The organism is Pseudomonas sp. NBRC 111139 (genome assembly GCF_001753955.1).
Classification (GTDB): domain Bacteria; phylum Pseudomonadota; class Gammaproteobacteria; order Pseudomonadales; family Pseudomonadaceae; genus Aquipseudomonas; species Aquipseudomonas alloputida.
The window spans coordinates 1-52,079 of the sequence record NZ_BCBP01000055.1 but is presented as its reverse complement, the minus strand read 5'-3'; the positions used below and the strand labels follow the sequence as shown (position 1 = coordinate 52,079).

The 52,079-nt window shown below is 63.7% G+C and carries 42 protein-coding genes and 1 pseudogene; 23 read left to right on the top strand and 20 right to left on the bottom strand.

Features of this window, described 5'->3' with window-relative positions:
* The 6 genes from BJQ17_RS21605 to BJQ17_RS21580 all read left to right on the top strand — a co-directional run.
* Positions 1–402 (top strand): glycine betaine ABC transporter substrate-binding protein (locus tag BJQ17_RS21605; protein ID WP_305775675.1); only part of this gene is annotated, 402 nt, incomplete at its 5' end.
* Positions 399–1,247 carry a proline/glycine betaine ABC transporter permease gene (locus BJQ17_RS21600; RefSeq protein WP_020193208.1) on the top strand — a complete coding sequence of 283 codons (849 nt, stop codon included), beginning with the start codon at positions 399–401 and terminating at the stop codon, positions 1,245–1,247. The genes BJQ17_RS21605 and BJQ17_RS21600, both read left to right, overlap by 4 nt.
* A 93-nt stretch (positions 1,248–1,340) precedes the next feature.
* Entirely contained in the window at positions 1,341–2,204 is an 864-nt protein-coding gene (locus tag BJQ17_RS21595) for a LysR family transcriptional regulator (protein WP_004575302.1), read from the top strand.
* Between the two features lie 135 nt (positions 2,205–2,339).
* Complete coding sequence (locus BJQ17_RS21590; RefSeq protein WP_003247787.1) at positions 2,340–3,257, top strand: AEC family transporter; 918 nt, start codon at positions 2,340–2,342, stop codon at positions 3,255–3,257.
* Positions 3,258–3,291: 34 nt separating this feature from the next.
* Positions 3,292–3,903: a cell wall hydrolase gene (locus BJQ17_RS21585; RefSeq protein WP_070096608.1), complete on the top strand. Its 612-nt coding sequence runs from the start codon at positions 3,292–3,294 to the stop codon at positions 3,901–3,903.
* A 206-nt stretch (positions 3,904–4,109) separates the two neighbouring features.
* Complete coding sequence (locus BJQ17_RS21580) at positions 4,110–4,961, top strand: CAP domain-containing protein (protein ID WP_070096607.1); 852 nt, start codon at positions 4,110–4,112, stop codon at positions 4,959–4,961.
* A 1-nt stretch (position 4,962) separates the two neighbouring features.
* Here BJQ17_RS21580 and BJQ17_RS21575 read toward each other — a convergent pair whose 3' ends face one another.
* Positions 4,963–5,940: a GlxA family transcriptional regulator gene (locus BJQ17_RS21575; protein WP_070096606.1), complete on the bottom strand. Its 978-nt coding sequence runs from the start codon at positions 5,938–5,940 to the stop codon at positions 4,963–4,965.
* A gap of 104 nt (positions 5,941–6,044) precedes the next feature.
* Here BJQ17_RS21575 and BJQ17_RS21570 point away from each other — a divergent pair, with 104 nt between their 5' ends.
* Entirely contained in the window at positions 6,045–6,656 is a 612-nt protein-coding gene (locus BJQ17_RS21570; protein WP_010954419.1) for a LysE family translocator, read from the top strand.
* A 48-nt stretch (positions 6,657–6,704) separates the two neighbouring features.
* Here BJQ17_RS21570 and BJQ17_RS21565 read toward each other — a convergent pair whose 3' ends face one another.
* Positions 6,705–7,904: an MFS transporter gene (locus tag BJQ17_RS21565; protein ID WP_070096605.1), complete on the bottom strand. Its 1,200-nt coding sequence runs from the start codon at positions 7,902–7,904 to the stop codon at positions 6,705–6,707.
* A gap of 106 nt (positions 7,905–8,010) precedes the next feature.
* The gene (locus BJQ17_RS21560; protein WP_054889313.1) at positions 8,011–8,916 is read right to left on the bottom strand and encodes a LysR family transcriptional regulator; all 906 of its coding nucleotides are present in this window, start codon (positions 8,914–8,916) and stop codon (positions 8,011–8,013) included.
* A 117-nt stretch (positions 8,917–9,033) separates the two neighbouring features.
* Here BJQ17_RS21560 and BJQ17_RS21555 point away from each other — a divergent pair, with 117 nt between their 5' ends.
* From BJQ17_RS21555 to BJQ17_RS21545, 3 genes are all read left to right on the top strand, one after another.
* On the top strand, positions 9,034–9,384 hold the full coding sequence (locus tag BJQ17_RS21555; RefSeq protein ID WP_054889304.1) for a cupin domain-containing protein: 351 nt from the start codon (positions 9,034–9,036) through the stop codon (positions 9,382–9,384).
* A gap of 262 nt (positions 9,385–9,646) precedes the next feature.
* Complete coding sequence (locus tag BJQ17_RS21550; RefSeq protein WP_070096604.1) at positions 9,647–12,064, top strand: glucose/quinate/shikimate family membrane-bound PQQ-dependent dehydrogenase; 2,418 nt, start codon at positions 9,647–9,649, stop codon at positions 12,062–12,064.
* Between the two features lie 100 nt (positions 12,065–12,164).
* The gene (locus BJQ17_RS21545; protein ID WP_003247771.1) at positions 12,165–13,433 is read left to right on the top strand and encodes a carbohydrate porin; all 1,269 of its coding nucleotides are present in this window, start codon (positions 12,165–12,167) and stop codon (positions 13,431–13,433) included.
* Between the two features lie 40 nt (positions 13,434–13,473).
* Here the strand turns inward: BJQ17_RS21545 and argE are convergent, their stop codons facing one another.
* Together argE and BJQ17_RS21535 are read right to left on the bottom strand one after the other, a co-directional pair.
* Entirely contained in the window at positions 13,474–14,634 is a 1,161-nt protein-coding gene (gene argE / locus BJQ17_RS21540) for an acetylornithine deacetylase (RefSeq protein WP_070096603.1), read from the bottom strand.
* Complete coding sequence (locus tag BJQ17_RS21535) at positions 14,627–15,304, bottom strand: DUF1028 domain-containing protein (protein ID WP_070096602.1); 678 nt, start codon at positions 15,302–15,304, stop codon at positions 14,627–14,629. The genes argE and BJQ17_RS21535 overlap by 8 nt, the downstream gene beginning before the upstream one ends.
* A gap of 317 nt (positions 15,305–15,621) precedes the next feature.
* Between BJQ17_RS21535 and BJQ17_RS21530 the strand changes: the two genes are divergently transcribed.
* Both BJQ17_RS21530 and BJQ17_RS21525 read left to right on the top strand, forming a co-directional pair.
* Entirely contained in the window at positions 15,622–16,941 is a 1,320-nt protein-coding gene (locus tag BJQ17_RS21530) for an NAD(P)/FAD-dependent oxidoreductase (protein WP_004575291.1), read from the top strand.
* Positions 16,941–17,357, top strand: coding sequence for a RidA family protein (locus tag BJQ17_RS21525; protein ID WP_003247763.1), 417 nt, complete (start codon positions 16,941–16,943; stop codon positions 17,355–17,357). Before BJQ17_RS21530 ends, BJQ17_RS21525 begins: the two co-directional genes overlap by 1 nt.
* 202 nt (positions 17,358–17,559) lie before the next feature.
* Here the strand turns inward: BJQ17_RS21525 and BJQ17_RS21520 are convergent, their stop codons facing one another.
* On the bottom strand, positions 17,560–18,300 hold the full coding sequence (locus tag BJQ17_RS21520) for an SDR family NAD(P)-dependent oxidoreductase (protein ID WP_070096601.1): 741 nt from the start codon (positions 18,298–18,300) through the stop codon (positions 17,560–17,562).
* Positions 18,301–18,477: 177 nt separating this feature from the next.
* Positions 18,478–19,305, bottom strand: a complete 828-nt coding sequence (locus BJQ17_RS21515; protein WP_003247759.1) for an amidohydrolase — start codon at positions 19,303–19,305, stop codon at positions 18,478–18,480.
* Between the two features lie 148 nt (positions 19,306–19,453).
* Between BJQ17_RS21515 and BJQ17_RS21510 the strand changes: the two genes are divergently transcribed.
* Positions 19,454–20,392 (top strand): LysR family transcriptional regulator, encoded by a 939-nt coding sequence (locus BJQ17_RS21510; protein WP_019751867.1) that lies wholly within the window; start codon positions 19,454–19,456, stop codon positions 20,390–20,392.
* 80 nt (positions 20,393–20,472) lie between these two features.
* On the opposite strand, the pseudogene BJQ17_RS21505 reads toward BJQ17_RS21510, so the two are convergent.
* The 4 genes and pseudogenes from BJQ17_RS21505 to pgm form a co-directional block, all read right to left on the bottom strand.
* Positions 20,473–22,877, bottom strand: a pseudogene (locus tag BJQ17_RS21505) (TonB-dependent siderophore receptor).
* A 67-nt stretch (positions 22,878–22,944) separates the two neighbouring features.
* Positions 22,945–23,889: a FecR domain-containing protein gene (locus BJQ17_RS21500; RefSeq protein ID WP_070096600.1), complete on the bottom strand. Its 945-nt coding sequence runs from the start codon at positions 23,887–23,889 to the stop codon at positions 22,945–22,947.
* Positions 23,886–24,398, bottom strand: a complete 513-nt coding sequence (locus tag BJQ17_RS21495; protein WP_003247751.1) for a sigma-70 family RNA polymerase sigma factor — start codon at positions 24,396–24,398, stop codon at positions 23,886–23,888. Before BJQ17_RS21495 ends, BJQ17_RS21500 begins: the two co-directional genes overlap by 4 nt.
* Positions 24,399–24,476: 78 nt before the next feature.
* Positions 24,477–26,114 carry a phosphoglucomutase (alpha-D-glucose-1,6-bisphosphate-dependent) gene (gene pgm, locus BJQ17_RS21490; RefSeq protein ID WP_070096599.1) on the bottom strand — a complete coding sequence of 546 codons (1,638 nt, stop codon included), beginning with the start codon at positions 26,112–26,114 and terminating at the stop codon, positions 24,477–24,479.
* 173 nt (positions 26,115–26,287) lie between these two features.
* Between pgm and BJQ17_RS21485 the strand changes: the two genes are divergently transcribed.
* Positions 26,288–26,935, top strand: coding sequence for a DUF1345 domain-containing protein (locus BJQ17_RS21485; protein WP_003247748.1), 648 nt, complete (start codon positions 26,288–26,290; stop codon positions 26,933–26,935).
* A 275-nt stretch (positions 26,936–27,210) separates the two neighbouring features.
* The gene (locus BJQ17_RS21480; protein WP_003247746.1) at positions 27,211–27,471 is read left to right on the top strand and encodes a DUF1652 domain-containing protein; all 261 of its coding nucleotides are present in this window, start codon (positions 27,211–27,213) and stop codon (positions 27,469–27,471) included.
* Between the two features lie 51 nt (positions 27,472–27,522).
* On the opposite strand, the gene BJQ17_RS21475 is transcribed toward BJQ17_RS21480, so the two are convergent.
* The 6 genes from BJQ17_RS21475 to tpx all read right to left on the bottom strand — a co-directional run bounded on the left by BJQ17_RS21475 (position 27,523) and on the right by tpx (position 39,582).
* Entirely contained in the window at positions 27,523–29,610 is a 2,088-nt protein-coding gene (locus BJQ17_RS21475) for a bifunctional diguanylate cyclase/phosphodiesterase (RefSeq protein WP_003247744.1), read from the bottom strand.
* Positions 29,611–29,740: 130 nt separating this feature from the next.
* Entirely contained in the window at positions 29,741–31,231 is a 1,491-nt protein-coding gene (locus BJQ17_RS21470; protein WP_070096598.1) for an efflux transporter outer membrane subunit, read from the bottom strand.
* Entirely contained in the window at positions 31,228–34,335 is a 3,108-nt protein-coding gene (locus BJQ17_RS21465) for an efflux RND transporter permease subunit (RefSeq protein ID WP_003247741.1), read from the bottom strand. Before BJQ17_RS21465 ends, BJQ17_RS21470 begins: the two co-directional genes overlap by 4 nt.
* Positions 34,332–37,430: an MdtB/MuxB family multidrug efflux RND transporter permease subunit gene (locus BJQ17_RS21460; RefSeq protein ID WP_003247738.1), complete on the bottom strand. Its 3,099-nt coding sequence runs from the start codon at positions 37,428–37,430 to the stop codon at positions 34,332–34,334. The genes BJQ17_RS21465 and BJQ17_RS21460 overlap by 4 nt, the downstream gene beginning before the upstream one ends.
* Complete coding sequence (locus BJQ17_RS21455; protein WP_003247736.1) at positions 37,427–38,734, bottom strand: MdtA/MuxA family multidrug efflux RND transporter periplasmic adaptor subunit; 1,308 nt, start codon at positions 38,732–38,734, stop codon at positions 37,427–37,429. The genes BJQ17_RS21460 and BJQ17_RS21455 overlap by 4 nt, the downstream gene beginning before the upstream one ends.
* 347 nt (positions 38,735–39,081) lie before the next feature.
* A complete protein-coding gene (gene tpx, locus BJQ17_RS21450) occupies positions 39,082–39,582 on the bottom strand; it encodes a thiol peroxidase (protein ID WP_012052082.1) in 501 nt (166 codons plus the stop codon).
* Positions 39,583–39,882: 300 nt separating this feature from the next.
* Here tpx and BJQ17_RS21445 point away from each other — a divergent pair, with 300 nt between their 5' ends.
* Positions 39,883–41,070: a Bcr/CflA family efflux MFS transporter gene (locus tag BJQ17_RS21445; protein WP_003247733.1), complete on the top strand. Its 1,188-nt coding sequence runs from the start codon at positions 39,883–39,885 to the stop codon at positions 41,068–41,070.
* A gap of 71 nt (positions 41,071–41,141) precedes the next feature.
* On the opposite strand, the gene BJQ17_RS21440 is transcribed toward BJQ17_RS21445, so the two are convergent.
* From BJQ17_RS21440 to BJQ17_RS21430, 3 genes are all read right to left on the bottom strand, one after another.
* Positions 41,142–42,422 (bottom strand): serine/threonine transporter, encoded by a 1,281-nt coding sequence (locus BJQ17_RS21440; RefSeq protein ID WP_003247731.1) that lies wholly within the window; start codon positions 42,420–42,422, stop codon positions 41,142–41,144.
* Between the two features lie 384 nt (positions 42,423–42,806).
* Positions 42,807–44,003, bottom strand: a complete 1,197-nt coding sequence (locus BJQ17_RS21435) for an aromatic amino acid transaminase (RefSeq protein ID WP_003247729.1) — start codon at positions 44,001–44,003, stop codon at positions 42,807–42,809.
* Positions 44,004–44,223: 220 nt separating this feature from the next.
* A complete protein-coding gene (locus BJQ17_RS21430; RefSeq protein ID WP_003247726.1) occupies positions 44,224–45,249 on the bottom strand; it encodes an Ldh family oxidoreductase in 1,026 nt (341 codons plus the stop codon).
* 142 nt (positions 45,250–45,391) lie between these two features.
* Between BJQ17_RS21430 and BJQ17_RS21425 the strand changes: the two genes are divergently transcribed.
* The 7 genes from BJQ17_RS21425 to BJQ17_RS21395 all read left to right on the top strand — a co-directional run bounded on the left by BJQ17_RS21425 (position 45,392) and on the right by BJQ17_RS21395 (position 51,976).
* Positions 45,392–46,264 (top strand): MurR/RpiR family transcriptional regulator, encoded by an 873-nt coding sequence (locus BJQ17_RS21425; protein ID WP_070096597.1) that lies wholly within the window; start codon positions 45,392–45,394, stop codon positions 46,262–46,264.
* Between the two features lie 22 nt (positions 46,265–46,286).
* Positions 46,287–47,039, top strand: coding sequence for a transporter substrate-binding domain-containing protein (locus BJQ17_RS21420; RefSeq protein ID WP_003247722.1), 753 nt, complete (start codon positions 46,287–46,289; stop codon positions 47,037–47,039).
* Between the two features lie 169 nt (positions 47,040–47,208).
* A complete protein-coding gene (locus tag BJQ17_RS21415) occupies positions 47,209–47,928 on the top strand; it encodes an ABC transporter permease (protein WP_003247720.1) in 720 nt (239 codons plus the stop codon).
* Positions 47,925–48,635 carry an ABC transporter permease gene (locus BJQ17_RS21410; protein WP_003247716.1) on the top strand — a complete coding sequence of 237 codons (711 nt, stop codon included), beginning with the start codon at positions 47,925–47,927 and terminating at the stop codon, positions 48,633–48,635. Before BJQ17_RS21415 ends, BJQ17_RS21410 begins: the two co-directional genes overlap by 4 nt.
* A gap of 16 nt (positions 48,636–48,651) precedes the next feature.
* On the top strand, positions 48,652–49,896 hold the full coding sequence (locus tag BJQ17_RS21405) for an FAD-binding oxidoreductase (RefSeq protein WP_070096596.1): 1,245 nt from the start codon (positions 48,652–48,654) through the stop codon (positions 49,894–49,896).
* A gap of 22 nt (positions 49,897–49,918) precedes the next feature.
* Positions 49,919–50,701: an amino acid ABC transporter ATP-binding protein gene (locus BJQ17_RS21400; protein WP_070096595.1), complete on the top strand. Its 783-nt coding sequence runs from the start codon at positions 49,919–49,921 to the stop codon at positions 50,699–50,701.
* Between the two features lie 465 nt (positions 50,702–51,166).
* On the top strand, positions 51,167–51,976 hold the full coding sequence (locus BJQ17_RS21395; RefSeq protein WP_004575279.1) for a gamma-glutamyl-gamma-aminobutyrate hydrolase family protein: 810 nt from the start codon (positions 51,167–51,169) through the stop codon (positions 51,974–51,976).
* Positions 51,977–52,079: the final 103 nt, after the last annotated feature.

Below are 52,079 nucleotides of genomic sequence, written 5' to 3'. Positions count from 1 at the left end.
TCGGCAATCCGGCGCGGCAAACCTGTGCTGTTCTACTATTGGAACCCGACCCCGCTGATGGGGCGCTACAAGCTCATCCGGCTGGAAGAACCCCCGTTCGATGCCCAGGCCTGGGCCACCCTCACCGACCCCGCCAACCCCAACCCGAAAGGCAGCCGCTCGCTGCCGGCAAAGTTGTCGATCGGCGTGTCCAAAGCCTTTCGCGAAAACTACCCAGACTTGGTCAGTGTGTTCGAACAGGTCAACCTGCCCATCGATCGCCTGAACAAGGCCCTGGCCGTCATGAGCGAAAAACGCACGCCCCCGCGCGAAGCCGCCCTCACCTTCCTGCGCGATCACCGCGAGGTGTGGAAAGCCTGGCTGCCGGCGGACATCGCCGCCAAGGTCGAGGCCAGCCTGTGAGCAGCGGTTTCCCGCAGACCCTGCAGTTTTCCTTTGCCGACAGCATCAACCGCCTGGTCGACGGGTTGGTATTGAACTACGGCGACCACCTGCGCAGTTTGTCTGACCAGTTGCTGCAACTGCTGGTCGGCCTGGAGAACCTGTTGCGCCTGTTGCCTTGGTGGCTGTTGTTGTTGCTGGTGGGCCTGCTGGCCTGGCACGCCAGCCGCAGCCTGCTGCGCAGCGCCGTGCTGGTCGCGCTGCTGGCCTTGATCGGTATGCTCGGGCTCTGGGACAAGCTGCTGCAGACCCTGGCCCTGGTGCTGGTCAGTACCGGCCTGTGCGTACTGGTGGGTGTGCCGCTGGGCATCCTGCTGGCCGCCCGGCCACTGGCCAGGCGGCTGCTGTTGCCGGTACTCGATGTGATGCAGACGCTACCTGCGTTCGTTTACCTGATCCCGGTGCTGATGCTGTTTGGCCTGGGCAAGGTGCCTGCCGTGTTCGCCACGCTGATCTACGCCCTGCCGCCGCTGGTGCGGTTGACCGAACTGGGCCTGAGCCAGATCGACCCCTCGTTGTTGCAGGCCGCACACGGCCTTGGCGCCAGCCGCTGGCAGCGGTTGCGGCGCATCGCCCTGCCCCTGGCGCTGCCGAGTATCATGGCCGGGCTCAACCAGTCGGTCATGATGGCCTTGTCGATGGTGGTCGTGGCGTCGATGATCGGCGCCCGTGGGTTGGGTGAGGATGTGCTGGCGGGGATCCAGACCTTGAATGTTGGCCAAGGGATGGAGGCCGGGCTGGCAATTGTCGCCCTGGCCATGGTGATCGACCGGATCAGCCAGGCCTATGGGCGTAGCAGTCGCTGAGCCGTATCGGCAAGGCCTGGGAGCAGCCTTGTGCTGCGAGAGGGCCGGGCCTGACAATATGCCTCTGTCAGCTGAGAACCGGACCTCAACCGCATGTCCCTGAAAGCCCTGCGCACCTTGGTGACCATCGCCCGCCACGGCACCTTTGCCCGCGCCGCCGACCTGCTCAGCCTCACCCCCTCGGCGGTCAGCCTGCACATCAAAACCCTCGAAGACGAACTGAAGGTGGCCTTGTTCGACCGTAGCCGCAGGCAGGTGGTGCTGACCGAAGCCGGCCAGTTGGCGGTGGCCCGCGCCGAAAGCCTTCTGGCTGCCTATGACGAACTGGCCGATGCCCTGGCCAGCGGCCCAAGCCTGCGTGGCCGCTTGCGCCTGGGGGCGATCCACACGGTGCTGGCGCGGCGCTTGCCCAAGGCGCTGGTGTGGATCAAGGCCCATCACCCGCAGCTACACATCAGCGTGGCCTCGGGCATGTCGGCGGAGCTGGCGCGGCGCGTGGAAGACGGTGAGCTCGATGCGGCGATCACCACCGAACCGGTCAGCCCTTACCCGCAGAACCTGGACTTTACACCGCTGTTCGAGGACCGTTTCTGGGCCATTGCCAGCCCTGAGCTGGCCGGGTATAGCGTGCCGCAGTTGCTGGCCAGCCAGCCATTCCTGCGCTTCGACAAGCGAGCCTGGGCCGGCCGGCAGATCGAGCAGGAACTACGCCGCCAGCAGGTGCAGGTGAGCGAACTGATGGAACTGGACAGCCAGGAAGCCCTGGCGCGCATGGCGGTGATGGGCCTGGGCGTGGCGGTCATCCCCATGGCAGATGACGACCTGCAACGCTTGCCACCCGCCACCTGCCTGCCGTTTGGCGAGCCGCAGCTGACCCGGCGGGTGGTGTTGCTGGAGCATGAAAAAAGCCAGCGGCGGCATTTGAGTGCGGTGTTGAAGACCGCCCTGGAAGCCTGACACCAGGCTGCTCCAAAGCGCGATCTGCACCCACCAACATGCATTTTTCCTCAACGGTCACTGAAGAAAACAACGTTTTTACAGATTGATCCGCCCCCGTAGTCTGTGCACGTACCCGACCACGGAATGCTGACCATGCTGCACTTGCTGCTGACCACCCTGCTCCCCATCATCCTGCTGATAGCGCTGGGTACCTTCCTGCGCCTTCGCGGTTTTCTTGCCGAGAGCTTCTGGCCTGGCGCCGAGCGCCTGAGCTACTACGTCCTGCTGCCGTCGCTGTTCCTCCATGGCCTGGCCACCGCCAACCTCGATGGCATACCGGTGCTGGGCATGGCCGGCGCACTGATGCTCTCGACCCTGGCCGGTGCCGTATTGCTGATGCTGTATCAGGGCGCGGCGAACCATGAGGGTGCCGACTTCACCTCGGTGTTTCAGGGCGGTATCCGCTTCAACAACTACATCGGTGCCACCCTGGCTGCGGGCATCTACGGCAGCGCCGGGATTGCCCTGGCGGCGGTGGCCAACGCTGCCATCGTGCCCTTGGTCAACCTGCTCTGCGTGCTGGTGTTTGCCCGCTTCAGCGCCCGTCACAGTTCGCCAGCCACAGTGCTTCGGGCGATCTTCGCCAACCCGTTGATCGTCGGCTGCGCAGGGGGGCTGGTGCTACGGGCCACGGGGCTGGGCTTGCCGGCCGGTATCGACGCCACGGTCAAGGCCTTGGGCCAGGCCGCACTGCCTTTGGGCCTGCTGTGTGTCGGCGCTGCCCTGGGCGGCGCCAGCCTCGGCCAGCAGGTACGGCCGCTGATGGCAGCATCGACGTTCAAGTTCCTGGTCATGCCACTGACCACCTGGGGCGTTTGCCGGCTGCTCGGCCTGAGTGGCCAGGCAGCGGTGGTGGCGGTGTTGTTCCAGGCGCTGCCAACCGCTTCGTCATCTTATGTCATGGCCCGGCAAATGGGCGGCAATGCGCCACTGATGGCCACCCTCATCGCCCTGCAGACCGTGGCTGCGGCCGCCACCCTGCCTTTGGTATTAATGCTTACGCTTGGCTAGACTGAAATTCTGCCCACTGCCTGGTAATGTGCCCATGCGCCTTCACTTGATGCTGATCGGCTTGACCTCGGCCCTGCTCGCAGGCCCCCTGTATGCCGCTGATCCAGCCAAAGCCGCCGTTGCCGAGGACAAGGCCGCAGTGCTTGAAGAAAAGGTCGTCGAAGATGCGCCGCCCCCCAGGAAGGCAGAGAAACTGACCCCAGGCGAAACGCAGGCAGTGGACCCGGCTGGCCAGGCGCCGCTGGATGACAGCATCACCTGCCTGGCACGTACCATCTACTGGGAAGCCAAAGGCGCCGACGCCAAAGACATGACCGCAGTGGCCAGTGTGGTGCTCAACCGCCTGGGCCACGATGGCTTTCCCGACACCATCTGCGCGGTAGTCAAACAGGGTGTGGAGACCAAGGCGTGTCAGTTCTCATGGTGGTGTGACGGGCGCCCGGACCAGGTCGAGGAACCGCAACGCTACGACGTTGCCAAAGAGATCGCACGCAAGGCGCTGAACCAGCAGTTGAAAGACCCCACCGACGGCGCATTGTACTTTCACGACCGCACGGTGCGCCCCGACTGGGCGAAGGCTTATCGCAAGACCGCGCAGACCACCCACTTCCTGTTCTACAAGCCGAACCAGGCGTTGGCCCATTGACGCGTAAACGGCTGACAACGCCGGCCCGATGCGAATGACTGGCACCTGACCGCACTTTTCCACGGGCCTGGGGTCTACTCCCTCTTTTGCCGCCAGTAACGATTGCCGGTGTTTTCATTGCCTTGCACGACCTCGGGCCAAAAGCCCCGGGCTTGTGTAGGATGAGCAGCGCACACCACGACGCTGCCAGTCATAGGGAGATCCACATGCGCGTCCTGACATCCGTTGTCGCCTTGTCACTGGGCCTGGTCGCTTCGACCGGGGCGCTGGCAGCCACCGGCGAAGAGGCGCAGTTGATCGATTCGATCAATGTCTACCGCAGCAAGGCCCAGCCCTGCGGTGGCGAGGCGTCGTTGGAACTGCCGCCGCTCAACAGCGACACACGCCTTGCGCTGTCGCCAGAGGGCACCCGCGACCTGCAACAGGCCATGACCCGCGCCGCCTACCCCATGGTCAGCGTCCAGGCCATCAGCCTGTCGGGGCCACGCGACGCACGCGCCGCCATGCATGCCATCGAGGAAAGCTTCTGCCAGGTGGTGCTCGACCCACAATTCGTCGATATCGGCGTCAGCCAGGAGGGCCGCGACTGGCGCATCGTGCTGGCACGGCCGCTGCTCAGCGGCCGCCTGGGCGACTGGCAGGCCGAGGGACAGAAGGTGCTGCAGGAGGTCAACGCCGCGCGCAAGGTGCCACGGCAATGCGGCGGCCAGCCGTTTGCCGCCGCCCCGCCACTGAGCTGGAGCACAGTGCTGGCCGGGGTCGCCGCCAACCACACTCGGGCCATGGCCAACCAGAACTTCTTCGATCACATCGACAAAGATGGCCGCACACCCGGTGACCGGGCGGAACTGGCCGGGTATCTGTATCAGCAGATCGGCGAAAATATCACCGCCGGGCGTGACACCGCGCAAAAGGTCGTCAACGGCTGGCTGGACAGCCCGGGGCACTGCGCCACGCTGATGAATCCGGACTTCCGTGAACTGGGCGCTGCCTATGCGATGGACCCCAAGAGCGATGCAGGGATCTACTGGACAGGGTTGTTCGGGACGCCGCAGTAGATCACGTGAACGGGTAATGACCTGCACGCAACTGCAGGGCCGTACACCCAAACCGACGCCGCACGCACTTGCCAAGGTAGCTGGCATCACCCAGGCCCACCTCATCGGCAATCTGCGCCAGGCTGTGGCTGGAGTTGAGCAAACGCCAGCGCGCCTGCTGCAAGCGCATCTCCAGCCACCAGGCCTTGGTGCTCATGCCGTGGCTGGCCTGGAACTGCCGGTCCAGTTGACGCCGGCTGATGCCCAGTTCTGCAGCCAGCTGCTCCACGGCCAACGGCGTGCCCAGGTGATGACGCATCAGTGCTTGCGCCCGTTGCACCTGGCGCCCCTGACCAGTACCCAGCTCCAGCGAGCGCAAGGCGTGACGGCTGTCGCGGGTCTCGTCCACCAGCATGTCAGCCAGCCCTTTGAGCGCACGGGTTCGCCCGCAAGCGCGTGACAGTAGTGCAACGGCCAGGTCTATGGCGGCAGTGCCACCGGCGCACGTGATGCGGTTGCCATCGATGCAGTACAACTGCTCGCGCAGCAGCTGCAACTGCGGAAACGCAGCACGAAACTCGGCTTCGTGACGCCAGTGCACCACCACCTTGTGCCCCTGCAGCAGGCCGCAGGCAGCCAGCAGGAAGGCGCCATTGTCGACCCCCACCAGCTTGACTCCCGCCTTGGCGGCCTGCCTGAGCAACGCCTGGTAACGTGGCGCCAACGCCGCGGTGGCCATGGCACTGCGACCGCCGAACACCACCAGGTAGTCGAAAAGGTCGAGGTCGAGCTGATCGGCAATGGCCTCGACCTGCAGCACCGCGCCACTGCTCGACGGTACCGGCTCAAGGCTGAGCCCCGCCACCGTCCAACTGCAATAGCGTTGTTGGCTGTAGTCCTCGTCGTCGGCGCTGAAGCGCAATTTGTCGAGAAAGGCGCCAAACGGCAGCAAGGCAAAATCCGGTAACGGCATGATCAGCAAGCGAATGTCGGGCGGCATGAAACCACGTCCAGAAAAGACTCTTGTATGACCAGATAGTACTCTTTCAGCGTGAGCGTTGCGCCATAGACTGTCGCCCTCTCTCGAACAAGGCAGTTTTCAACATGGCACTGGACACCTGGCTCATCTACCTGCTGGCCAGCATCGGCCTGTCGCTGACCCCAGGGCCCAACAGCCTGTTGGCGTTGACCCATGGCGCGCTCTATGGCGCACGGCGAACGCTGTTCACCATCGTGGGCGGGGTATTGGGTTTCAGCGCCCTCATCGCCTTGACCATGTTCGGCCTCAGCGCACTGCTGCAGACCTCGGCGGCAGTGCTGAGCGTCCTGAAGTGGGTGGGTGGGGCTTATTTGATCTGGCTGGGCATTCAACTGTGGCGCAGTCCAGGCCTGCAGCTGGAATTGACCGCGCACAGCGCGCGGCTGGGCAATGCCGGGCTGTTTCGCCAGGGCCTGCTTTCGGCCATGGCGAACCCCAAGGTGCTGCTGTTCTATGGTGCCTTCCTGCCGCAGTTCATCGACCCACAGCGAGGGCTGGTGCTGCAATTTGCGGTGATGGCCGCGACCTTTGCCAGCGTCGAGTTTCTGGTCGAATACCTGCTGGCGCGCCTGGCGTTTCGCATTCGGCCATGGCTGGCCAAGGGTGGCAAAGGTTTCAATCGTTGCTGCGGGAGCCTGTTTGCCTTGATTGGCCTGGCGCTGCCGCTTGGCCGATAGCGGGCCCGCGAACACGGGCGAAGCCCGTGCCCTGCACCGCGTCACGGTTCAACCCCGGCGTGCTTTGAGTAGGAACACAACCAGCGCCACACCCGGCAACCCCGCCCCCACCAGTGCCACGCCCTGCCAGCCAAACTGGCTGAACAACGCACTGGCCACCGCCGACCCCAGCGCCCCGCCCAGGAAGATGCTGGTCATGTACACCGCATTCAGCCGCCCGCGGCTGGCAGGGTCCAGTGCGTACACTTCACGCTGGCCGATGACCATGTTCATCTGCACCGCAAAGTCCAGCAACACGCCGGTAAGGCCCAGGCCAATCACGCTGTATCCCGGCACTGTCAGCCCCAGCAACAAGGACGCCGGCGCCAGCAACAGCGCCAGCAGCGAGCCGGCCCGGGCATGCCCGGCATCGGCCAGGCGGCCGGCCATGGGCGCAGCAACGGCACCCACCGCGCCGATAAGGGCGAACACAGCGATCTGGCTTTGTGACAAGCCATGCTCACCGGCAAGCGCCATCGGCACTGCCGTCCAGTAAAGGCTGAACGCTGCAAACATCAATGCCTGGAACAACGAACGCTGGCGCAACAGCGGATAACGACGCAGCAGTGTGAGCAACGACAGCATCAGCCCGGCATAGCTGGCTTTGTGCTCGGGCCGCCGCTGCGGCAAGGTCAATGACAGCAACAGGATGATCGCCAGCATTACCCCGGCGGCGCCAATGAACACCGCACGCCAGCCAAAGTGGTCGGCCACCACGCTCGACAGCGGTCGCGCCAGCAGGATGCCCAGCAGCAAGCCGCCCATGATGTTACCGACCACACGACCACGCTGCTGCTCCGGCGCCAGATGCGCCGCCAGCGGGATGAGCATCTGCACCGACACCGAACTGAAGCCGATCAGCAGTGCGTAACCCAGGAACAGTTGCCCCTGGCCACTGCTGCTGGTGCCCGCCAGCAGCAGGCTGACGCAGGCCAGGACCGCGGTGGCCACCATCAGGCGGCGGTTTTCCAGCAGGTCGGCCAGCGGTACCAGCAATAACAGGCCCAGGGCATAGCCCAACTGCGTGAGCGAAACGATCAGGCTGGCATGCTCGGTGGACAGCCCCAGGTCGGGGGCGATCAGCCCGACGATGGGCTGGGCGTAGTAGATGTTGGCAACGATCGCGCCGCAGCAGAACGCCAGCAGCACTACCAGAGCCCGGCTCAGGCTGGCGGCTGCCGGTTGCGCTGTCGCAAGGGAGGGGTTCATGCGAAGTTCCTCGACAAGGGTTGGGTATATGCCGGCCACCTTACCCATGGACGTCAGCGCCGAGAATCCCGCGGTGGCGCAATGCGGCTTTGCGCACTGCGCAACACTAGTGACCGTGTATGAGCAAATTTTCGCAAAAGTCGATGAATGCGTTTACCCGCCGTGAGCCCCGGTGGTTGGGCATATACAGGGCGTTGATGCTGCTATTGGCTGCGCCAGGACTGGCCTGCCAGTCGGGGAATACCCGTTGCAGGCGCCCTGCCAACACATCCTCGCGTACCAGCCAATCGGCCAGCAGTGCGATACCACTGCCTGCCAGTGCCGTTTCACGCAACATGTCGGCATTGGCGCTGCGCAAGGGCCCGCTTACGTCCAGTTCCAGGCTGTCCTGGCCACAGGTCAGGCGCCAGGGGCGCGCTTTCTGCCCATAGCGAAAGCGCAGGCAGGCATGGTCAAGCAACTCCCGGGGATGCTGCAGTGGCTCACGCCCGGCCAGGTAAGCCGGGCTGGCCACCAGCCAACGCTGAAAACGGCCGAGCCGGCGGCACACCAATTCGTCATTGGGCGAAGGGTCACCCAGGCGAATCGACAGGTCATAGCGCCCGTCAAGCAAGTCGTCCAGGCGGTCGCTGAGGTCGATGTCCAGTTCCAGCGCCGGGTGCTGCGCCAGGAATGGCCCCAGGTGCGGGGCGATGACCCGCCGGCCGAACTCCACTGGCAGGCTCAGGCGCAGTACACCGACAGGCTCCTCGCCGCGATCGGCGATGCTGGCATCCGCCTCGTCCAGTGCTTCAAAAATGCCCCGTGCCCGCTGGTAGTAACGGGCGCCGGCCTCGGTCAGGCTGACCTGGCGCGTCGAGCGGTTGAGCAAGGTGGCGCCCAGCGACGCTTCCAGGGCATCGACCAGACGTGTCACCGACGATGTCGCCAGCCCTAGCCTGCGCGCGGCAGCAGAAAAGCCTTGGGCATCGACAGTGGCCACGAACATTTTCATCGCCAGCAGCTTGTCCATGTTCAGCCCGTCTTCCAAAACTCGGAAAGTTCTTACAAACAGCCGGGCGGGTCAAGCCGCGCGCGCCAAGGCGATTGCGTCCATAGTGGAATCACCCCATTTCCAAGGAGGCTCACCATGACCCTGAACAACCTGCTGACCGCCCTGCCGCCCTGCGATCCCGCCAGCGCCGAACGTGTCGACGAATTGCTCAGCCGCCCGGGCATCCGCGTGGAGCGTATCGTCTCCAGCGGGCAGGCCAGCCCACCCGGCTTCTGGTACGACCAGGCCGAAGGCGAGTGGATCATGTTGCTCAGTGGGGCTGCCGCCCTGCGTTTCGAGCACGAGCGCCACACCCGCCTGCTGGCGCCGGGCGATTGTCTGGACATCCCCCCGCACGACCGCCACCGCGTGGAATGGACCGCGCCCGGCACCGCCACCATCTGGCTCGCGGTGTTCTATAGCAGCAGCACCCCATGGCCGGCCTGAAGGGGCCATGCCTGCCCGTGCACAAGGCGCAATTGTCCCGACGCCGTGCAAGGTTGGGCTTACGACCAAAGCATGAATACAAATCGAAGAGGCGTCATAAACGCCTCGTTCAATGCGTTTTTCAGCACATTATCTATACTTTTGGCCACATCTTCGTAAGTTCAGCCCTGCGACAATCAGCCTCGCTCAATTATGTACCAACTTGTTAATTAGCAAGCTAAGGGCTTAAACTGCGCGCATTCCACCTGCTGAGATCCCTGGCATGAAAGAAACACCGCGCGCCTCTGGCGCCACAAACTTCATCCTGGTCGGCCTGGGCGTGATCATCGCCCTGCTCGGCCTCCTCCTCGCTGCTGGCGGCGTCAAGCTCGCCGGTCTGGGCGGTTCCTGGTACTTCCTGATCGGCGGCTTGGCCATGGCCATCGCCGGTGTTCTCATTGCTCGCTGCAAGAAGGCGGGCGCCTGGCTGTATGCCGTGTTCCTGGTCGGTACTGCCATCTGGGCACTGATCGATGCGGGCCTGGTGTTCTGGCCGCTGTTCTCGCGCCTGTTCATGTTCGGTGCAATCGGCATGGTCGTGGCGCTGGTCTACCCGCTGCTGGCGCGTGCCAACGGCGCCAGCGCCGGGCGCGGTGCGTACGGCGTAGCCGGGGTAATGGCCGTGGTACTGGTGATCGCGGTCGGCAACATGTTCGTTGCCCACCCAAGCGTCGCCCCCACCGGCAAGGGCCCGGGCATGACCCCGGTCGAAGCCGGCAAGGAACAGAAAGACTGGGCCCACTACGGCAACACCGAAGGTGGCAGCCGCTTCGCCGCGCTGGACCAGATCAACCGTGACAACGTCAACAAGCTGAAAGTGGCCTGGACCTACCACACCGGCGACGTCGCGATCAGTGACGGCAACGGTGCCGAAGACCAGCTCACCCCGCTGCAGATCGGCAGCAAGGTGTTCATCTGCACCCCGCACAACAACCTGATCGCACTCGATGCCGACACAGGCAAAGAGCTGTGGAAGAACGAAATCAACGCCCAGTCCAAGGTCTGGCAGCGCTGCCGTGGCATGGCGTACTTCGACGCCACCGCCGCCATCGCCCAACCGACCCAGCCGAACAGCTCGCCGGTCACCGGCGGTACCGTACCGGCTGGCGCCAACTGCCAGCGTCGCCTGCTGACCAACACCATCGATGGCCGCCTGATTGCCGTCGACGCCGACACCGGCGAGTTCTGCCAGGGCTTCGGCAACAACGGCCAGGTCAACCTGATGGCCGGCCTGGGTAACGTGCCAGACTCCTACTACCAGCTGTCTTCGGCACCGCTGATGGCCGGCACCACCGTGGTGGTTGGCGGCCGTGTTGCCGACAACGTCCAGACCGATATGCCAGGCGGCGTGATCCGCGGCTTTGACGTGATCACCGGTGAAATGCGCTGGGCCTTCGACCCGGGCAACCCGGAAGACCGCCAGGCTCCGCAGGGCGACAAGACCTACGTGCGCAGCACCCCGAACAGCTGGGCGCCGATGTCCTACGACCCGGCGATGAACACCGTGTTCCTGCCCATGGGTTCGTCGTCCACCGACATCTACGGCGTAGAGCGCAGCAAACTGGACCACACTTACGGCGCTTCGGTGCTGGCCCTGGACGCCACCACCGGCAACCAGAAATGGGTGTTCCAGACCGTGCACAATGACCTCTGGGACTTCGACCTGCCCATGCAGCCAAGCCTGATCGACTTCACCAAGGACGACGGCCAGTCGGTACCTGCGGTGGTGATCGGCACCAAGGCCGGGCAGATCTACGTGCTCGACCGTGCCACCGGCAAGCCGCTGACCCAGGTCGACGAAGTGCCGGTCAAGCCAAGCAACATCCCGAACGAGCCGTACTCCCCTACCCAGCCCAAGTCGGTGGGCATGCCGCAGATCGGCGCGCAGACCCTGACCGAATCGGACATGTGGGGTGCCACCCCGTATGACCAGCTGCTGTGCCGCATCGACTTCAAGAAGATGCGCTACGACGGCCTGTACACCGCGCCGGGTACCGACCTGTCGCTGAGCTTCCCGGGTTCGCTGGGTGGCATGAACTGGGGCAGCATTTCTACCGATCCGGTGCATGGCTTCATCTTCGTCAACGACATGCGTCTGGGCCTGTGGATCCAGATGATCCCGTCGCAGAACAAAGGTGGCGCGGCTTCCGGTGGCGAAGCACTGAACACTGGCATGGGCGCGGTACCGCTCAAGGGCACCCCGTATGCCGTGAACAAGAACCGCTTCCTGTCGGTCGCCGGCATTCCATGCCAGGCACCGCCGTTTGGCACCCTGACCGCCATCGACATGAAAACCCGCCAGGTGGCCTGGCAGGTCCCGGTCGGCACCGTTGAAGACACCGGCCCGCTCGGTATCCGCATGCACCTGCCGATCAAGATCGGCCTGCCAACGCTGGGCGGCACCCTGTCTACCCAGGGCGGCCTGGTGTTCATCGCCGGTACCCAGGACTTCTACCTGCGTGCCTACGACAGCAGCAACGGTAACGAAATCTGGAAGGCTCGCCTGCCAGTAGGCAGCCAGGGCGGCCCGATGACCTACGTCTCGCCGAAGACCGGCAAGCAGTACGTGGTGATCACCGCTGGCGGCGCCCGCCAGTCGACTGACCGTGGCGACTATGTGATTTCTTACGCTCTGCCGTAAGACCGCGTCGCCTGCTTCGCGGGCAAGCCCGCTCCTACAAGGCCCCTGTAGGAGCGGGCTTGCCCGCGAATGCCCCTCAAAGACAACCCGAGATTCTGTAATGCCATCCGCAACTCGCATCACCCCCACCCTGCTGCTGGCCCTGGCCAGCACCACTGCCCTTGCCAGCGACGACCTCATGACCCGCAGCACCCTGACCGGTGACTGGGGCGGCCTGCGCCATCAACTCGAAGAAGACGGCGTCAAGATCACCGGCGACTACAGCGGTGAAACCGCCTACAACGCCCACGGTGGCCTGCACCGTTCGGCGCGCTATTCGCAGAACGTCAAGCTGGGTGTGCAGTTCGACCTGTCGAAACTGTACGGTCTGGACAACGGCGGCAAGGTCCAGCTGACCATCAACGACCGCCGCGGTAACAGCGCCTCGGAAGACCTGGTCGGCAACCGCCTGCCAATCCAGGAAAACTACGGTGGCCTGTACACCCGCCTGACCGAGCTGAGCTACGAGCGCACGCTGTTCACCCCGGCGCTCAACGTAAAACTCGGCTACATGGCCATGGGCAACGACCTCGGCGGCCTGGACAGCGGCATCCTGTGCAACTTCATGAACGCCGGCTTCTGCGGCCACCCGCTGAACATGTCCGGCGGCAGTGGCTGGACCAACTACCCCAACGCCCACCTCGGCGTGCGGGTGAAGTACGACCTGTCGCCAGCCTGGCAGCTGCGCGTGGCGGCGTTCAACGTCGACCCCGAGAGCAACGGCAACTCCAGCCGCGCCTGGCACCTGGGGCCCAAGCACACCACCGGCACCGTGGTACCGGTAGAACTGGTATACAAGCTGCAGGGTGAACTGCCAGGCGAGTACAAACTGGGCTACTACTACGACAGCTCTGATGTGAAACGCATCGGCAGCGACGATGAAGTGTCCGGCCGAGGTGGCCATTACCTGCTGGTCGACCAGGCGGTGTGGAACGACCAGGCCTCCCCAGGCCGAAGCCTGCACGCCTTCGGCCAGTACTCGGCGTCGAGCAAGGCCGCTTCGCCGTTCACCAAGTGGTATGGCGCCGGCGTGGTGCTGTACAAGCCGTTCGAAGGCCGCCCGAAAGATACCGTGGCACTGGGTTACGGCCGCGCCGTGCCCAACCCGCGTAGCCGCGATGTGCTGGAGGATGCCGCGTTCAACGCGGGCCAGCAGTTCCCGGATATCGACAGCGCCGAGCAGTTGATCGAACTGAGCTACGGCTACCAGGCCACGCCATGGCTGAACCTGCGTCCGGATGTGCAATACATCATCGAGCCAGGGGCGTTCTCGGGCAAAGACATCGACAATGCACTGGTGGTTGGCCTGCAGGTCAAGGCGACCTTCTGAACGCCGGGGCCGCACTGCGGCCCATCCGCCGGCGCAACCCTCAAGCCTGTTTGAGGTAGTCCACCAGCCTCAACAGCATGGCATCACAGCCGCGCAACTGCTCGACACTGACAAACTCATCCGGCTTATGGCCCTGGTCCATGCTGCCAGGCCCGCACACCACGGTGGGGATGCCCGCCTGGTCGAACAAGCCACCTTCGGTACCAAACGCTACCGTGCCGAACGTATCCGAGCCGCTGAGTAGCGCCACCAAGCGCGCAGCCTCGCTGTCTTCCGGTGTCGCCAGCCCCGGATAGGCACTCAGCGGCGCCAGGCGAATGGCGCTGGCGGTATTGACCTTGCGCATACGCGGCAGCAACTCGGCTTCAGCATAGGTTTGTAACTGGTCGGCCACCGCCTGCGCCTCGAACCCTGGGAGCGCGCGCACTTCGAAATCGAACTCGCACTCGGCTGGCACGATGTTCAGCGCCCTGCCCCCTTTGATCACGCCGGTCTGCACCGTGGAGAACGGCGGATCGAAGCGCTCGTCGTGATGAGCCGGCAGTGCCAGGGCCTCGCCGATTTCACCCAACTTGCCAATCAGTTTCGCCGCATACTCGATGGCGTTCACCCCATACGGTGCGTACGCCGAATGGCACGCTGCGCCCTGTACCTGGCAACGCATTGCCAGCTTGCCCTTGTGCCCCAGCACCGGTTTGAGTTCGGTGGGTTCACCGATCAGACACAGCCGTGGTTTACACGGGCGCTGTTCGAGGGCAGCCAGCATCGAGCGCACGCCCAGGCAACCGACTTCTTCGTCATAGGAAAATGCCAGGTGTACCGGCATGCGCAGCGGCTGGGCGAGAAAAGCGGGCACAGCAGCCAGCACCGAGGCGATAAAGCCTTTCATGTCGGCCGTGCCGCGGCCATACAGACGGCCGTCACGCTCACTCAGGGCAAACGGCTCGACCGTCCAGGCCTGGCCATCCACCGGCACCACATCGGTATGTCCAGACAGCACCACACCACCCACATCCCTGGGGCCAATAGTGGCGAACAGGTTGGCCTTGGTGCCCTCCGGGTTATGGAACAGCTCGCACTCCACCCCCAGCTCGGCCAGGTAATCACGGATAAAACCGATCAGCGCCAGGTTGGAGTCGCGGCTCACCGTGGCAAAGCCGATCAGCCGGGCCAGCAGTGCGCGACTGGCAAACTCACTCATCGCCCGGCACCCCATAGCTTGGCGCGGCGGTCGGGTTGAGGGCGCGGGTGACGTAATCCTGCATCTGCGGGCGATAGGCTTGCCACAGGCCATCGAGCACGCCGATCGGGTCGCTATCGGCCCAGTCGACGCGCAGGTCCACCAGCGGCCAGGTCAGCTCGCCAGCAATCTTCAGCGCCGCCGAGTGCACGGGCCCGGCTTCGCCACCCGCTGCCATCGCCGCGTGCATGGCTGCCAGCAGGCGGTCGGCCAGGTGGCCGCCGGCCTGCTCGAAGGCCAGTACCATGGCTTCGATCACCTGGGTCGAGGACAGCAGGTTGCCAGCCGCCGCGCATTGTTCGCCGGCCATTGCATGGTGTGTGCCCAAGGCTTCCCGCCCGGTGAACAGGGCCACCTGGCCTTGGCTGTCGATCACCGTGACCTGGCGGTACTCACTCCAGCCATTGGCACTGAGCACCCCGTCCAGCGCAGCGGCGGGCGGCAACTGGCCATGCTCCAGGGCATCGAGAATCTGCGGGCCCAGCGCCGGCAGGGTGATGTTCTGGGTCGAGACCGCGCCCACACCGGCACGCACCCAGGGGCAACGAGCCCCCACGGCGATGCTCGACGAGCTGATGGCAATACCGACCTGGCCGGTTTCCTGGCAACGACCAATGATGGAGAACGTCATGTCATGGTTCCTGTTGTGCTGTGCGATACACGGCATTCTGAGTGGAACCTTCGAGCGGGCGAAACGACCTTTTTCCGAGGGGGTAGGCAGGAAAAAACTAGGCTCACGGGCCCGCTCTCTGCACCCGCTCGAAAAACCACGTCACCCACCCGGCCAACCTGCCCCACAGGCCAGAGAAATCAAGGCCTTCGCCGTTTTATCGGCAAGCACCAGCTAAATACTATTTTCGCCATTTCCACGGCATCCCTAGTCTGGCTCCAGGCAACGGCGGTCCTCCAAACCGACCTGACAAAAACCGCCTGAACAAGGGCTCGGACATGACACTGAACAACCTCGAAATCGACACCCTCGTCGTCGGCGCCGGCCAGGCCGGCGTGGCCATGAGCGAACACCTGAGCAAGCTTGGCGTGCCGCACCTGGTACTGGAGCGCAACCGCATCGCGCAGGCCTGGCGTACTGGCCGCTGGGACTCACTGGTCGCCAACGGCCCGGCCTGGCACGACCGCTTCCCGGGGCTGGAATTCAACCTCGACGCCGATGCGTTCGCCGGCAAGGACCAGGTGGCCGACTACTTCGAGCAGTACGTACGCAAGTACAACCTGCCCGTGCGTACCGGCATTGAAGTGAAGCGCGTGGTGCGTAACAGCGACCGCCCAGGCTTCACCATCGACACCAATGAAGGCGTGATTCGCGCCAACCGCGTAGTCGCTGCCACCGGCCCGTTCCAGAAGCCGGTGATCCCAGCCATCGCGCCGAAAGACAGCAACCTGCACCAGATTCATTCCGCCGCTTATTTCAACCCAGAGCAGTTGCCTGAAGGCGCGGTACTGGTGGTCGGTGCCGGTTCTTCCGGTGTGCAGATTGCCGAGGAATTGATGCGCGCCGGGCGCCAGGTGTACCTGTCGGTCGGCGCCCACGACCGCCCGCCGCGTGCCTACCGCAACCGTGACTTCTGCTGGTGGCTGGGCGTGCTGGGCGAGTGGGACGCGGAAATTGCCAAACCCGGTCGCGAGCATGTGACCATCGCGGTCAGCGGCGCCCGTGGTGGCCACACCGTGGACTTCCGCGCCCTCGCCCACCAGGGCATGACCCTGGTCGGCCTGACCCAGTCGTTCGAAAACGGCGTCGCGCGCTTCCAGGACAACCTGGTCGAGAACATCAACCGCGGCGACGACAACTACCTGGCCCTGCTGGATGCGGCCGATGCCTACATCGAGCGCAACGGCCTGGACCTGCCGGAAGAGCCCGAAGCCCGCCAGCGCCTGGCCGACCCGGAGTGCATGCGCAACCCGCTGCAGCAGCTGGACCTGGCCAAGGCCGGCGTCCGCAGCATCATCTGGGCCACCGGTTACGGCGTGGACTTCAGCTGGCTGCAGGTAGACACCTTCGATGCCAACGGCAAGCCCCAGCACCAGCGTGGTGTGGCCCGTGAACCGGGCGTGTACTTCCTCGGCCTGCCGTGGTTGTCGCGCCGTGGTTCATCGTTCATCTGGGGGGTGTGGCACGACGCCAAGCACGTCGCCGGCCACATCGCCACGCAACGTACCTACACCGCCTACCGCGACCGCGAGCAACGCGCAGCGGATGAGCAGCAAACCGCCAAGATCAGCAATGTCAGCACCCTCGGAGCCCACTGATGCCTACCCATACTCGCATCCGCATGTTCAACACCAAGGAAACCTACCCCAACCAGACCCTGGACAACGACTTGTGCCAGGCCGTGCGGGCGGGCAATACCATCTACGTGCGTGGCCAGGTCGGTACCGACTTCGAAGGCAAGCTGGTAGGCCTGGGTGACCCGCGCGCACAAACCGAACAGGCGATGAAGAACGTCAAGCAACTGCTTGAAGAAGCCGGCTCGGACCTGTCGCACATCGTCAAGACCACCACCTACATCACCGACCCGCGCTTCCGCGAGCCGGTGTACAAAGAGGTGGGCAAGTGGCTCAAGGGCGTGTTCCCGATTTCCACCGGGTTGGTGGTGGCCGGGTTGGCCCAGGCCGAGTGGCTGATGGAGATCGACGTGATCGCCGTGGTACCCGATCAGGAATAACCACAGGCCTGAATGACGGCGGGTGACTGCCACCTGCCCGTCCAGCCACGCCTGGGTTGCCCGTGCCGCTGCTTGCAAGCGTTGAGGTGCGGGCACGCCAACGGACGACGGCACTTGCACACCGAGACGTCGCCCGCAGTTCGCGCGTGGCTGGCTACCCGGCGCAGCTCCAACGCCATCGGGCGTACCACACCCAGCCCACTCAGTAGGTCGCCCTCCCGCCGCTGAGGTCAAACACAAAGCCAGTGGTAAAGCTGCACTCAGGCCCGGCGATCCAGCTGACCATGTTGGCAATCTCCTCGGCCTTGAGGAAGCGCCCCATGGGGATCTTGGCCTTGCTCGCGGCAATATGCTCGGCCGTCATCTCGGCCATCAGCGGCGTCTCGACCATCGCCGGTGCCACGCAGTTGAGCAACACGCCATCCTGCGCCAGCTCCTTGGCTGCCGCCTTGGTGAAAGCGATGACCCCGGCCTTGGCTGCCGAATAGCCCGAGATGTACTGCACACCCTCCTTGCCGGCCATGGAGGCGATATTGACGATGCGCCCGTAGCCGCGCTCACGCATGTGCGCGATGGCGGTGCGGCAGCAATAGAACACACCGTTCAGGTCGATGGCGATGACCTTGTCCCAGGCGTCTGGCGGGTACTCCCAAGACGCCACCACCGGGCCGTTGATGCCGGCATTGTTGACCAAGATCTGCACCTGCCCCAAACGCGCCAGCGTCTGGGTAAAAGCCGCCTCCACCGAGGCCAGCGACGACACATCCACTGCCTGGCGCAGCACCGGCTCGAAGCCGTTTTCCGTACTGTTCCAGCCATCGACGGCAAGGTCCCAGATCACCACCTGGGCGCCGGCGACATGCAAGCGGCGGGCAATCGCCAGGCCGATGCCACGCATGCCACCGGTGACGATAGCGGTTTGGCCTTGCAGGTACTGGCTCATTGTTCAGCTCCATTTTCGACAGAAGGAATATCCGGCAAGCGACGCAGGTCACATGCCTTTTGGGGCGCTAGCCGAGACGATCCTCCAGGCCATGGAGGATGCCGCCCGGGACGGGTGTTCTGTTCAGTGTTCATCAGGGTTGCGCGCTGGTTGTTGGAAGGGCACACAACGGAGGGGCTAGGCAAACCCGAACAATCGCCGAGGGGTGTCCCACATCACTGTGCGGCGCAGCCGGGCATCCGGCATCAGGCGCTCGGCCAACTTCAGCAGCGGGCCGTAGTCCACCCGCGCGGGCTGGCGAATGAACGGCCAGTCCGAACCCCACACACAGGCTTGGGCGCCAAAGGCTTCGAGCAGGGCCTGCACGTATGCACTGCTCTGTTCGAACAAGGCATCCGCTGCGGCAAACTTCTGCATGCCTGACAGCTTCACGCAGGCGCGGCCGCTGTCGGCCAGCCGCAGCAACGCCTGGAAGCCGGCTTGCTGCACACCGGCAGCGACATCCGGGCGGCCGCAATGGTCAATCAACAGACGAGCCTGCGAGCCTTGCAGCAGGCCGTGCAGGTCCAGCAACTGGTCGTCACACACCTGCAGCTGGGCGAACATGCCAAGCTCGGCGAGCTTGCCGAACAGCCCGTCAACGCCCTTGAGGCTGGCTACCCCGTAAAGCGCGGGGTTAAAGGCGATACCCACCACGCCTTGCGCCTGTAACGCCGCCAGCGCGTCGAGGTTGATGTCCGCCTTGACCACCGCCACCCCCTTGAACCGCCCCTGCCCGCTGGCCAAGGCATGCAGCAGGCAGCGGTTGTCGGTGTGGTAGCCGCTGTTGGGGCCCACCAGCAAGGCATGTTGCACGCCGTAAGCCTCCATCACCCGGGTGAACTGCGCCTGGGTGGCGACCTCCTGGCCGGAGGGCGCATAGGGTGCATCGGGGTGATAGGGGAAACGGGCGGGGTCAAACAAATGGTTATGGCAATCGATCTTCGCTTCGTCGAATATGTTCACGCAGCACTCCCGTCAAGCGCCACTGCGCTTGTCTGCAGATCTTGTTATTGTGCGCCGCAAGGGCAGTTAGGCTGGGGTTCACGATACTGTGTGGCCGGCTTTGACGCTCATACCCAGATGGCGAAAACCATAACCGAAGGTAATACACATGCTGCTTGGCAACGAAGGCGCAGACGCAAGCCCCATGGTGTTCAAGCTGCGGCACATGGAAGTGTTCAGGGCGGTGATGCTGACGGGCTCGATCAGCGCGGCGGCCAAATTGCTGTATGTGTCGCAGCCGGCGGTGAGCAAGCTGATCCAGTACATCGAAGCGCGCCTGGCCTACCCGCTGTTCGAGCGCGTCAACAACCGCCTGGTGCCGACGGCCGAAGCGCAGGTGCTGTTTCGCGAGGTCGAGCGGGTGTACCAGGCAGCGTTGCAGGTCAACGAATGTGCCCTGGCGCTGGGCGCTGGCGGCCAGCGCAAGTTGCGTATCTCGTGCAGTGCATCGTTGTCCACGGTGGTGATCCCGATGGCCCTGGCCCAGCTCAAGCGTGAATCACCGTCACTGAATATCGAGTGGCAAACCTCGTTGATGGGCGAAATGCCCAACCAGATCTTGTCGAAGAAGGTCGACCTGTCGATCGCCGCCCTGCCGGTGGTGCACGACCACCTGCATTCGCAAGCGTTCATGCGTGGACGCATGGTAGTGGTGATGCCGCCGGGTCACCCTTTGGCCGGTCAGCCCGCGCTGACCTTGCAGCAGCTGGAGGGCCATGCGTTGCTGCTGTTCCGGCCCGACATGCCGTTTGGCAAGCTGTTGGCCGACCACATCGGGCGCCGCGGGCTACAGCTGAAATCACTGTTGTCGTTCACCAATGCCAACGAGGCTGTGGCGTTGGTCAAGCAAGGCATGGGCATCAGCGTGATCGACGAGTTCGTTGCACAGGACAGCGGGCTGGCGGTGGTGCCGCTGGCCGATGAGATTCACTTCGATATCAGCTTCGTCTATTCGCGCTTCGAGCCGCCCTCGCATGCAGCGCTGCAGTTGATGCGGGTGTTGCAGGGGCAGGCGCAGAAGCTGGGCCGGGCGCTTGCGCCGGGCTGATCAGCTACGCAACTGCCCCACCGAGTCGCCTGATTCCCGGTCGCACCCGCTCCCGCTGGGTAGGTATACATGGGTTCGGTTTAAAAGCCGACCGTGGCCGAGAGCAGATAGGTCCGCGGGGTGGACAGGGTCAACCCCGGCTCACTGTCATCCGACGCCCCTGCCGAGCTCCAGTAGCGATCATCGAGCACATTCTCGACACTGGCCCGCAAGGTAACCTCGGTGGTGTCCACCTTGAAGGCGTAACGTGCGCCCAGGTCATAACGCTCCCAGCCATCGATGCGCTTGCTGTTGTTCTGGTCCAGGTACTGCGAGCTGGAGTGAGTGCCGCGCGCTGTGAAGGTCAGGCCGTTCACCCCTGGCACGTCCCATTCAGCCCCCAGATTGACGTTGTATTCGGGCGTGGCCGGCGCACGGTTGCCATCGTAGGCACCGCCGACGGTGTCGGTCAGCTCGCTGTCGATATACATCACCCCACCCAACACCCGCACGCCCTGCACCGGCTCACCGAACACACTCAGCTCGATGCCGCGGTTGTCACGCTTGCCATTGGGGCCGAACACCCGCGAGGCAGGGTTGGTCTCGTAGGCCGGCTGGCGAATGCGGAAGGCGCTGGCAGTAAAGGCCACCTGGCCGAGGTCGTACTTGGCCTCCACCTCGATCTGGCGGCTGGTGAACGGCGGGAAGATCTGGTCTTCGTTGATCGAGGTCGAGGGGGCGATCTTGCCTTGGCTCAGGCCCTCCATGTAGTTGGCGTACAACGAGAGCTGGTCGGTGACCTTGAGCAATACGCCCCCAGAAGGCGAGACCTTTTCTTCGTCATAGCCCGTATCACCTTTGACGCCGTCGCTCCAGTCATCCACCTGCACCCGTTGCCAGCGCGCACCCAGGGTCAACAGCAGGCGGTCGTCAAAAAAGCCAAGGGTATCGGCCAGGGCCACGCCGGAGAAGCGGTTTTCCGTGTAGACCTCGGGGTCGAGGCGGGTTGGCGTACCGGGTGTCGGTGCGGCCACCGGGTTGTAGAGGTTGCTCGGCGCCGAGGCATAGCGCGCCCCGCCGTTGGTGAAGTCCATGTAGTAATAGGTGGCGGCCAGGTTCAGCGCGTGGCTGACCGGCCCGGTATGGAACCAGTGACGTAAACCGGCCATGGCGGTGCGCACCGACTCGTCCCGGGTAAAGTCACGCGGCTGCACGGTGAAGTCGCCGGCATCGTTGGTGATCGACACGTTATGGCGCAGGAAGTCGTGATTGCTCTTGCGCGCACCGACCGCACCATAGGCCAGCAGCGATTCGCTGATATCGTACTCGGCGTTCAGCGCACCGAAGGTGTCGTTGGTACGCGCCTTGCTCCAGGCCTGGGCGTAGTTGTGGCGTACGTCATTGGCTTTGGGCACCTTGGCATTGGCACCGACCAGCACACGCTCCTGCGGGGCGTCGGTATCGCGCTCGGTGTGGCCAAGGTCTGCCGAGAGACGCAGGCGCTCGCCTCGAAAATCCAGGCCCAGCACCGCCATTTCGCGGTCGACGCGCTGGTGGTCCCATTCGGTATCACCGGCCTGCTTCACCCCATTGAAGCGCACGCCGAACTGCTGGCCTTCACCAAAGCGACGGCCGATGTCCACGGCGCCGCCAGCCTGGCCGGCCGAGGCGTAGCTGCCGGTGAATTCGGTGATCGGCTTGTCAGCGGCTCGCTTGGGCTGCACGTTGATACCGCCGCCCACGCTGCCACGCGGCGAAATGCCGTTGATCAACTGGCTGGGGCCTTTGATGATGTCGACCCGGTCGGCCATTTCCATGTCGATCGAATAGGTCGGCAAGATGCCATAGAGACCGTTGTAGGCCACATCACTGTTGAACAGGCTGAAGCCGCGAATGGTGAACTGCTCGAAACGCCCGCCCGCCGGGTTGGTAGCACGCACTGAAGGGTCACTGGCAATCAGCTCGCCCAAGGTGCGCGCCTGTTGGTTCTTGACCAGGTCGCTGGTGTAGCTGGTGATGCTGAACGGGGTTTCCATGAAGTCGCGCGAACCGAGCAAACCTTGTGCCCCTTGGCGTGCCACTTGGCCACCGGCATACGGCTGCGTTTCGTTGCCTGCGGCCAGGCCGCCGACGATGCGGGTGGGGCGATTTCCAGCGCGCCACTGGCCTGGGGGGCCGGCATCAGGGTGAAGGCCCCCTCACCCACCGGTAGCGCCTGCAGGCCGCTACTGCGCAGCAACTGGTTGAAGCCTTCATCGACACTGTAACGACCGGACAAGCCGTTACTTTGCCGGCCCTCTACCAATGCCGGGTCCAGCGAAAGGCTGACACCGGCCTGGTCGGCGAAATGGGTCAAAGCGGCACCCAGGCTGGCTGGCGCCACCTGGAACGTACGCCGGGCCGGCTCATCGGCCCAGGCAGGTGCACACAACAGCAGGCTCATCGCGAACAATGGATGTGCTGCGCGCGCCAGTGGGCGCAGGCGGCAAGTTTTTACTGCAGGCATTGAACAAGGCTCCCCTTTTATTTTCTCCTACCGGTAATGACCGGCGAGTGAAAAAAAGGGGACAGCCTCATGCTCGATGTTCTCGTGCGGTCAGGCTCACCCAATAACGCGTGCGGGTCTGCACTTGCAACGGCAGGCTGGCGGCGAGCAGGGCCAACACCCGGTCGGTGTCGTCAAGGCGGAACGTGCCGGTAACACGCAAGCGCTCCAGTTCTGGTGCCCAGCGCAGTACGCCGGGGCGATACCTGCGCAGTTCGTGCAGCAACTCGCCCAGCGGGCGGTCGTCCAGCCGAAGCGCACCTTCGCGCCAGCCCAGTTGCCATGCGTCGAACGCTTTGACAGGGCCAACGCCGGCCGCCTGCAAACTGGCCTGTTGGCCGGCCTGTAGCATCACGGCTGGACCCCGCAACGGCTGCAGGCTGACCGCCCCCTTGATCGCCGACACCCGGCAGGCCTCATCAAGCAGGCGCAGGCACGCCTCGCCCTCACTGAGCACCACCCGGCCGTAAGGCACCTGCAAGGTGAGGCTCAGGTTAGCGGGCACGCTGACGGCCACTTCACCGCGCAGCAGTGCCACGCGGCCTGCACCCCGCTCGATATCGACCGCACTGTCGGTGTTCAACTGCAACAAGGTGCCGTCGCTCAGCAGTGCCTGCCTGCGCTCTCCTACCGCGGTGCGCATGTCGGCGGTCCAGGCATCCAGCGGCAGCTCACGGCTCACCAGCCAGGCCACCGGCAACAACGCCGTCACACCCAGGGCTTGTTTGAGCAATGCCCGACGACCGGCATCCGGACGATCCAGGGCGGCCATCGCCAATGCGCCGGGCAACCCGGCAAACCGCGCTCGCAGCAGCGATGCCTTTTGCCAGGCGTCTTCGTGCAGGTGACTGCTGGCGCGCCATTGCGCCAGACGCTGCAGGTCAGATTCGCTTGCGTCGCCAGAATCCAGTAATGCTAGCCAACGGGCTGCAGCACGCAGCGCCTCGCGGGTTTCTGGGGGGTGGGGGCTCATTGCAACTCGGCCAACAGGCAATGTTCGTAAGCCTGCGCCATGTAGCGTTTCACCGAGCGCTGGCAGACGCCCAGGCGCTGGCCAATCTCGGCGTAGCCCAAGCCTTCCAGCTGGCTCCAGAGAAAGGCCTTGCGTATCGGCGGCTTGAGGCCGTCGAGCAATTCATCCAGTGCTTGCAGGGTTTCGAGCAGTACCCAGCGCTGTTCTGGCGACGGCACGTGTTGCTCGGGTAACTGCGCCAAGGCATCAAGGTAGGCCCGCTCCAGGCTACGGCGCTGGTGGAAGTTGCTGAGCAAACGCTTGCCCACGGTCAGCAGGTAGGCACGCGGTTCGCGTATGTCTGCCAGCGGCTGGGCGCTGGCCAGAATGCGCAGAAAAGTATCCTGACTGAGGTCGGCGGCATCCCAGGCATTGCCCATACGCCGGCGCAGCCAGGTTTCAAGCCAGCCGCGATGCTCCCGGTACAGGGCAGGCAGGCCAGGCTCCGGTGGCGGCGCGGCGTCGATCATGAGGGGGGTCCTGCGGCGGAGTAAATAAGATTAATTCTAATTTACATCACACCACAGAACCAAGCGGTTTGTTACCGGTCAGGCAATTGCTTCATCGACCAGCACTTGTGCTTCCTGCACCAGACGCTGCAAATGCGCCTCGTCGATGAAGCTTTCAGCGTAGATCTTGTAGATGTCTTCAGTACCCGACGGGCGCGCGGCGAACCAGCCATTGGCCGTCATCACCTTAAGCCCGCCAATCGCCTGGCCATTGCCTGGGGCGTGGCTGAGGATCTGCACGATCGGCTCACCGGCCAGTTCGGTCGACTTCACCTGCTCCGGCGCCAGCTTGCTCAGCAACGCCTTCTGCCGCGCATCGGCCTTGGCCTCGACACGGGTGGCGAACGGCTTGCCCAGCGCCTCGGTCAGGTCGGCATAAGCCTGGCTCGGGTTACGCCCGGTACGGGCGGTCATTTCGGCGGCCAGCAAGGCCGGGATCAACCCGTCCTTGTCGGTGGCCCACACCGAGCCATCGCGACGCAGGAACGAAGCCCCTGCACTTTCTTCGCCACCAAAACCGAGCGAACCGTCGAACAGGCCCTGGGCGAAGAACTTGAAGCCCACCGGCACTTCGTACAGCTCACGGCCCAGGCGTTGGGTAACGCGGTCGATCAGGCCGCTGGAGACCACGGTCTTGCCCACGGCGGCGTCACTGCGCCACTGCGGGCGGTGGCGGAACAGGTAGTCGATGGCCACGGCGAGGTAGTTGTTGGGTTGCAGCAGGCCGTCAGGGGTGACGATGCCGTGGCGGTCGTGGTCCGGGTCGCAGGCGAAGGCCACGTCAAAGCGCTCACGCAGGCCTATCAGGCCCTGCATGGCATACGGCGAGGAAGGGTCCATGCGGATCTGGCCGTCCCAGTCGACGGTCATGAAGCGGAAGGTCGGGTCGACCTCGGTGTTCACCACTTCCAGGTCCAGCTGGTAGTGCTTGGCAATGGCCGACCAGTAGCGTACCCCTGCCCCGCCCAGCGGGTCGACGCCCAGGCGCAACCCGGCGCCACGGATGACATCGAAATCGATGACGTTTTCCAGGTCGGCCACATAGTTGCTGACGTAATCGTGGCGGTGGGTGGTCGGCGCCTGCAGCGCCTGGGCATGGTCCATGCGCTTGACACCCGCCAGGTTAGCCGCCAGCAGCTCGTTGGCCTTGCCCTCGATCCACTTGGTCACGTCGCTGTCGGCCGGGCCGCCGTTGGGCGGGTTGTACTTGAAGCCACCGCTTTGCGGCGGGTTGTGCGACGGGGTGATGACGATACCGTCAGCCAGGCCCTGCGTGCGGCCACGGTTGTGGCAGAGGATGGCGTGGGAAACCGCCGGCGTAGGCGTGTATTCGTCATCCTTGGACAGCATCACCTGCACGCCGTTGGCGGCCAGCACTTCCAGGGCGCTGGCGGTCGCCGGCGCTGACAGGGCGTGGGTATCGGCACCGATGAACAGCGGGCCATCGATGCCTTTTTCCTGGCGGTACAGGCAGATCGCCTGGCTAATGGCCAGGACGTGATACTCGTTGAAACTCAATTCAAGCGAACTGCCCCGGTGCCCCGAGGTGCCGAAGGCCACGCGCTGGGCCGCCACGGTAGCGTCTGGGCGGCCCGTGTAATAGGCGGTAAGCAGCCGGGGAATATCGACCAGCACGCTGGCCGGAGCCGGCTTGCCTGCCAAAGGACTGAGCGTCATGCAAAAACCTCGAGTTCAACGGATGTTGGTGTTGGAGCGTGCAGTGTACTGAGAGTTGCAATGCCGTGCGATGGGGGACTCAAAGAAACCCCAGGCCCTGCAGGGTATTGCGCCTCCCACCCAACCCTATGACGGTCTAGAGTACAAGCCATACCCCTTGTGAATGAGGCCCCATGGCTTTCCATCGCCTGACCCGCACACACCCCCGCCTGAGCCTCGCCGCTGCAGTCGGCCTCGCTGGCGCCTGGCTGATCCCCGCCGGTGATACCGTGCAGCACATCCTCGCTGGCTGGAACCTGGGGGTGTGGCTGTACCTGCTGCTGGTGCTCTACCTGAGCTGGACAGCCAGCCCGGAAAAGGTCCGCAAGGTCGCCGGCGTCGAAGACGAGAACGCCGGCCTGGTCCTGCTGACCGTGTGCATCGCCGCCATCGCCAGCCTTGCCGCGGTCACCCTGCAACTGGTCTCCAGCCGCGGCCTGCAAGGCACGGCCCTGGCCGTGCACTATCTCTACACCGGCCTGACCGTCGCCGGTTCCTGGCTGCTGATCGGCTGCATATTCACCCTGCACTACGCCCGCCTGTTCTACACCGGGCAAAACCACGAACCCCCACTGCGCTTCGCTGATGGCGAGCGCAACCCGGATTACTGGGACTTCCACTACTTCTCGTTCACGATCAGCGTGGCGGTGCAAACCTCAGACGTGGGTGTCGCCGGGCGTGGGTTGCGGCGGGTGGTGCTGGCGCATTCGTTGGTGGGCTTCGTGTTCAATACGGCGATTCTGGGGTTCACTATCAACATCGCCGCCGGGTTGCTCGGTTAACCAAGCCGCTCGTCTGAAAAAACTGCGGGTCGAACGTCAGCGAACGCCACCAAACCCGATGGTTACCTGACACCTTGCGGTCGGGAAAACGTTTGCCCATGCAGCCAGCCCACACACTTCACCCATGACAAGGGTGTGACCGCTGTCATGCATTCGCACATTTGTCGTACTTGCAACCGATAATCGCGCGTAGCAGGTGCTATCTTTAGTTTCCCGGCGGCCGCATCGATGTGGCCACCCGCTCATCACGTCCAGGTACGGACAAGGAGGCTGGCATGAACAAGATGACGTTCCCCAACGCCTGCCAGGTGATGCGCTGGCATTTCCATCCGTTGGGTTTCGAGGCCAGCATGGATGCGCCACGCAGCATGGTTGCGCGGCTGTTCGACCGCGCCAGCGGTGAAACCCTGCTGGCGATTGCGGGCATCCCCTGTGCAGCGATCATGGCCGCCGCCGATGTAGAGCGCATCATCGAGGCCGTCGAGGCGGAAATGGATGCCTTCATTCCCGCCTTTACCTTGCGCGATGCAGTCTAGGCTCTGTTTTCAACGCAGCCTGACCGAGTATCAAGGCTCTTCATACAGCGTCTAGCCCGCAGCAGTGAGTTCCGGGCCCATGGCCTGCAACTTGCTCATGAACTGCTCCGCCGGCACAGGCTGGCCCAGCAGGTAGCCCTGCAACGAATCACACCCCAGACGGGTCAGGAAGTCCTGCTGCTTGTCGGTTTCAACCCCCTCGGCAACGATACGCAGGCCCAACGCCTGGCCCAGTGCGACAATTGCCGAAACAATCGCTGCATCGTCACTGTCCTGCTCCAGGTCGCGTACGAAACCGCGGTCGATTTTCAGCTCGTTGGCTGGCAGGCGCTTGAGGTACATCAGGCTGGAATAGCCCGTACCAAAGTCATCAATGGACAAGTCCACGCCCATGTCGGACAGGCGCTGCAGCACGGTCAGGCTGGCATCGGCATCGTGCATGGCGGTGGTTTCGGTAATTTCCAGTGTCAGGCAGTTGGCTGGCAAGCCGTTCTGCTGCAGGGCGCGGGCCACGCTGTCGACCAGGCCGGCATGGCAGAACTGGATGGCCGACAGGTTCACCGCCATGCGCCAGCCATGGTGCCCCTGGTCCAGCCACTGACGCATCTGACGGCAGGCCTCAGTGAGTACCCACTCACCAATGGGGATGATCAGGCCGGTCTTTTCCGCCAGGCCGATGAAGCGGTCAGGCAGCAGCAGGCCCTGCTGCGGGTGCTCCCAGCGCAGCAACGCTTCGGCACCGATCGGTTGGCAGGCCTGGGCGTCGAACTTGGGCTGGTAATGCAAGCGGAACTGGCGCTGCTCCAGCGCCAGGCGCAAGTCCTGCAGCAGCTGCAACTGCTGGCGCGCGTTGCTGTTCATCGACACATCGAAGAAGCTGTAACCGTTCTTGCCGGCGCTCTTGGCATGGTACATGGCAGCGTCGGCGTTACGCAGCAGCTCATGCTGGTCCTGGCCATTGCCCGGGTACAGAACGATGCCCAGGCTCGCCGACAGTTGCAGGTCGTGCTCGGCCACGCGGAAAGGCCGGGACACCAGGTTGACCTGCTTGACCGCCACGTCCATGGCATCGTTCGGCTCCTGCAGTTCCACCAGCAGCACGAATTCGTCGCCGCCAATCCGTGCCAGCGTGTCCTGGCTGTGCAGGTGGCCGCGCAGGCGGGCCGCCACCGCTTTGAGCAGAAGGTCACCGATATGATGGCCAAAGGCATCGTTGACGGGTTTGAAGCCGTCCAGATCAATGAACATCAGGGCAAAACAACCGCCCTGCTCCGCCACTTTGGCAATGGCCTGTTCGATGCGGTCCGCCAGCAGGGTACGGTTGGGCAGATCGGTGAGGGTGTCGTGCAAGGCCAGTTGGGTCAGTTCCTGGTTGGCCAAGGTCAGCGAACGGGCCAACTCGGCAGTACGCGCCTCGAGACGCGCGTCCAGCACCGAAGTCAGCAAAGCCACTGCCAGTACTGCCAGCGTGGTGATCAGCACCAGGTAAACAAGGCTGTCCCCCTGCAACCCGCCCCCCAGCGCGCCGCAGAAGCTGCCCTCGGGGAAGTTTGCCGCTGCCATGCCGGTGTAATGCATGCCCACGATGGCAACGCCCATGACCACCGCCGCCAGGCCGCGGATCTGCCGTATATAGGGTGTGTGTGTGCGCAGGCGGAAGGCAATCCACAATGCCGCCGCCGAGGCGCCTACGGCAATCAGCAGCGAAGCACCGAACAACGTCGGGTCGTAATCAATGCCAGGCAGCATGCGCAGCGCGGCCATGCCTGTGTAGTGCATGCAGGCGATACCGGCGCCCATGATCAGCGCGCCGAACCCCAACTGCAGCGCTGGCAGGCTCGGCTGGCTGACCAGCCACAAGGCAAAGCCCGAGGACAGCACAGCGATCAGCAGCGAGAACGCGGTCAGGGCCAGGTCGTAGCCCAAGTCGATGGGCAAGCTGAAGGCAAGCATCCCAATGAAGTGCATCGACCACACGCCGATGCCCATGGCCAACGCACCGCCGCCCATCCACAGGCAGGCAGCGCGGCCCTTGGCCGTGGCGATGCGGCCGGTCAGGTCAAGGGCGGTATAGGATGCCAGTATCGCCACGCACAGCGAAATCAACACCAGCGAAGAGGAGTAGCTACCGGTCAGCATTGAGAGTTCCAGCGCCGGGACAGGGGGCCCGACAAAAGCTGACGATTGTACTCAAGCTTAAGCGAAACGCACGGGGTTTTTGCGAATGGGAATGGATCCAATAACCGCAGCCTACCCCCTCTGCGTTTGGTCAATTCTGCTCGGCAAACGCCTGCTCTGCATCCCAGCCGCCGCCCAACGCAGCCACCAGTTGCACACTGGCCACCAGGCGCCCTTGCAGCAGGTTCAGCACACTGCGCTCGTTGCTCAGCGCCGTGGTTTGCACGTTGACCACATCCAGATAGCCGATCAGCCCGGCACGGTACTGGTTTTCGGTCAGGCGCAACGACTCACGGGCGGCGTCAAGCGCCTCTTGGCGCACCACGGCTTCATCGCCATACACCTTCAGTTGAACCAGCAGGTTTTCCACTTCCTTGAAGCCGTCCAGCACGGTCTGGCGGTACTGCGCCACCGTCTGGTCATACACGGCCACCGTGCGGTCGACCTCGGCGCTGCGTTTGCCGGCGTCGAACAGGGTCAGCGCCAACTGCGGGCCTACCGACCAGTAGCGGTTGGGCAGCTCGATCCAGTTGCTGAAGCTGCTGCTGGAATAACCACCACTCATGCTCAGGCTGAGGTCCGGGAAGTAGGCTGCCCGCGACACCCCGATGTTGGCGTTGGCCGCCATCACGTTGCGTTCGGCTGCAGCGATGTCCGGGCGCCGCTCCAGCAGTTGCGAAGGCAGCGAAACCGGTATTTGCGGCAACGCGGGAATCGCCTTGCTGTCGGCCAGGGCGAAGTCGGCCGGAGCCTTGCCCAGCAGCACGGCGATGGCATTTTCGAATTGCGCACGCTGCCAGATCAGGTCAATCAGGTCAGCCTGGGTGCTTTTGAGCTGCGTGCGGGCCTGGGCCACGGCATCCGGGCCGGCGACACCGGCGCGGTACTGGTTTTCGTTCATTCGCAGCGAGCGCTCATAAGCCGCCACGGTGGCTTCCAGCAAGCGCTTCTGCTCATCGATCACCCGCAATTGCAGGTAGTTCTGCACCAGCTCCGACTGTTGGCTCAAGCGGATCGACGCAAGGTCGGCGAAACTCGCTTCGGCACTGGCCTCGTTGGCATTCAGAGTTTCGCGCAGCTTGCCCCACAGGTCGATCTCCCAGCTCACGCCCAACTGCGCGTTGTAGGTGTTGCGAATGCCGCTGCTGTTATTGGACAGGCTGGAACTGGAGCTGCCGGTGCCCTGCGCCGAACGGTTCTTGCTGGCGCTCAGGTCCAGGCTGGGGAACAGCGCCGCACGGCTGCTGCGCACCAGCGCCTGGGCCTGGCGGTACTGGGCTTCTGATTGCGCCACGGTCTGGTTGCTGCGGTTAAGCTCTTCGACCAGCGCGTTGAGCCCGGCATCACCGTAGATTTCCCACCAGGCGCCACGGGCGATGGCGTCGGACGGCGAGGCCTGGGTCCAACCTTCGGCGTGCTTGAACTGCGCCGCCGTGCTGTTCAGCTCGGGGCGGTGGTAGTCCGGGCTCAGGGTACAGGCACTGAGCAAGGCCACGCACAACCCGGCACCAAGCAGGCGCGAGCCACGGCCACGGGTCAGTGCCTGCAGGGCACGGTGAAGTGGGGTCTGGGCAAAAGTCATAGCGGGGTTTCCAGGGCGGCGTCGGTGCGCACGCCGCGCCAACGGTTGAAACGGTGGCGCAGGCGGTCCAGGTACAGGTAAACCACCGGCGTCGTATAAAGGGTGAGGATCTGGCTGAACACCAGGCCACCGATGATGGTCAGGCCCAGCGGCTGACGCATTTCTGCGCCTTCAGCCTGGCTCAGCAGCAACGGCAATGCGCCAAGGATCGCTGCCAGGGTGGTCATCAGGATCGGCCGCAGGCGCAGCAGGCAGGCCCGGCGAATCGACTCTTCCGGCGAAAAGCCCTGATGGCGCTCCAGCTGCAAGGCCAGGTCGATCATCAGGATGGCATTCTTTTTCACCACCCCGATCAACAGGAACAGCCCCAGCAACGAGATCAGGCTGAACTCGCCACCGGTGACGTACAGCGCCAGCAAGGCACCGACGCCCGCCGAAGGCAGTGTCGAGAGAATGGTCAGCGGGTGAATGTAGCTTTCATACAGAATACCCAGCACCAGGTACACCAGCAGCAGTGCGCCAAGGATCATGAATGGCTGGCCCTGCTGGGTCTGGGCAAAGGCATCGGCAGTGCCGCCGAGCTTGGCAATCACCTCCTCGGGCAGGCCCAGTTTGGCCACCGCGCGCTCCAGTGCCGCCATGGCCTGATCGGGGCTGTAGCCCTCGGCGACGTCGAAGGCGATGTCTTCCGAAGCGAACTGGCCTTCGTGGCTGACCCGGTCGTTGGCCAGGCTGTTCTCGTAGTGGGCGATGGTCGACAGCGGTACCCGGGCGCCGTCGGCGGTGATCACCTGCACTTGCTCCAGCGTGCTCGGGTCCCAGGCGTATTTCGGGTTGATCTCGAGCACCACCTGGTACTGGTTGAGGCTGTCGTAGATGGTGGAGATCTGCCGCTGGCTGTAAGCGTTGTTCAGTACTGCGGTGACCATGTCCATGTCGATGCCCAGGCGCTTGGCCTGGTCACGGTCGACCACCAGCGTCACCTGTTGGGTACCGGCACCATCGCGGGCGTCAATGGCGGTCAGCTCAGGCAGTGCACGCAGCGCCGCGACCACCTTGGGAAACCATTCGCGCAACGCCGCCAGGTCGCCACTTTGCAGGGTATACAGGTACTGAGAGGAGGTCTGGTCACGCCCACCGCCACCCAGTTGCAGGTCCTGGTCGGCCATCAGGAACAGGCGCCCGCCGGGCACTTTGGGCAGCTCCTTGCGCAGGCGTTCGATCACCTTCTGCGCATCGATCTTGCGCTCGCTGATCGGTTTCAGGCGCACCAGCACCATGGCGTTGTTGGTACCGCTGTTGCCACCGATGAAACCGGCAACGCTCTGTACTGCCGGGTCGGCCAGCAAGGCGCGGCGGTAGATTTCCATCTTCGGCTGCATCACCGTGAACGACAGGCCGTCGTCACCCCGGATGAAGCCCATCAACTGGCCGGTATCCTGCTGGGGTATCAGCGTCTTGGGCACCACCACGTACAGGGCGATGTTGATGCCGATGGTGGCCAACAGGCTGAGCAGGGTCAGGCGCTTGTGGCGCAGGGCCCAGCCCAGGCTGCGGTCATAGGCAGCAACCATGCGCTGATGCAGCTTGTCGCTCCAGCGCTGCAGGCGTGTCTGCTGGGCCTGGTGCGGCTTGAGCCAGCGGGCGCAGAGCATCGGTGTAAGGGTGAGCGACACCACCAGCGAGACGATGATCGCCGCCGCCAGGGTGATGGAAAACTCCTGGAACAGGTTGCGCACGATGCCGCCCATGAACAGGATGGAGACGAACACCGCCACCAGCGACACGTTCATCGACAGCAAGGTGAAGCCCACCTCCTTGGCGCCCAGGAAGGCCGCCTTCATCGGTGGCTGGCCGTTCTCGATGTGCCTGGAGATGTTTTCCAGCACCACGATGGCATCGTCCACCACCAGCCCGGTGGCAAGGATCAGCGCCATCAGCGACAGGTTGTTGAGCGAGAAACCGCACACGTACATGACTGCGAACGTCCCCACCAGCGATACCGGCACCGCCAGGCTGGGGATCAGCGAGGCGCGCAGGCTGCCGAGGAACAGGTAGACCACCAGGATCACCAGCACCACGGCGATCAGCAGGGTGTGCTCGGCCTCTTTGAGGGTAGCCTTGATCACGGGCGAGCGGTCCATGGCCACGTTCAGTTGCACGCTGGCGGGCAGCAACGACTGCAATGCCGGTAGCTGCGCCTTGATCTGGTCGACCGTTTCGATGATGTTGGCGCCGCTCTGGCGGTTGACCACCAGCAACACCGCTGCCTGGTCGTTGAAGAAGCCGCTGTTGTAACGGTTTTCAACGCCGTCGGTGACAGTCGCCACGTCAGACAGGCGCAGAATGGTGCCGTTCTGCTGGCGAATCACCACCGGCTCGTAATCCTTGGCACTTTCCAGCTGGTCGTTGGCCCGCACCTGCCAGTTGCGCTCGGTGTCCTCGACAAAGCCCATGGGCCGGCGCTGGTTGGCGTTGGACACGGCGGTGCGCACTTCGTCCAGCGACAGGTTGTACTGGTTGAGCAGTTGCGGCTCGACGGCAATGCGCACGGCCGGCAGCGAACTGCCGCCGATCTGCACCTCCCCTACCCCCGATACCTGAGCCAGGCTCTGTGAAAGGATGGTGTCGGCCAGGTCATACAGCTGGCCCTTCTGCAACACATCCGAAGTCAGTGACAGCACCATGATCGGCGCCTGCGACGGGTTGATCTTCTTGTAGGTGGGCATGCTACGCATGCCACTGGGCAGCAGGTTGCGGGTAGCGTTGATCGCCGCTTGCACCTCACGGGCTGCGCCATCGATGTCACGGCCCATCTCGAAGCCGATGATTACCCGTGTCGACCCCTGGTTGGAGCTGCTGGTGAGCGTGGTGACGCCGGCAATGCTGCCCAGCTTGCGTTCCAGCGGTGTGGCCACGGTGGACGCCATGACCTCGGGGCTGGCACCAGAGAGGTTCGCCGACACCACGATCACCGGGAAGTCCATTTGCGGCAGTGGCGCCACCGGTAGCAAGCCAAAGCTGACCCCACCCAGCAGCATGATCGCCAGGCTCAACAGCATGGTCGCCACCGGGCGACGGATGAAAGGCCCGGACAGGTTCATGCCTGGGCCTGCTTCACATCAGTGGCCGGGCGCAGGCGGCGGGCCAGGCGATCGAAGTACAGGTAGATGACCGGGGTGGTGAACAGCGTCAGCACCTGGCTGACCAGCAACCCGCCGACCATCACCAGGCCCAGTGGCTGGCGCAGTTCGGCACCGGAACCGGTGGCAAGCATCAGCGGCACCGCACCAAACAGCGCGGCCAGGGTGGTCATCAGGATCGGCCGGAAGCGCAGCAGCGCCGCCTGGTAGATGGCATCGCGCGGGCTCATGCCCTGATGGCGCTCGGCCTCCAGGGCGAAGTCGATCATCATGATCGCGTTCTTCTTGACGATACCGATCAGCAGGATGATGCCGATGATGGCGATCATGCCCAGGTCGTTACCGCTGATGAGCAAAGCCAGCAAGGCGCCGACCGCCGCCGACGGCAGGGTCGAGAGGATGGTGATCGGGTGGATGTAGCTTTCGTACAGCACCCCCAGCACGATGTACATGGTCACCACCGCCGCCAGAATCAGCAGCAAGGTGCTCGACAACGATGCCTGGAAGGCCTCGGCCGCACCCTGGAAGCGGGTTTGCACACCCAGCGGCATGCCGATGTCCTGCTGCACCTGCTCGATCACCTGCACGGCTTCGCCCAGCGACGCGCCGTGAGCCAGGTTGAACGACAAGGTCACTGCCGGGAACTGGCCGATGTGAGAAATAGCCAGCTGGGCTTGACGCTGCTCGATCCGCGCCAGCGCCGAAAGGCGCACCTGGCCGCCATCGGTGGCCTTGACGTGGATCGACTCCAGCGCCTGCGGGCCGATCGTTGCGGCGTCCTTGGACTGCAACACCACGCGGTACTGGCTGGCCTGCGTGTAGATGGTCGAGATCTGCCGCTGGCCGAAGGCGTCGTACAGGGCATTGGTGATCTGCGACACGCTGATCCCCAGGCGGCTGGCCATGTCACGGTCGATGACCAGGTACACCTGCAAGCCCTTGTCCTGCAGGTCGCTGGCCACATCGGCCAGTTCCGGGCGCTGCTGCAGCGCCTGCACCAGCTTGCCACTCCACTGCGCCAGCAGGTCGGCGTCCGGCGACGACAGGCTGAACTGATACTGGGTCCGGCTGACCCGGTCCTCGATGCTCAGGTCTTGCACCGGCTGCATGAACAGGCGGATGCCCACCAGCCGGTCGACCTGCGGCTGCAGGCGGCTGATCACTTCGCTGGCGCTGACATCGCGCTCGCCGTGGGGCTTGAGGTTGATCAGCAGGCGACCACTGTTGAGCGTGGCGTTGTCGCCGTCTACGCCAATGTAGGACGACAGGCTTTGCACGGCCGGGTCTTGCAGGATGACCTTGCTCAGGGCCTGCTGACGTTCGCTCATGGCGGCGAACGAGGTGGACTGCGGCGCTTCGGAAATACCCTGGATCACCCCCGTGTCCTGCACCGGGAAGAAGCCCTTGGGCACGACCATGTACAGGAACACCGTGAGCACCAGGCTGGCCACCGCCACCAGCAAGGTCAGCGGCTGATGCTTGAGCACCCACTGCAGGGCACTGCCGTAGTGCTTGATCAGCCAGTCGATCCAGGCGCCACTGGCACGGTAGAAGCGGCCTTGTTCTTCTTCCTTGGGCTCGCGCTTGAGCAGACGCGCGCACATCATCGGTGTCAGGGTCAGGGACACCACCAGGGAAATCAGAATGGCGACTGCCAGCGTGATGGCGAACTCGCGGAACAGGCGACCGACCACGTCCGCCATGAACAGCAACGGGATCAGGACCGCAATCAGCGAGAAGGTCAGCGAAATCAGGGTGAAGCCAATCTGCCTGGCGCCCTTGAGCGCCGCCTGCATGGGCGTCTCGCCCTCTTCGATATGCCGGGAGATGTTCTCCAGCATGACGATGGCATCATCGACCACAAAGCCGGTGGCGATGGTCAGGGCCATGAGTGTCAGGTTGTTGACCGAGAACCCGGCCAGGTACATGACCCCGAACGTCCCGATCAGCGACAGTGGCACGGCAATCGACGGAATGAGGGTGGCGCTGAAGCGGCGCAAGAAGACGAAGGTGACCATCACCACCAGAACGATGGCGATCAGCAGTTCGTGCTGCACGTCCTTGACCGCGGCACGAATGGTCTGGGTGCGGTCGGTCAGCACCGAGACATCGAGGCCGGCCGGCAGGTTGTCGGTGATCGACGGCAGCAGGTCCTTGATGCGGTCGACCACTTCGATCACGTTGGCGCCCGGCTGACGCTGGATGTTCAGCAGCACAGCATGGTTCTCGTTCGCCCAGGCGGCCAGCCGCTCGTTCTCGGCGCCGTCGACGATTTCGGCCACATCTTTCAGGCGCAGCGGCGCACCGTTGTTGTAGGCCAGGATCAGGTTGGCGTATTCCTCGGGAGAACGCAGCTGGTCGTTGGCATCGAGCATCGACACCCGGGTCGGGCCGTCGAAGTTGCCTTTGGGCTGGTTGACGTTGGAGGCACCGATCAGCGTGCGCACGTCATCCAGATTCAAGCCATTGGCCGCCAGGGCGTCGACGTTGACCTTGATGCGTACCGCCTGGCGCTGGCCACCGGCAATGCTGACCATGCCCACGCCGCTGATTTGCGCCAGCTTTTGCGCCACGCGGGTATCGACCAGGTCGTTGAGCTTGGGCAGCGGCATGGTCTTGCTGGAGATGGCCAGGGTCAGCACCGGGGTGTCGGCCGGGTTGACCTTGTTGTACACCGGCGGTGCCGGCAGGTCACTGGGCAGCAGGTTGCTGGCGGCGTTGATCGCGGCCTGCACCTGTTGCTCGGCAACGTCCATGTTCATGTCGAGGTTGAAACGCAAGGTCAGCACCGACGCGCCGCCAGAACTGGTCGAGGCCATCTGTTCCAGGCCCGGCATCTGGCCGAACTGGCGCTCCAGTGGCGCGGTGACAGCGCTGGTCATCACCTGCGGGCTGGCGCCGGGGTACAGGGTCATGACGCGAATGGTCGGGTAATCCACCTGCGGCAAGGCGGAAACCGGCAGCAACTTGTAGGCGATCAGGCCAGCCAGCACGATGGCCAGCATGCTCAGCGTGGTGGCGACCGGGCGCAGGATGAACAGGCGCGAGAGGTTCATGCGCCCGCCTTGCCTGCTGTGTTGCCAGGTTGTGCTTCATCTGTTTGCGCCGCGCCCTTGGTTTCCTGCCCTTGCAGGTGCTGGCCCGGGGTGGTCGGCACTTGCGAGCTGTCTTCGACCACTTCCACCTGGGTGCCTTCGCGCAGGCGGTCGGTGCCTTCCAGCACCAGGCGGTCGCCGGCCTTCAAGCCGTCGAGAATGACGCTGTTCTCGCCATCGCTGGCGCCCACCTTGAGCTTGCGGACATTGACGGTGCTCTTCTCGTTGACCACATAGGCAAAGGTGCCATCGTTGCCAAACTGGATGGCCGCGGCCGGGGCCATGACCACCTGTTTGAGGGTGTCGGCCAGCAAGCGCACGTTGACGAACTGGTTGGGGAACAGGGCCAGGTCCTTGTTCTCGAAGCGGCCTTTGAACTTCAGCGTGCCGGTGGTGGTGTCGATCTGGTTGTCGATGCTGCCCAGCACACCGGTGGACTGCAGCTTGCTGTCACCGCGGTCCCAGGCCTCGACCGGCAGGCTGGCGCCACTGCGGTAGCGCTCCAGCACAGTGCTCAGTTCGGTTTCCGGCAGGGTGAAGGCGACGTTGATCGGCTCGGTTTGGGTGATGACCACCAGCGCGGTGGTGTCGTTGGCGGCCACCAGGTTGCCCAGATCGAGCTGGCGCAGGCCCACACGGCCACTGATCGGCGCACGGATCTGGGTGAAATCGAGGTTCAGGCGGGCGTCGTTGACCTGTGCCTGATTGGTCTTGACCAGCCCCTGGAACTGCGCAACCTGGGCTTGGGCAGTGTCCAGGGTTTGCTTGGCGATGCTGTCTTCGGCGTACAGGCCTTTATAGCGGGCCAGGTCGACCTGAGCATTCTTCAACTGCGCCTGGTTCTGCGCCAAGGTGCCTTCGGCCTGCTGCAGGGCGATGCGATAAGGGCGCGGGTCGATTTCGGCCAGCAGGTCGCCAGCCTTGACGCGCTGGCCTTCCTTGAAGTGGATGTTCACCAGTTCGCCAGCCACGCGGCTGCGCACATTGACCGTATTGGTCGCGGTGACCGTGCCCAAGGCTTTGTAGTAGAGGGGGAAGTCGCCTGTCCGCACCGGCACGACACGTACGGGTACCGGGTCACTGGAGCCGCCAAAACCTGGGCGGCCGCCGATCATGCCCATGCCCTTGCCACCGCGCATGCCACTGGCTTCTTTATGCGCAGGCGTCGCTGCGGGCCACAGCCACCAGGCCAGTGCAGCCACCAGCAGCAGGATCAGCAGGCCGACGAGCCAGCGACGAAGGGAACGGGAATTGGACGCTTGCATGGGTTGAACGAACCTTGTTCGGAATGACGACTTGGGGAGGATGAACGATAAGCACTGCCATCGTTTTAGCAAAGGGCCTTTACCAGAGGTTTACCTTTGCCTGACGTTGCCAAGCGGCGGAATTTTAAATGAAAACGGCCCGGAACGTGTTCCGGGCCGTTACAGGGTGTTGCTTGGAGCGGTGGCGAGCCTGAAGGTTCGGTTGCCTGGTCTGGCCCTTTCGCGGGTGAACCCGCTCCTACGGGGATGTCACAGCCGTTGAAACCTGTGCCGCACGTTGTAGGAGCGGGTTTACCCGCGAAGAGGCCATCACAGGCTACAGACGCCCGCCCTGCCCCACGCAATCCTTACTTCAGTACAGCCAGCGCCGCGTCGTAGTTCGGCTCGTCAGCAATTTCGCCAACCAGTTCGCTGTGCAGCACCTTGTCGTTCTCGTCCAGCACCACCACGGCGCGGGCGGCCAGGCCGGCCAGCGGGCCGTCGGCGATGGCTACGCCGTAGTTTTCGAGGAACTCGCGGCCACGCAGGGTCGACAGGTTCTTCACATTGTCCAGCCCTTCGGCGCCGCAGAAACGTGCCTGGGCGAACGGCAGGTCAGCCGAGATGCACAGCACCACGGTGTTGGCAACGTCGTTGGCCTGGGCGTTGAACTTGCGCACCGAGGTGGCGCAGGTTGGGGTATCGACGCTTGGGAAGATATTCAGCACCTTGCGCTTGCCGGCGTAGTCTTTCAGCGACTTGTCAGCCAGGCCTTCACCTACCAGGGAGAAAGCCGGAGCCTGGGCGCCGGCCTGTGGCAGGTTGCCGTTGACCTGGACCGGGTTGCCTTTGAGAGTCACTTGAGCCATGACGAAATCCTTATGCGGGGTTTGAAAAGGACACTGAGTTAAGCATGAAGGCAGCCGGGTGCCTATGGGGGCAGGTGAAATTGTTCCATTGCCGGACGATTTTTGTGGACAAAAAATGCCGATAGCCGCGGTTATGGCCAGTGGCCTCACCGTTGCCGAACGCCCATCCCGACCTCCCCCTACAATTCCTACACCTCTATCGGAAGTTTCGCTACCAAGCTCACCTTGTACATCTTTAGCGTACTGATTTACTGGATGACGAAAGCTATTTCTCGCAATTCCAATCGAGGGGTTAATGGCATGAACCGCCCCGCGGGTTCGCTCCGGCGCCATCTGTGCTCGACGTTGCTGATTTTGTTATGTCTGCTAGGTGTGTTTCCTCTGGACGTAATCCTCCCATCATTCCCTGCGCTCTCAGATGAGTTTCGGGTCGACACAAAACAGATTGCGTACTCAGTGAGCTTTTTTGCTGTTGGTGTGGCCATGGCGCAAATCGTGATCGGCCCACTGTCGGATGGCATCGGGCGCAAGCGTTTGTTGCTCGCTGGGTTGAGCGTATCCATTGTGGGGGCGCTCGGTTGCGTAGTTTCAACCCATTATGAAACGTTCATGGCCTTTCGCTTGGTGCAGGCCCTGGGTTGCGGCAGCCTCGTGCTAGGCCAGGCGCTTGTGCAGGACCTCTACAGCGGTACACAACGTAATGCCATGCGCATCCTGTTAACAAGCGCGAGCGGGTTGTTCATCTCCCTGTCACCGCTGGCAGGTGCTTTTCTTCAACAGTCCTTTGGCTGGAAGGCAAGCTTTACGGTATTCGTGATCATCGCTGCAATCGTTTCACTGTTATCGTGTGTGCTGCTTCATGACACCCCTGCGGCGCGCGACCGGGCGCCAAGCATGTCCAGTTATCGGGTGATGCTGCGAGACTCCAACTATCTCGCGCATTCCATACTGTCCAGCCTCGCCTTTGCCTGCCATTTTTCCTTTATCGTCATAGCGCCCTTGCTGCTGATGGGCAGGCTGGAGCTGACGGCCTATCAATTCTCTCTGGTCTTTATCGGCTATGGGTTGGCATACATCGTCGGCGGCATGGCTGCGACCTACCTGAACAGTCGCGCAAGCCCGCAAGCTCAAATAAAAGCAGGCTTGCTGCTTATAAGTACGGCGGGCATCACCCTATTGATGTGGGAATGGGTAGCAGGTTTATCTGTACTGGGTGTTCTGTTGCCGATGATTGTCTGTACCACCGGGACAACCCTGGTACGCCCCGCCGCAACGACCCAGGCTTTGGCGCGCTATCCGCGTCAGGCAGGTGCGGCAGCGTCGCTCAATACGACATTGCTGTTCGCCGGCGCCGGTTTGACGAGCACTCTGGTCGCAGGCTTAGAAAGCGCGCTAACGGCAAGCTTGGGCGTGCTGTTCGTGGTGGCCAGCCTGTGCGGAGGGTGGCTGCTTGCATGCACCAAGGACGATGGAATGCAACGCTGCTGAACCCTTGATCAGGCAAAAAAATGCCCGGGTGGCGACAAGCGACCCGGGCATTCTTGAATGAAACGGGTGAATCAGCTTACAAGGCCGTACACCACCGAAGTCAGCGCAACCAGGCCGACCACAACGACGAACACGTTGGAGGCCGCACCGCTGTACTTGCGCATCGATGGCACTCGGCGAATGGCGTACATCGGCATCAGGAACAACAGCACCGCGAGAATCGGGCCGCCGAGCGACTCGATCATGCCGAGAATGCTCGGGTTGAGGGTGGCGACGATCCAGCACACCACCAGCATCAGTGCGGCAACCACGCGGTCCAGGGCCTTGGCGCCTGGGCGCGCACCGGTCTTGGCGATGATGCCCTTCAGGCCTTCGCTGGCACCGATATAGTGGCCGAGGAACGACTTGGCGATGGCCACGAAGGCGATCAACGGCGCAGCGAACGCGATGGTCGGGTTGCTGAAGTGGTTGGCCAGGTACGACAGGATCGACAGGTTCTGCGCCTTGGCTTCGGCCAGCTGGGCGCTGCTCAGGGTGAGCACGCAGCTGAACACGAAGAACAGCACCATCACCACCATCAGCAGGTGGGCACGACGCAGGATCTGGCCGCTGCGCTCGTCGGCGTGCGCGCCGTAACGGCGCTTCTGGTCGACGGCAAAGGCCGAGATGATCGGCGAATGGTTGAACGAGAACACCATCACAGGAATGGCCAACCACAGGGTGTGCAGGAAGGCCGAGGCCGGCGGCACCTCTGTGGCGCTGTCGAGAATGCCACCGGTCCAGTGCGGCACCAGGTACAGGCCCAGCAACGCCAGCGCAACGATGAACGGGTAGACCAGCAGGCTCATGACCTTGACCGTGGCCTGCTCCCCGCAGCGCACGATGGCCAGCAGGCCGAGGATCAGCACGAATGACAGGATTGCCCGTGGCGGCGGCTGCATGTGCAGCTGGTGTTCCATGAAGCTGGACACGGTGTTGGTCAGCGCCACGCTGTAGATAAGCAGAATCGGGAAGATGGCGAAGAAGTACAGCACGGTGATCGAGGCACCGGCGGTGATGCCGAAATGCTCCTTGACCACTTCGGTGATGTCGCTGCCATCGCGCCCGGAAAGGACGAAACGGGTCAGCCCGCGATGGGCGAAATAGGTCATCGGGAAGGCCAGCACGGCCAGGATCAACAGCGGCCAGAAGCCGCCAAGGCCGGCGTTGATCGGCAGGAACAGTGTCCCGGCGCCGATGGCTGTGCCGAACAGGCCCAGCATCCAGGTGGTGTCGTGACGCGCCCAAGTGCCGAGGGCGGCGGGGGTCGATTCTGCAAAGCGTTGTTCAACGCTTGGGGCCTGCTCATTCATTCCGGGTGAAGCTCCACTCGCAAGACTGCAACAGGCTGAGAATGGCGAAATAGACGTTTCGCCCAACTCAACCGGAAAAGAGGGGCGCGATTGTGCACGGAAAGGTTGCACTTGCGAAGCCCTTTTCCGAGGAGCGGTTGCACTTGTCTTTACAAGTGGAAGGCATTGCTGGTGTCGTTCGGTGGAATGTCGCGGCCTGGGGGCCTGTGGGAGCGGCCCGTGAGAGCGGCCTTGCGTCGCGAAAGGGCCGCAAAGCGCCCCCAGCAATGTCAGCGGCAAAGCTGCAATCGTGGGGGCGCTCCGCCCCCCTTTCGCGACGCAAGGCCGCTCCCACAAAGTCCAACCGCGCCCCACAGGAGGGGCCGCAGCTGGCCCCTTGGCGAGTTACTTCTGAACGGCAGCGAACGCTTCGGCAACCCGTTGCAGGTTGGCCGGGCGCAGGCCGGACATGCACACACGGCCGCTGTCGATCAGGTACACGCCGAACTCGTCACGCAGGCGACGTACCTGCTCGACGCTAAAGCCGGTGTAGCTGAACATGCCGCGCTGGCGCAGGAAGAACTGGAAGTCCTGGCCCGGCAGCAGCACGGCCAGGGCATCGACCAACGCCTGGCGCATGTCGAGGATACGCTTGCGCATCACTTCGACTTCTTCGGCCCACTGGGCATTCAGGCCAGCATCGCTCAGTACGCCAGCAACCAGCTGGGCGCCGAAGTTGGGCGGGCTGGAGTAGTTGCGGCGCACGGTGGCCTTCAGCTGGCCAAGCACGCTCTGGGCAGTGGCCTCGTCATCGCACACCACCGACAGGCCGCCCACCCGCTCGCCATACAGCGAGAAGATTTTCGAGAAGGAGTTGCTGACCAGGCACGGCACGCCGGCACGGGCCATTTCGCGGATAGCGTAGGCGTCTTCTACCAAGCCTTCGGCGAAGCCTTGATAAGCGATGTCGAGGAACGGGATCAGCTGGCGCGCCTTGACCACTTCGACCACTTGTTGCCACTGGTGCTGCTGCAGATCGGCACCGGTAGGGTTGTGGCAGCACGGGTGCAGCAGCACCACGCTGTTGGCCGGCAGGCTCTGCAAGGTGGCCAGCATGCCGTCGAAGTCCACGCCACGGGTGGCCTGGTCGAAGTACGGGTAGGTGTGCACCTTGAAGCCTGCACCTTCGAAGATGGCGCGGTGGTTGTCCCAGGTCGGGTTGCTGACCCAGACTTCGGACTGCGGGAAGTAGCGCTTGAGGAAGTCGGCACCAACCTTCAGGGCGCCGGAGCCACCCACGGTCTGTACGGTGGCCACCCGGCCGCCGGTCACGGCCGGGTGATCAGCACCGAACAGCAGCGCCTGGATGGCTTGGCGGTAGCTGGCCAGGCCTTCCATCGGCAGGTACAGGGAGGCTTCGTGGTCCTGACCGGCAATGCGTTTTTCCACCGCATCCACCGCCGCCAGTTGCGGCACCACGCCAGCCTCATCGTAGTACAGGCCAATACTCAGGTTGACCTTGTCGGCGCGCGGGTCGGCCTTGAAGGTTTCCATCAACGAGAGGATCGGGTCGCCGGCATAGGCATCGACATGTTTGAACACAGCGTGCAGCTCCTTGGATCAGGACGGTACGGAAAGTCAGCCCTGAGCATACCCGCAGAGCGGGCTCAGGAACATCCACTATTGTGCAAGGTTGTCTATGCAACATTGCATGGCTGGAAATTCGTGCTGGATTCTTCGCGGGTAAACCCGCTCCTACGGGTTCAGCGCACAGCCTGGGAACAGCTCAGGCACCTGTGGGTTTACCCGCGAAGGAGCCAGATCAGCCAAGCAGCTCTTTCAGGCCTTGCAACTCCTGCTCGGTCACCGCCACCCCCTCCTCCTCGGCCACCTCGCGCTCACGGTAGCGCCGCTCGCCCGGCATGCGCGTCAGCCCCACCGCCTGCATGTGCTCCACCAGCTCGCGGCTGCGCTGGGCAAAGCGCTCGCCCTCGGCCTTGCCTGGGTCGATGACGATGATCAACTGCCCGGTCCATGGCGTTTTCGCCCCCGGATGCCCGGACCAATCGAACTCCCAGGAGAAATGACCGCCGGTCAGCGCCGCCGCCAGCAGCTCGACCATCATCGACAACGCCGAGCCCTTGTGCCCGCCAAATGGCAGCAGGGCGCCGCCTTCCAGGATCGCCTTCGGGTCGGTGGTCGGCTGGCCATCGGCATCCACCCCCATGCCCTCCGGCAATTGCTGGCCGGCGCGCGCGGCAATCTGCACATCGCCATGGGCCATGGCACTGGTGGCCATGTCGAAAACGATCGGGTCATGCTCGGCGCAAGGCGCAGCAAAAGCGATGGGGTTGGTACCGAACAGCGGCTTGCGCGCACCATGCGGCACCACGCAGGTCATGCTGTTGACCACGCTAAGGGCTACCAGGCCCTCTTCGGCGAACGGCTCGACATCCGGCCATAGCGCGGCGAAGTGGTGCGAGTTGTGGATCGCCAGCACGGCAATGCCTGCGTTGCGCGCCTTCGCCACCAACAGCTCACGGGCCGCCGCCAGTGCTGGCTGGGCAAAACCGCCCGCAGCATCGACACGCACATAGCCGGCGGCCACGTCGCTGACCTGTGGCGTGGCCTGGCCATCGACCCAGCCGCTGGCCAAGGTCGAGACATAACCGGGCATGCGGAACACCCCATGGCTATGGGCGCCATCACGCTGGGCGCTGGCGCAGTTGTGGGCCAGCACCCGGGCCACGGCCTCGCTGCACCCATGGCGCTGGAAAATGGCCTGCAACAGGCTTTGCAGCTCGGTAAAAGGCACGCGCACAACGGTGCTGGTGGAAGGTGCGGACATCTGAAGCTCCTTGTTGATTTTGGAATGGCTACAGCGTTGCAACGACAAAAACTTTCCTTCATGTGACAGCAATCTGTCAAATGTTGACTTGATGACAGAAAACATTCATTTTCTTCCCAAGCCTCACTCCTGGAGCCGCAGCATGAGCCAACTGATCAAGCAACGCCTGGAAAACAGCCTCGAAGGGGCCGCTGCCTCGGGTCGCAAGATCGCCACCTACATGCTTGCCAACCTGCACGAACTGCCGTTCCAGACCTCGGCCAGCATTGCCGCCAAGCTGGGCGTCAGCGAATCCAGCGTCGGGCGCTACTGTCGCTCACTGGGTTATGCCCACCTCAAGGCGCTTAAGCAAGACCTGCAGAACGATCTGGGCGATGGCCCGTGGCTGGTAGGCGATCGTCTGCAAGATTACCGCCAGAACCAGGACGCCAGCGACAACGCCGGCAGCCTGGAGCTGGAAATCGCCGCCCTGGTGCGCGTACACGAATACCGCCAGAGCCCCGCCTGGCACACCGTGGCGCAACGCGTGGCGAGCACACCGCGGGTGTTCATCGCCGGTTTCCAGACCGAGCGCGGCATCGCCATGTGCATGAGCCACCTGCTGCAATACCTGCGCGATGGTGTGCAACTGGTGGACATCAGCGCCGGGCACTTCGGCGAAGTGCTGCTGGGCCGCGCCGAAGACAGCGCCCTGGTGGTGTTCGAGGCGCGCCGTTATTCCCGCCATGCCCTGATGCTGTGCCAGAAGGCGCGCGAGGCTGGCATTGCGGTCACCTTGGTGACCGACACCTTCTGTGACTGGGCGGATGCCAATGCCGACGAGGTGTTCCGCATCCCCACCGAATTCAACCTGTTCTGGGAATCCACCTCGACGATGCTGTCGTGGGTGCATCTGATGGTCAACGAGGTCTGCAAGAAGCTCGGACCGGATGTTGAAAAACGCTTGGAAGCAACTGCCGCTCTACATAACGAATTCGTCGGCTACACCTCGTGGTCGACGGGCAAACAACAATAGCAAGAGTGCAATGAGGTGCGAGATGAACAAGTCCATGGCCTTGCTGGGTGCGTGCGCCCTGCTGCTGGCGGGTGCCGCCAGCGCTGAAACCCTGCGGTTCGCCACCGAGGGTGCCTACCCGCCCTTCAACTATGTAGACGCCGATAACAAGCTGCATGGCTTCGATGTCGACATCACCCATGCCCTGTGCGAACAGATGAAAGTCGAATGCACGCTGGTGGCGCAGGACTGGGAAGGCATCATCCCCGCCCTGATGGCGCGCAAGTATGACGCGATAGTGGCATCGATGATCGACACCGAAGAGCGACGCAAGAAGATCGCCTTCACCGAGCACTACTACCGCACGCCCCTGACCGTGGCGGTTGCCAAGGACAGCAAGATCGACAGCGCCCAGACCGACTTTGTCGGCTACACCGTCGGTGCGCAGTCTTCCTCTACCCAGGCCATCTACGCCGAAGACGTGTACGGCAAGGCCGGTGCCGACGTGAAACTGTACCCGACCATGGACGAAGCCAACGCAGACCTGGCGGCCGGCCGCCTGGACGGCGTGATTGCCGACAAATTCCCGCTGCACGAGTGGATGAACAAGAACGGCGGGGATTGCTGCAAGATCCTTGGCGACGTGGCCGACACCAAGGCCGATGCCGCGATCGCTGTGCGCAAGGACGACGAAGCCCTGCGCCAGCGCCTGAATACCGCGCTGCAACAGATCGTGGCCAACGGCACCTACCAGAAGATCGCCAGCAAGTACTTTGCTTTCGATATCTACAACTGATCTTCAGGAAGTTGTGCGCCCCCCCTGTGGGAGCGGCCTTGCGTCGCGACAGGGCCGCGTAGCGGCCCCGGCAATCTCTGCAGTTGCATAAACCCTGGGCCGCTACGCAGCCCGTTCGCGACGCAAGGCCGCTCCCACAAGGCCGCATAACCTGCCCAAGAGGTTCGTCATGCTCGATCAATTGTCCTTGCTGTCTTTCGCCAGCGGAGGCTGGGGCCAGGCGCTGCTGGCCGGCGCGCTGGTTACCGTTTCCCTGGCCTTGGCATGCCTGCCCATCGGCCTGCCACTGGGCCTGGTGGTCGCCCTGGCGGCGCGCTCACGCAAACGCCTGCCACGGGCCTGGGCCACCACTTTTTCCACTGTCTTCCGCGGCCTGCCCGAGCTGCTGACGTTGCTGATCATCTATTACGGCTGCCAGATCGCCGCGCAGAAGATCCTCGCCGCCATGGGCTACCAAGGTGAGTTCCTCATCAACACCTTCCTCGCCGCGATGATCGCCTTCAGCCTGGTGTTCGCCGCGTTTTCCAGCGAGATCTGGCTGGCCGCCTTCAAGACCCTGCCCAAGGGCCAGCTGGAAGCCTGCTCGGCGCTTGGGCTTAGCAAGCGCACCGGTTTCTTCAAGGTGTTGCTGCCGCAACTGACCCGCATCGCCCTGCCCGGCTTGTCCAACAACTGGCTGTCGCTGCTCAAGGACACCTCGCTGGTGTCGACCATCTCGCTGGTCGACCTGATGCGCCAGACCAACCTGGCGGTCAGCGTAACCAAGGAGCCGATGTTCTTCTACGGCGTCGCCTGCCTGGGCTACCTGCTGTTCGCGGCACTGTCCGGGCGCGTGTTCGCCTACATCGAACGGCGCAGCAACCGCCACCTGCAAGGAGCACGCGCATGAGCTTCGATCAACTGCTGGCAATGGTGCTTGACCCCGACCTGCTGGAACGCTACGGCCCGCGCTTCATTGACGGCCTGCTGGTAACCGCCAAGCTGGTGGCGATTTCCTTCAGCCTGGGTGCTGTGCTCGGCCTTCTGCTGGCCCTTGCCCGCCTGTCTCGCAGCCTGGTACTGCAGCGCATGGCAGCCGGCTACGTGTACTTCTTCCGCGGCTCGCCGCTGCTGGCGCAATTGTTCCTGCTGTATTACGGCCTGGGTTCGCTCAAGGGCTTCTGGCAGGACGTCGGCCTGTGGTGGTTCTTCCGGGATGCGTGGTTTTGCACCTTGCTGGCGTTCACCCTGAACACTGCCGCCTATCAGGCCGAGATCTTCCGCGGCAGCCTGATGGCGGTTGCGCCTGGCCAGCATGAAGCGGCGCGGGCGCTGAACCTGAAGCGCTCGACCACGTTCTTCAAGGTGATATTGCCGCAGTCGCTGCTGGTGGCCATTGGCCCGTTGGGCAACGAACTGATCCTGATGATCAAGGCCAGCGCGATCGCCTCGCTGGTGACGATCTACGACCTGATGGGCGTGACCAAACTGGCCTTCTCGCGCAGTTTCGACTTCCAGATCTACCTGTGGGCCGCCGTGCTCTACCTGGTGATCGTCGAACTGGTGCGGCGCCTGTTGAAACACCTGGAAGCCCGCCTGGGCCGCCACCTGAACTGACCGAAGGATACGTTTCATGCATTGCCAGACCCTTGTCCTCGGCGCCGGCATCGTCGGCGTCAGCACCGCGCTGCACCTGCAGGCACGCGGGCGCCAGGTAATTCTGATCGACCGCGACGAACCGGGCAGCGGCACCAGCCACGGTAACGCCGGGCTGATCGAGCGCTCCAGTGTCATCCCCTATGCCTTCCCGCGGAAACTCGGCGCACTGCTGCGCTACGGCCTGAACCGCCAGCCCGATGTGCGCTACAGCCTGGCGCACCTGCCCAAGGCCGCACCGTGGCTGTGGCGTTACTGGCGCCAGTCGGCACCCGGGCGCCTGGCCGGCGCCGCCGCCGATATGTTGCCGCTGGTGCAGCGCTGTGTCGACGAGCATGACGCGCTGATCGCTGCCGCCGGCCTGGAGGGCCTAGTGCAAGCCAAAGGCTGGATCGAAGTGTTCCGCGACCCCGCGCTGTTCGAGCAGGCAAAAACCGATGCCAAGGGCCTGAGCCGCTACGGCTTGCGGTTCGAAATCCTTGAATGCGGGCAGCTGCAGGCACGTGAACATCAGCTGGACGCCACCGTGGTCGGTGGCATCCACTGGCTCGACCCGAAAACCGTGAACAACCCCGGCGCGCTCACCCGTGGCTATGCGGCGCTGTTCCTGCAGCGCGGCGGGCAGTTCGTGCATGGCGATGCGCGCAGCCTGCGCCAGGCCAATGGCCAATGGCGGGTAGAGAGCCAGCGTGGCCCGATCACTGCCGACGAGGTGGTGGCCTGCCTTGGGCCTCAGTCAGCCGACCTGTTCAGCGGCCTGGGCTACCAGATCCCGCTGGCCATCAAGCGGGGCTACCACATGCACTACAGCACCCGTGACGGCGCTCAGCTGGAGCACTCGATCTGCGACACCCAAGGCGGCTATGTACTGGCGCCGATGGCGCGCGGCGTGCGCCTGACCACCGGCATCGAGTTCGACGCAGCCAGTGCGCCTGGCAATCAGATTCAGCTGGGTCGCTGCGAGGCCTTGGCGCGCAAGCTGTTCCCGGCCCTCGGCGAACGGCTGGACGACACACCATGGCTGGGCCGCCGCCCCTGCCTGCCCGACATGCGCCCGGTGATCGGGCCGGCGCCGCGCCACCCAGGGCTGTGGTTCAACTTCGGTCACGCCCATCACGGCCTCACGCTGGGCCCGGTCTGCGGTCGGCTGCTGGCCGAGCTGCTCACTGGCGAGCCCCCCTTCACCGACCCCGCGCCTTACAGCGCGACCCGTTTCGACTGAACCCACGCGGGAGAACAACAAGATGACCGCACCACTGAGCCTTGCCACCCTTGCCCCCGAACCCGACCCGCGTTCGGTGCTGATACGCATCGAAGGCCTGAACAAGCACTATGGCGCGTTCCACGTGCTGCGTGACATCGACCTGCAGGTGCGCGAAGGCGAACGCATCGTGCTGTGCGGGCCGTCCGGCTCGGGCAAGTCGACCCTGATCCGTTGCATCAACCGCCTGGAAATCGCCCAGCAGGGCAGCATCCAGGTGGACGGCATCGACCTGGCGGCCACCACGCGCGAGGCCGCACAGGTACGCAGCGACATCGGCATGGTGTTCCAGCACTTCAACCTGTTCCCGCACATGAGCGTGCTCGACAACTGCCTGCTGGCCCCCACCAGCGTGCGCGGGCTGTCACGCAAGGACGCCGAGGAGCGGGCACGCATGTACCTGAGCAAGGTCGGCATCGAAAGCCAGGCGCACAAGTACCCCAGCCAGCTGTCCGGCGGCCAGCAGCAGCGCGTGGCAATCGCCCGGGCGCTGTGCATGAAGCCGCGGATCATGCTGTTCGACGAGCCCACTTCGGCGCTGGACCCGGAAATGGTCGCCGAGGTGCTGGACGTGCTGGTGCAGTTGGCTGGCACGGGCATGACCATGCTGTGCGTCACCCATGAAATGGGCTTTGCCCGGCAGGTCGCCGAGCGGGTGCTGTTCCTTGAGGGAGGGCAGATCATCGAGGACAGCCCGCCACAGGTGTTCTTCAACCAGCCGCGCACCGAGCGGGCCAAGGCGTTCCTGGCGCAGATACTGCACTGATTGAAGACCTGTCACTGGACTTTGTGGGAGCGGCCTTGCGTCGCGAGAGGGCTGCGCAGCAGCCCCGGCAATCTATGCACAGTGCTGAAATCCGAGGGGCCGCTTTGCGGCCCTTTCGCAACACAAGGCCGCACACATGGACCAAGGTGATTTCAAGCGACCTAATCATTGCGCCGCTGCAATGACCCAACTGCATCGTTAAATATTATTGACCGCAGCCCCTGCCAAACCCACGCCGCCACAGGCCCGCATCGGTTTCAGCCCCCAGAAAACGGCGTATCCCCCGCGTTAAAGCCCGCTTCCGTCGTTTGACATATCGAACGGCTCTGGCAAGCTATCTACAAGCCCCGACCGGAATCGTCGCCTCTGACGAGCCGGCAGTGCTCGGGGCTACAGGCAGCACCCAAGGCCCCGCGCCGTGCGCCTGCACAACAACGACAGGTCGAACCTGTCCCAAGGTGACATATGTCCAACAGCAACATTGGCAACAAGCAACCTTCCCTGCGCAAACCCGTCGTCCTGATGACCATGGGCAGCCAAGAGCGCAAAGGCCATGACTACCAGGTCATGACCCACAAATACATTACCCCGCTGGTCGAGTTCTCCGATTGCGTCCCGGTGTTGGTGCCTACCTGCTGCGGCACTGACGACCTCGAGACCTACCTGGACATGGCCGACGGCGTTTACCTGACTGGCGCTGGCAGCAACATCGACCCGGCCCTGTATGGCCAGGAAAACCAGACCCCAGGCAAAGGCCAGGACCAGAACCGCGACCTGTTCGACATTCCGCTGGTCAAGGCGGCGATCAAGCGTGGCCTGCCCATTTTCGGCATCTGCCGCGGCATGCAAGAAATCAACGTGGCCCTGGGTGGCGACATTTACCAGAAGGTGTATGCCGAACCTGGGTTCAATGACCACCGGGAAAACCCGGAAGACCCGGTCGAAGTGCAGTACGCCCAGGTGCATGGGGTGAAGATCCAGCCGGGCAGCTGGCTGCACGACACCCTGGGTACCGACGAGATTCGCGTCAACTCGCTGCATGGCCAAGGCCTGCACAAGCTCGGCGCCGGTATTGAAGCGATCGCCCGTGCCGAAGATGGCCTGGTCGAAGCGATTCATGCGCCAAGCATTTCGCCGTTCTTGTTCGCGGTGCAGTGGCACCCTGAATGGCAGGCGGCGAAGAACCCTGACTCGATAAAGATCTTCCAGGCTTTCGGCGATGCTTGCCGGGCCCAGGTACGCAAGGCGCAAATCAAGCGCCAGCACGCGGCCTGACCTTCAGTTTCCTCTGCTTTGATCGCGGGGCGGCGCAAGGCCGCCCCCGTTTCCCCGGTCACCCTCTGCTGGTCCCAGAACACTTCCCGTGGAATCGGGCGGC

What these genes read in the sequence shown, in the direction of transcription:
- BJQ17_RS21425 (WP_070096597.1), top strand. Translation starts at nt 45,392, where the DNA reads ATGAGCCAACTGATCAAGCAACGCCTGGAAAACAGCCTCGAAGGGGCC.
- BJQ17_RS21470 (WP_070096598.1), bottom strand. Translation starts at nt 31,231, where the DNA reads ATGACTTTTGCCCAGACCCCACTTCACCGTGCCCTGCAGGCACTGACC.
- BJQ17_RS21580 (WP_070096607.1), top strand. Translation starts at nt 4,110, where the DNA reads ATGCGCGTCCTGACATCCGTTGTCGCCTTGTCACTGGGCCTGGTCGCT.
- BJQ17_RS21500 (WP_070096600.1), bottom strand. Translation starts at nt 23,889, where the DNA reads ATGAGCCCCCACCCCCCAGAAACCCGCGAGGCGCTGCGTGCTGCAGCC.
- BJQ17_RS21420 (WP_003247722.1), top strand. Translation starts at nt 46,287, where the DNA reads ATGAACAAGTCCATGGCCTTGCTGGGTGCGTGCGCCCTGCTGCTGGCG.
- BJQ17_RS21460 (WP_003247738.1), bottom strand. Translation starts at nt 37,430, where the DNA reads ATGAACCTCTCGCGCCTGTTCATCCTGCGCCCGGTCGCCACCACGCTG.
- BJQ17_RS21555 (WP_054889304.1), top strand. Translation starts at nt 9,034, where the DNA reads ATGACCCTGAACAACCTGCTGACCGCCCTGCCGCCCTGCGATCCCGCC.
- BJQ17_RS21440 (WP_003247731.1), bottom strand. Translation starts at nt 42,422, where the DNA reads ATGAATGAGCAGGCCCCAAGCGTTGAACAACGCTTTGCAGAATCGACC.
- BJQ17_RS21415 (WP_003247720.1), top strand. Translation starts at nt 47,209, where the DNA reads ATGCTCGATCAATTGTCCTTGCTGTCTTTCGCCAGCGGAGGCTGGGGC.
- BJQ17_RS21495 (WP_003247751.1), bottom strand. Translation starts at nt 24,398, where the DNA reads ATGATCGACGCCGCGCCGCCACCGGAGCCTGGCCTGCCTGCCCTGTAC.
- BJQ17_RS21480 (WP_003247746.1), top strand. Translation starts at nt 27,211, where the DNA reads ATGAACAAGATGACGTTCCCCAACGCCTGCCAGGTGATGCGCTGGCAT.
- BJQ17_RS21595 (WP_004575302.1), top strand. Translation starts at nt 1,341, where the DNA reads ATGTCCCTGAAAGCCCTGCGCACCTTGGTGACCATCGCCCGCCACGGC.
- BJQ17_RS21560 (WP_054889313.1), bottom strand. Translation starts at nt 8,916, where the DNA reads ATGGACAAGCTGCTGGCGATGAAAATGTTCGTGGCCACTGTCGATGCC.
- argE (WP_070096603.1), bottom strand. Translation starts at nt 14,634, where the DNA reads ATGAGTGAGTTTGCCAGTCGCGCACTGCTGGCCCGGCTGATCGGCTTT.
- BJQ17_RS21520 (WP_070096601.1), bottom strand. Translation starts at nt 18,300, where the DNA reads ATGAGCCAGTACCTGCAAGGCCAAACCGCTATCGTCACCGGTGGCATG.
- BJQ17_RS21485 (WP_003247748.1), top strand. Translation starts at nt 26,288, where the DNA reads ATGGCTTTCCATCGCCTGACCCGCACACACCCCCGCCTGAGCCTCGCC.
- BJQ17_RS21445 (WP_003247733.1), top strand. Translation starts at nt 39,883, where the DNA reads ATGAACCGCCCCGCGGGTTCGCTCCGGCGCCATCTGTGCTCGACGTTG.
- BJQ17_RS21395 (WP_004575279.1), top strand. Translation starts at nt 51,167, where the DNA reads ATGTCCAACAGCAACATTGGCAACAAGCAACCTTCCCTGCGCAAACCC.
- BJQ17_RS21535 (WP_070096602.1), bottom strand. Translation starts at nt 15,304, where the DNA reads ATGACGTTCTCCATCATTGGTCGTTGCCAGGAAACCGGCCAGGTCGGT.
- BJQ17_RS21405 (WP_070096596.1), top strand. Translation starts at nt 48,652, where the DNA reads ATGCATTGCCAGACCCTTGTCCTCGGCGCCGGCATCGTCGGCGTCAGC.
- BJQ17_RS21430 (WP_003247726.1), bottom strand. Translation starts at nt 45,249, where the DNA reads ATGTCCGCACCTTCCACCAGCACCGTTGTGCGCGTGCCTTTTACCGAG.
- BJQ17_RS21410 (WP_003247716.1), top strand. Translation starts at nt 47,925, where the DNA reads ATGAGCTTCGATCAACTGCTGGCAATGGTGCTTGACCCCGACCTGCTG.
- BJQ17_RS21465 (WP_003247741.1), bottom strand. Translation starts at nt 34,335, where the DNA reads ATGAACCTGTCCGGGCCTTTCATCCGTCGCCCGGTGGCGACCATGCTG.
- BJQ17_RS21455 (WP_003247736.1), bottom strand. Translation starts at nt 38,734, where the DNA reads ATGCAAGCGTCCAATTCCCGTTCCCTTCGTCGCTGGCTCGTCGGCCTG.
- BJQ17_RS21570 (WP_010954419.1), top strand. Translation starts at nt 6,045, where the DNA reads ATGGCACTGGACACCTGGCTCATCTACCTGCTGGCCAGCATCGGCCTG.
- pgm (WP_070096599.1), bottom strand. Translation starts at nt 26,114, where the DNA reads ATGACGCTCAGTCCTTTGGCAGGCAAGCCGGCTCCGGCCAGCGTGCTG.
- BJQ17_RS21545 (WP_003247771.1), top strand. Translation starts at nt 12,165, where the DNA reads ATGCCATCCGCAACTCGCATCACCCCCACCCTGCTGCTGGCCCTGGCC.
- BJQ17_RS21475 (WP_003247744.1), bottom strand. Translation starts at nt 29,610, where the DNA reads ATGCTGACCGGTAGCTACTCCTCTTCGCTGGTGTTGATTTCGCTGTGC.
- BJQ17_RS21585 (WP_070096608.1), top strand. Translation starts at nt 3,292, where the DNA reads ATGCGCCTTCACTTGATGCTGATCGGCTTGACCTCGGCCCTGCTCGCA.
- BJQ17_RS21565 (WP_070096605.1), bottom strand. Translation starts at nt 7,904, where the DNA reads ATGAACCCCTCCCTTGCGACAGCGCAACCGGCAGCCGCCAGCCTGAGC.
- tpx (WP_012052082.1), bottom strand. Translation starts at nt 39,582, where the DNA reads ATGGCTCAAGTGACTCTCAAAGGCAACCCGGTCCAGGTCAACGGCAAC.
- BJQ17_RS21525 (WP_003247763.1), top strand. Translation starts at nt 16,941, where the DNA reads ATGCCTACCCATACTCGCATCCGCATGTTCAACACCAAGGAAACCTAC.
- BJQ17_RS21575 (WP_070096606.1), bottom strand. Translation starts at nt 5,940, where the DNA reads ATGCCGCCCGACATTCGCTTGCTGATCATGCCGTTACCGGATTTTGCC.
- BJQ17_RS21590 (WP_003247787.1), top strand. Translation starts at nt 2,340, where the DNA reads ATGCTGCACTTGCTGCTGACCACCCTGCTCCCCATCATCCTGCTGATA.
- BJQ17_RS21510 (WP_019751867.1), top strand. Translation starts at nt 19,454, where the DNA reads ATGCTGCTTGGCAACGAAGGCGCAGACGCAAGCCCCATGGTGTTCAAG.
- BJQ17_RS21530 (WP_004575291.1), top strand. Translation starts at nt 15,622, where the DNA reads ATGACACTGAACAACCTCGAAATCGACACCCTCGTCGTCGGCGCCGGC.
- BJQ17_RS21400 (WP_070096595.1), top strand. Translation starts at nt 49,919, where the DNA reads ATGACCGCACCACTGAGCCTTGCCACCCTTGCCCCCGAACCCGACCCG.
- BJQ17_RS21550 (WP_070096604.1), top strand. Translation starts at nt 9,647, where the DNA reads ATGAAAGAAACACCGCGCGCCTCTGGCGCCACAAACTTCATCCTGGTC.